This is a genomic window from Actinokineospora sp. NPDC004072, from assembly GCF_053604195.1.
This window is the reverse complement of the sequence record NZ_JBSGHB010000002.1, coordinates 57,524-113,385: the sequence shown is the minus strand read 5'-3', so window position 1 is coordinate 113,385 and position 55,862 is coordinate 57,524. Positions and strand designations below refer to the sequence as shown.

Below are 55,862 nucleotides of genomic sequence, written 5' to 3'. Positions count from 1 at the left end.
TCTCCCTCGGCAAGGGCGATCCCGAGGTCGCCCACGAGCGCACCATCAAGGCCCTGGGCAGGCTCGGCCCGGCGCTGGGCCCGCTGCGCCGACTGCTCGGCCCGCACACCGAGACCACCGCGTTCGGCCTGCGCTTCCCCGGCGTCGTCGGGCTGGCCGCGGGCATGGACAAGGACGGCCGCGCCCTGCGCGCCTGGCCCGGCCTGGGCTTCGGCTTCATCGAGGTGGGCACGGTCACCCGGCACGCCCAGCCCGGCAACCCCAAGCCCCGCATCTACCGGCTGCCCGAGAGCCAGGCGATCATCAACCGGATGGGCTTCAACAACGCGGGCGCCGACGCGCTGGCCGCCCGGCTGGCCGCCACCGGCCCGATCGGCGTGCCCATCGGCGTCAGCATCGGCAAGTCCAAGACCACGCCGGTCGAGGACGCCGTGGAGGACTACCTGCACTCCCTGCGCGTGCTCAAGCCGCACGCCGACTACTTCGCCGTCAACGTCAGCTCCCCCAACACCCCCGGCCTGCGCGGCCTGCAGGACCGCGCCGCGCTCGACGAACTCGTCGGGGCCCTGGCCGCCGAGGCCGACGGCACCCCGATCCTGGTCAAGATCGCCCCGGACCTCACCGACGAAGCGATCGGCGAAGTTCTCCAGGTGTGCGCCGACCACGACATCGACGGCCTGATCGCCACCAACACCACGCTCTCCCGCGACGGCGTGAGCGGGCCGGACGCGGCGCAGGCGGGCGGGCTCAGCGGACGCCCGCTCACCGCGCGGGCGCTGGAGGTCGTGTCGTTCGTCGCCAAGGAGAGCGACCTGCCGGTGATCGGCGTCGGCGGGATCATGGCCGCCGACGACGCCCTGCGCATGCTCGACGCGGGCGCGCGCCTGGTGCAGCTCTACACCGGCTTCATCTACTCCGGGCCGGGGCTGGTCCGGGCGATCAACCGCGCGACCGCAGCGCGCTGAGCTTGCGCAGCACCGGGTAGAGCACGACGACCATCAGCGAGCCCCAGGCGATGCCCTCCAGGCGCATGCCGCCCACGCTCAGCGTCAGGTTGCCCACGCCGGCGACCACCGCGGCGGCGACGACCATGAGCGTCACCGGGTCGGTGAAGTCGACCCGGTTGGCCTGCCAGATCCGCACGCCGAGCAGGCCGATCATGCCGTAGAGCAGGATCGTCGCGCCGCCGAGCACGCCGTCGGGCACGGTGTTGATCAGCGCGCCGAACTTGGGCACCAGGGACAGCACCAGCGCCACGACCGCGGCGACGGCGTAGGCGGCGGTCGAGTACACGCGGGTCGCGGCCATGACGCCGATGTTCTCGGCGTAGGTGGTCGTGCCCGAGCCGCCGCCCGCGCCCGCCAGGGAGGTCGCCAGGCCGTCGGCGATCAGCGCGTCGCCCACGCTGCCGTCGAGGTTGCGGCCGGTCACCGCGCCGACGGCCTTGACGTGCCCGACGTTCTCGGCGACGAGCACGATCACCACCGGGATGACCAGCAGGATCTCCGACGGGCGCAGCATGGGCGCGGCGAACTCCGGCAGGCCGAACCACGGCGCGGCGCCCAGCGCGGCGACCCGGGCGTCGTCCAGGCCACCGGTCAGCGCCGCGGCCACCCAGCCGACGAGCACGCCGATGAGGATCGACATGCGCGAGAGCATGCCGCGGGCCAGCACGGCGCAGCCCATCACGACGGCCAGCGTCAGCACGGCGATCAGCGGCTGCTTGGCGAACGAGCCGGTCGCCACCGGGGCGAGGTTGAGGCCGATGAGGAGCACGACCGCGCCGGTGACCACCGGCGGCATGACCGAATCCAGCAGCCGCACGCCGAGGGCCTTCACCGCCACGCCGACGCCCATGAGCAGCAGGCCCGCGGTCAGGACTATCCCCAGCTGCACGGCCAGGCCGTTCTCCTTGGCCGCGAGCAGCGGAGCGATGAAGGCGAACGACGAGCCGAGGTAGCTGGGCACGCGATTGCGGGTGATGACGAGGAAGAGCAGTGTGCCCACCCCGGAGAACAGCAGGGTGGTGGTCACCGGGAAGCCGGTGAGCGCGGGGACGAGCACGGTCGCGCTGAACATGGCGGCCACGTGCTGCAAGCCGAGGCCGATGGTCAGCGGCCAGCTCAGCCGCTCCCCCGGCGCGACGACCTCGCCGTCCCGCACACGCCGACCGTCTCCGTGCACGGACCACAAAGTCAACGCCCACCCTCCACCCGCCGCGGTTGGTTCGGAGCATGGTGCCACAGCACGTAGTCGCCGAGTCGATACGACACCGTGATGTTTACCTGAATGCCCTAGTGAGTCCCGCCATTGCGGCTACGAGGTGCTACCTGACGGCCCAAGACAGCGCCAGCGAATAGGGGTCGAACGTGGCGGAACGCCCCGCGGCAATCCACTCGGTGGCGACGTCGAGGAGCCGCGCGGCCCACCGCCGATCCACCCCGCCCGCGGCGACCGCGGTCCAGAAGCGCTGCTCATGGGCAGGCATCTGGGCGACCCTGCTGCGCACCATCGGCCCGATGTCGGCTTCGTTCATGGGACGAGTCCTCTCGATGGGGTCTGGAGAGGGGACGTCTCAGCTGGGCGGCCATGATGGCGGGCTGGGTGTGAACCACGCCGCTGTTCGGGGGAGCTGGGTGGGGTGTGGAGGGGGCGCTGCCGGGGTGTGGGGTGGGGCCCGGGGTGGGCGCAGGGGGCGGGGCCGCGGGTGCTGTGACCGGCACGGCTGGATGCTGGATGGGGTGGTGGCAGGCGGGGGCCATGCGGACCGGGCGGGGCGAACGGGCGCCGGGAGCCACGGCGAGGCGCGGGACAGCACGGCGAGGCGGGGCAGATTGCGGAGCCTCGCGGACCGGCAGGTGAACGGCGCCGGGGAACGCGACGAAGCCGCGGAAACGGGCGGGGCGGCGGGGTAGGGCAGGTTGCGGGGCCTCGCGGACCGACAGGTGAACAGTGCCGGGACCGGACGAAGCCGCCGAAGGGGCGGCGGGGTGGGGGGTGGCGGCGGGACCGGGGAGCGCGTGGATCGGGTGGTGGACGGGGCCGGGAGCCATGGCGAGGTTGTGGAGGCGCGGGACGGGGCGGAGGGATGGCGGGTGGTGACGGGACCGAGGGGCGGTGCGGGCCGGGGACGCGCAGGCCGGGGGTCGCGCAGGCCGGGGGTCGCGCTGGACCGGCCGGTCTGGGATTGAGCGGGGGCGGGGAGCGGCGCGGGGCGGAAGGCGGGGCGCGGACCAGGCTGCGGCTCGGGGTCGCGCGAGGCTGGGAGTGGCGCGGGCCGGAACGCCGCGGCCGAGGGGCCCGCTCGCGCGGCCTCGGCGGCAGCCCGGGGAGCACGAGGGCCGAGGGCGCGAAGGCTGGAGGGCACGCAGGCCAGGGAGCACGCGGGCCGGGAGCACGGCAGGCCGGGAGGCACGCGGGCCGGGGAGCGCGCGGGCCGGGAGCACGGCAGGCCGGGAGGCACGCGGGCCGGGGAGCACGCGGGCTGGAGGGCGCGCAGGCCGGGGAGTGCGCGGGCTGGAGGGCGCGCAGGCCGGGGGGCGCGTGGGCCGGGGAGTGCGCGGGCTGGAGGGCGCGCAGGCCGGGGGGCGCGTGGGCCGGGAGGCGCGCGGGCTGGAGGGCGCGGGCTGAGCAGCGCGTGGGGTCGAGCGGGGTGGGGTGGGAGTGGGTTCGGTGGGGTGGGGTTAGTGGGAGTGGGGGGATAGTTCGCGGAGGGCTAGGGCTAGGGCGGCTAGGTGGTCGGTGGCGTTGGTCAGGTCGTGGCGGGGGGTGGGGCCTGTGGAGGCTGCTAGGGCGCGGCCTGCGGCGGCTACCAGGGCGCAGTAGCCCTCTACGCCTTCCTCCAGTTGAGTGCGGAGGGCGTGGATTCCTGCGGTTAGGGCGGCTCGGTCGGCGGCGGGGGCGTGGTCTCGGGCGCGTTCGACGGCTTGGAGTTGGGCGGAGACCGCGCGGAGGGCTTCGGCGGCTTCGGCGCCGGTTCGGCGGGAGTGGTCTACCGAGTCCTGGGGGATCAGGGCGCCTCGGCTGAGTTGGGTGAGGAGTTCGCGGAGGGTGTCCTCGGCGTCGGCCAGGGCGCGCATGGGTTCGCGGGCTTGGGAGTCGTGCGGGGGTAGGGCGACGGGGGCGCGGGCGGGCTCTGGGAGCGGTTGGCGGTGCAGACGCCACGTGCGGACTCCGGAGGCGATCGCGGCTACGCCGGACACCACGGCCGTTCCGATCAGCACGGGCACGGACGCGCCGGGGGCGGCGACGGCGGCCTCGACCACGACCGCCCCGGTGCCGGTGACGACCCCGGTGCCGGTCCACGCCGTGGTCGACCGGACGGCCCGCCGACGCTTGCGCAGAGCCCTGGCGCGCGGGTCCCGCCACTGCGCGAACCGCGCCTGCATCTTGGCGACGGCATCCACATGCCGGTTGGCCATGTCGACGATGCGAACCAGATCACGCCGATAACCCACGCCGACCCCTTCCCGACCAGCCAATCCCGCTCAACCGGCACCCACCAACGCTGCCGACCCGCCCAGGCGCGGGCGGGTGAGACCGCCGACCACCGACCAGCGCGCTCTCCGCCGCACAGACCAGCGAGAACGCCGAACGCCGACCAGCACGCCTTCCGCCGCACTCCCCCACACGAGCCAGCGAGAACGCCGAACCCCGACCAGCGCGCTATCCGCCGCTCTTCCCCGCACGGGCTGGCGAGAACGCCGATCCCCGACCAGCACGCCTCCCGCCGCACTCCCCCACACGAGCCAGCGAGAACGCCGAACCCCGACCAGCGCGCTTTCCGCCGCGCTTCCCCACACGAGCCAGCGAGAACGCCGAACGCCGACCAGCACACTTTCCGCCGCACTCCCCCGCACGGCCCAGCGAGAACGCCGAAGGTCGACCAATGCGCCTCCCGCCGCGCTTCCTCGCGCAATCGGCGGGTCGCCAAGGCTGGGGCGGCTCGGCTGCTCGGAGCGGGCTGGGGTGGGATCGGCGACGCGGACTGGGGTGCGCATTGCCGATCCCCTCCTGGTGGCTAGTTGTTGGACTGGGGGTTGGCCTGGCGCTCCTGGGCGACGCGCTGGGCGATTTCGGCCTCGATGTTGCTGGGCGTGGCCTGGGCGGCCTGGCCGCTGGTGACCTGGGGGGTTTGGCCGCCGGACATGGAGGCGCGGATCTGGTCCAGGCGGGAGCGGCCTGCCATTTCGGTGGTGCTGGCCTGGACCTCCATCATGCGGCCCTGCACCGAGTTCTGGGCCAGCTCGGCCGAGCCGAGGGCGGTGGCGTAGCGGCGCTCGATCTTCTCCCGGACCTCCTCCAGCGAGGGGGTGTTGCCCGGGGCGGCCAGCTCGCTCATCTGGTTCAGCGAGCGGGAGACCTGCTCCTGCATCTTGGCCTGCTCCAGCTGGCTGAGCAGCTTGGTGCGCTCGGCGAGCTTGTTCTGCAGGACCATCGCGTTGCGCTCGACGGCCTGCTTGGCCTGCGCCGCGGCCTGGAGGGCCTGGTCGTGCAGGGTCTTGAGGTCCTCGATGCCCTGCTCGGCGGTGACCAGCTGGGTAGCGAAGGACTGCGCCGCCGTCTCGAACTGGGTGGCCTTGGCCTCGTCGCCCTTGGCGCGGGCCTCGTCGGCCAGCACGAGGGCCTGGCGGGCCGAGGCCTGGAGCTTCTCCACCTCGCCGAGCTGGCGGTTGAGCTTCATCTCCAGCTGGCGCTGGTTGCCGATGACGGCGGCGGCCTGCTGCGAGAGCGCTTGGTGCTGGCGCTGCGCGTCCTCGATGGCCTGCTGGATCTGCACCTTGGGGTCCGCGTGCTCGTCGATCTTCGACGAGAACGAGGCCATCAGGTACTTCCAGAACTTCACGAACGGGTTGGCCATCTCCTCCGCCTGCCTTCTCACGACTGTCGGTTCACTCGGACAAGTCGCCGCCTGACCTTTCCGATGAAACGGCAACGTCCCGGCACCTGGTTGGGTTCCATCGTGTCAGGTGGTCGCGGGGCGTTCCACCGGACCCGGACAATTTCCGGGATCATCTCCGGGGGTCACCGGGACCGGGGTCCGGGTCATCCCTGACCCCTCACCCAGCGTAACCGAGAACGGGGCCGAACGCGCCGCGTCCGCCGGACCGGCAGCGGTCCGGCGGACGCGAAGTGCGCACGCTGGGAGAACGGCTCAGGCGGCCGCGAACGCCCGGGCGCCGCCCAGGGAGTCGAGCGAGTGCAGCGGCTGCAACCGCAGGTCCGCCAAGCTGTCGCCGACGACGGCGGGCACCAGCCTGCCAGCGTCGACCGCGGCCCGCGTCCCGGTCTCGCCGTGCTCGGCCGCGGCCCTGGCCTCGGCCGGGACCTGCTCCGGAACGCCGTGCTCGACCGAGGTGAGCGCGGAGATGTCGGAGGCGACGTGGGACATCAACTCGGCCAACGGCAGGTCGAGCGCGTCGCAGATGGCGGCGAGCAGCTCGCTGGACGCCTCCTTGCGGCCCCGTTCGACCTCGGAGAGGTAACCGAGGCTGACCCGCGCCGATCGGGACACCTCCCGCAGGGTGCGGCGCTGGTTGGTCCGGGTGTGGCGCAGCCGGTCACCGATGGCCTCGCGCAGCAGCACGGTCATCGCACACCTCCTTCCTCCGACGGTTACTCATCACGTTACCCAGAGGCACTGACATGACGCACTGCCTTCCCACCGCGTACGCCAAGAGCGAACACCCGCGGCGACCTGCCTGTTCCCGGTCGGGCGAGCACCAAGCGTGACACCAAACTCACTCGATGATCGCATCCAGGTCGTCCGCCACCAGGCCCAGGGCCGCCCGCACGGCCGCCGCCCTGACCTCCTCGCGCCCGCCGCCCGCCCGCAGCAGCGAGATCAAGCCGCCGCGCGGGGACTCCAGCGCCACGTACACCGTCCCGGCTGGCACGCCGTCCTGCGGCCCCGGCCCGGCGACCCCGGTCAGGCCCAGCCCGATCGTCGCCCCGCAGCGCGCCCGCGCCCCCGCGGCCAGCGCGGCGGCCACCTCGGAGTCGACCGGGCCGCGCTCGGCCAGCAGCCGCGGGTCCACCCCCGCCAGCGACGCCTTGAGGTCGGTGGCGTACACCACGAGACCGCCGCGCACGACCGCGCTCGACCCGGGCACGCCGGTCAGGGCCGCGGTGAGCAGCCCGGCGGTCAGCGACTCGGCCGCCGCGATCGTCTCCCCGCGCGCGGCCAGCCTGCGGATCAGCCCGGCGACCTGCTCGGGCGGCACGCCGGCGATCACGGGACCGCGCGCTTGCCCCGGGCCCGCAGCCGGAAGGCCCGCACGGCGTAGTCGACGCCGGTGACGACGGTGAGCGCGATCGCCGCGCCCATCACCACCCACGCGACGACGTGCAGCAGGCCCGGCAGCGGCAGCAGGAACAGCCCGATGGCCACGACCTGGAGCAGCGTCTTGAGCTTGCCGCCGCGGCTGGCCGGGATCACCCCGTGCCGGATCACCCAGAACCGCAGCAGAGTCACGCCCACCTCGCGCACGGCGATGACCGCGGTCACCCACCACGGCAGCTCGCCGAGCAGGCTGAGCCCGACCAGCGCGGCCCCGGTGAGGGCCTTGTCGGCGATCGGGTCGGCGATCTTGCCGAAGTCGGTGATCAGGCCGTGGCGGCGGGCCAGCCTGCCGTCGACGTGGTCGGTGATCGAGGCGACGGCGAAGATCAGCGCGCTGGTCCAGCGCCAGTCGGCGAACAGCGCGACCAGGAACACCGGGACGAGCGCGAGCCTGCTCATGGTGAGCAGGTTGGCGATGTTGAGCACCGGGACGTGCGTCGGCACCGGGGTCGGGACTGGCCGGGCGGTGGCGCTGTCCTCGCCCTCGGTGGGCACGGCGCTCATGCCCTCGGCACCAGCGCGCGCGGGCGCACGACCAGGTCGACGCCCACGCTGTCGACGACCGTGCCGACCACCAGGTCGCCCACGGCCAGCTCGGCCGCGGCGAGGTCGCCGTCGACCAGCACGCACTCGCCGTCGACCTCGGGGGCCTGGTGGGCGGCGCGGCCCCCGCAGTCGTCCATGTCGGAGTCGACCCGCTCGACCAGCACGACCACCTCGTCGCCGATGCGGTCCTCGGCGCGCTGGGCGGTCAGCTCCTCGGCCAGCTCGCTGATGCGGGCCACGCGCGCGGCGATGACGTCGGCGGGCAGCTTGCCGGGCAGGCCCTCGGCCTCGGTGCTGTCCTCGTCGGAGTAGCCGAACACGCCCACCGCGTCGAGGCGGGCCGCGGTCAGGAAGCGGGCCAGCTCGTCGACGTCCTCCTCGGTCTCGCCGGGGAAGCCGACGATGACGTTGCTGCGGATGCCCGCGTCCGGGGCGTGCTGGCGGATGCGCTCGATGAGGTCGAGGAAGGGCTCGGTGCCGCCGAAGCGGCGCATGCGGCGCAGCACGCGCTCGCTGGCGTGCTGGAAGGACATGTCGTAGTAGGCCGCGACGCCCGGGGTGGTGGCGATGGCGGCGACCAGCGACGGCTTGGTCTCGGCGGGCTGGAGGTAGCTCAGCCGGACGCGGTCGATGCCCGGGATCGCGCCGAGGCTGGCCAGCAGCGGCTCCAGCGCCCCGGACGGGCCGAGGTCCTTGCCGTAGGAGGTGGAGTTCTCGCTGACCAGGACCAGCTCGCGCACGCCCTGCTCGGCCAGCCAGCGGGCCTCGGCGACGATCTCCTCGGGCCTGCGGGAGACGAAGGAGCCGCGGAAGCTGGGGATGGCGCAGAAGGAGCAGCGGCGGTCGCAGCCGGAGGCGATCTTGAGGGAGGCGACGGGGGCGTCGTCGAGGCGCTTGCGCAGCACGCGCGGGCCCCAGGCGTGGCCGGGCACGGCGACGTCGCTGGTCTGGCGCTCGACGGGGGTGATCGGCAGCAGCGTGCGGCGGTCGACCGGGGTGTGGGACTCCACGGCGTGGCCCGCGACCACCTCGCCGAGGCGTTCGGCCAGGTCGGGGTAGGCGTCGAAGCCCAGGACCGCGCTGGCCTCCGGCAGGCTCTCGGCCAGCTGGGCGCCGTAGCGCTCGGCCATGCAGCCGACGGCGACGACCTTCGCGCCGGTGTCGGCGGCGGCGAGCAGGGTGTCGATGGAGTCCTTCTTGGCCTGCTCGACGAAGCCGCAGGTGTTGACGACGATCACCTCGGCGCCGTCGTCGGCGTCGGTCAGCTCCCACCCGCCGTCGGCGAGCCTGCCCGCCAGTTCCTCGGAGTCGACCTCGTTTCGAGCACAACCGAGGGTGAGCAGGGCGACACGGCGCGACGCGGGCGGAGTGGACACGGCTCAAAGGGTAGCCGCGCCACCCCGCCCGGGGCGTATCCGGCGGTCCGAATCGCGCGGCTACGTGCGCTCGAACACCGCGGCCAAGCCCTGGCCGCCGCCGATGCACATCGTCTCCAGGGCGTAGCGGGCCTGGCGGCGGTCCAGCTCGCGGAGCATGGTCGCCAGGATCCGGCCGCCGGTCGCGCCCAGGGGGTGGCCGAGGGAGATGCCCGAGCCGTTGACGTTCACCCGCGCCCAGTCGGCCTCGGTCAGCTCCCACTCGCGGGCGACGGCGAGGACCTGGGCGGCGAACGCCTCGTTCAGCTCGATGAGGTCCATGTCGGCCAGGCGCAGGCCCGCGCGGTCGAGGGCGCGGGCGGTGGCGGGGACGGGGCCGATGCCCATCGTCGCGGGGGGCGCGCCTGCGACGGCCCAGGAGACGAGGCGGGCGAGGGGGCGCAGGCCGAGGTCGGCGGCGCGCTCGGGGGTGGTGACGATGCACGCGGCGGCGCCGTCGTTCTGCCCGCTGGCGTTGCCCGCGGTGACGGTGGCGTCGGGGTCGGTGCGGCCCATGATCGGGCGGAGGGCGGCCAGGGCGTCGAGGTCGGCGTCGGGGCGGGGGTGCTCGTCGCGGTCGACGGTGGTGTCGCGGCGCGTGATGGGGACGATCTCGTCGGCGAAGCGGCCCGCCTCGATGGCCGCCACGGCGCGCTGGTGGGAGCGCAGGGCGAGCTCGTCCTGCTCGGTGCGGCTGATGCGGTACTCGCGGCGGAGGTTCTCGGCGGTCTCGACCATGCCGCCGGGGACGGGGTGGTTGGCCCCGCCAGCGGTGACGCGGGCGCGGGCGAGGCGGTCGTGCAGCTCGACGCCTGGGCCCTTGATGCCCCAGCGCATGGCGGTCGAGTAGAACTCGACCTGGCTCATGTTCTCGGCGCCACCGGCGATCACGAGGTCGTTGGCCCCGGTCTGGACGCGCATGGCGGCGTCGATGACGGCTTGCAGGCCGGAGCCGCAGCGGCGGTCGACCTGGAGGCCGGGGACGTCGGTGGGGAGGCCTGCGTCGAGGGCGGCTACCCGGCCGAGGGCTGGGGCGTCGCCGTTGGGGTGGCATTGGCCGAAGATCACGTCTTCGATAAGGCTGGCGTCGATGCCGGTGCGGTCGATGACGGCCCGGATGACGGCTGCTGCCAGGTCGACTACGCCGACGTTTGTGAAGACCCCACCGAACCGGCCTACGGCCGTCCGGACTGGCTCGCATACAACCGCCTCGCGCATCCCGACTCCTCCTCCTGCGCAGGACCACCCCTGGCGCGCTGGACCACCCTAGGAGGCGCGGGGGGTGGGGTGGTGGGTGTGGGCGGGGTGTGGCGCGGGTGCCGGGGCGCGGGGCTGGCGGGCGGGGAGGCCGGGGCGGGAGGGCGCCGCGGGGCGGGGCGGGGCGGATGAGGCGGGGTGGGACGAGAGGGCGCGGGTCGGGCAGGACGGCGACGGCTGGCCGGGGTTGTACGGGAGTGGGCAGGGCGGGGCGAGAGTGGGGTGGGGTTGGTGCGGGGGCGGGAAGAGGGGTGCGGAGGGTGGGGTGGGGTGCGGCGGCGGAGGGCGCGCTCGGCTGGCGAGCCGGGACGGGTTCGAAGGGGTGGTCCGAGCCGGGGCGGGGGTGCGTGGGCGGGGCGGAGGGGTAGGGGTGAGCTGTGGTGGGGCGGTAGTGGGGGCGGGGTGCAGGTGAGGGGCGGAGGGTGAGGGCAGAGGTGGTGAAGGCGGGCGGCGGAGGGTGCGGTCGGAGGCGCAGGCGGAAGGCGCGGGCGAAGGTGCAGCCGGAGGGTGCGGGCGGAAGGTGCAGCCGGAGGGTGCGGGCGGGGTTCGAGTGGGGGGTGTGAGTGGTCGGTAGGCCGTTTGTCGTAGGGGGAAGGGGTGGGGGTGGGTGGGGGCTGACGGATGGCTGGCGTGGGGGGTGGGATTGGGGCGGGGGCGGTGACCTGGGGGTGGGGGCGGACTACATTGGCGATTCGTGGATGTGGTGGTGCGGCGGGCTCGGACGGGTGATGTTCGGGCTATTAAGGCGATAGTGGATCAGTACGTTGGCAAGGTGCTGCTCGCCAAGGAGTTGGTGACGCTCTACGAGGACGTGCAGGAGTTCTGGGTTGCGGAGGGTGGGGGGCGGGTCCTCGGGTGTGGGGCGTTGCATGTGCTGTGGGAGGACATCGCGGAGATTCGGACGATCGCGGTCGTGCCTGAGGCTGTGGGGGCGGGGGTGGGGCACGCGCTGGTCGGGAAGCTCATCGAGGTCGCCAGGGAGTTGGGGTTGGCGCGGATCTTCGTGCTGACGTTCGAGACCGCGTTCTTCGGCAGGCACGGGTTCGTCGAGATCGATGGGACGCCGGTGTCGGCGGAGGTGTACGAGGAGATGCGGCGGTCGGCGGATGAGGGGGTGGCGGAGTTCCTCGACCTGCCCTACGTCAAGCCCAACACCCTCGGCAACACCCGCATGCTGCTCGAACTCTAGTCCCCAGTGGACAGGGGTTCACCGACATTTCGGACACGCTGGCCCGAACGGTGGTATTCCCGGCGTGGCAGGTGGGGCGTAATTGTCACACCGAGCCCCGCATCCCGGGCTCCCCTCACTCCTGGAGGAGTCGTGGCCACGTCAACCCTGCGTCGTGCCGCCCGTGGAGCTGTCGCCTCCGTCGCCGCCGCCACCGCGATCGTGATGGGCGCGGGCACCGCGTCCGCCGCGTTGAGCCCCGCCCAGCTGCGGTCGACCACCGACAGCTACCTGTTCTCGCAGTCGCTGAGCCAGTTCCAGCAAACCCGGGCCTCCCGGCCCTACGCCAGCCAGCTCGACTGGTCCTCCGACGGCTGCTCGAACTCCCCCGACAACCCCTTCGGCTTCAACTTCGTGCGCGCCTGCTACCGCCACGACTTCGGCTACCGCAACTACAAGAAGCAGGGCCGGTTCACCGACTCCACCCGGCTCTCGATCGACAACAAGTTCAAGAGCGACCTCTACACCATCTGCGGCACGCACTGGGGTTGCAGGCGCACCGCGGACGTCTACTACGCCGCCGTCCGCCAGTTCGGCGGCAACTGACGCGGGCACCGGGGGCCGCACCGCGGCCCCCGGGCTCTCACTGCTTGTACGGCGGCGGGTAGCCACCCTGCTGCTGCGGATACCCACCCTGGTAGCCCGACTGCGGGTAGCCCTGCTGGGGGTAGCCGGGCTGGGGGTAACCGGCCTGCGGGTACCCGGGCTGCGGGTAGCCGGGCTGGCCGTAGCCACCGTGCGCCTGGAAGCCGGGCGCGGCGGCCGGGCCGAGGTAGCGGGCGCTGCCGAAGCCGAGCATGAGGAACCCGATGTAGGGGAACAGCACCAGCACCACGGCGAACCCGCCGCCCTTGCCGAAGCTGCGGGCCACGTCGATGAGCAGGAGGATCGCCACCACCAGGTTGACCACCGGCACCAGCATCAGCAGCAGCCACCAGCCCGGCCGCCCGGCGAGCTTGAGCAGCACGTAGGTGTTGTAGATCGGCACGATGGCCGCCCAGCCCGGCTGGCCCGCCTTGCTGAACACCCGCCACATCGCCGCGATCATGATCACGGTGACCAGCAGGCCGACGCCCGCCATCGCGATGATCAGGCCCCACGGCACGTCGGCCGCGGTGTAGGTGACCTCGTAGTCCGGTGACATGCCGACCTCCCCTGCGCGGCGCGCCGACCGCGCCGACCCCGGGTATCAATCCGCAGTGGACGGCCGGGGCGTTACCGGCCGCCGCAGGTCGTTAGCGGTTCGTGTCCAAGTGGACCTCAGTCCGCCTCCGCCGCGGGCCCGCCCCGGATGGTCCACAGGACGTTCTCCAGCTCGTCGGGCTTGATCAGCACGTCGCGGGCCTTGGAGCCCTCGGACGGGCCGACGACCCCGCGGGTCTCCAGCAGGTCCATCAGCCGACCGGCCTTGGCGAAGCCGACCCGCAGCTTGCGCTGGAGCATCGACGTCGACCCGAACTGGGAGGTGACGATCAGCTCGGTGGCCTGGAGCAGCAGGTCCAAGTCGTCGCCGATGTCGGGGTCGATCTCGCGGGCCTCGCCCTGCTTGGCCGCGGTGACGCCCTCGGTGTAGTCCGGCTGCGCCTGCTCCTTGGTGAACGCCACGATCGCGGCGATCTCCTCGTCGCTGACGAACGCGCCCTGGATGCGGATGGGCTTGGACGCGCCCATCGGCAGGTACAGGCCGTCGCCCATGCCGATCAGCTTCTCCGCGCCCGGCTGGTCGAGGATGACCCGCGAGTCGGTCAGCGACGAGGTGGCGAACGCCAGCCGCGAGGGCACGTTGGTCTTGATCAGGCCGGTGACCACGTCCACCGACGGCCGCTGCGTCGCCAGGACCAGGTGGATGCCCGCGGCGCGGGCCTTCTGGGTGATCCGGACGATGGCGTCCTCGACGTCGCGCGGCGCGGTCATCATCAGGTCGGCCAGCTCGTCGACGATGGCCAGGATGTAGGGGTAGGGCCGGTACTCGCGCTCGCTGCCGGGCGGGGCGACGATCTCCCCCGCCTTGACCTTGCGGTTGAAGTCGTCGATGTGGCGGACCCGGTTGGCCTGCATGTCCTGGTAGCGCTGCTCCATCTCCTCGACCAGCCAGGTCAGCGCCGCGGCGGCCTTCTTCGGCTGGGTGATGATGGGCGTGATCAGGTGCGGGATGCCCTCGTAGGGGGTCAGCTCGACCATCTTCGGGTCGATCAGGATCATCCTGACCTCGTCGGGGGTGGCCCTGGCCAGCAGCGACACCAGCATCGAGTTGACGAAGCTGGACTTGCCGGAGCCGGTCGAGCCCGCGCACAGCAGGTGCGGCATCTTCGCCAGGTTCGCGGTGATCATGTGGCCCTCGATGTCCTTGCCGAGGCCGACCACCATCGGGTGGGTGTCGGCCACGGCGGTGGTCGAGCGCAGCACGTCGCCGAGGCGGACCATCTCGCGGTCGCTGTTGGGCACCTCGATGCCGACCGCGGACTTGCCCGGGATGGGCGCCAGCAGCCGCACGTTGTCGGTGGCCACGGCGTAGGCGATGTTCTTGGTCAGCGCGGTGATCTTCTCGACCTTGACGCCCGGGCCCAGCTCGACCTCGTAGCGGGTGACCGTCGGGCCGCGGGTGAAGCCGGTGACCTGGGCGTCGATGGAGAACTGCTCCAGCACGCCGCTGATCGCCTCGATCATCGCGTCGTTGGCCCGGCTGCGCGCCTTGGGGGCGTCGCCGACCTGGAGGATCGCCGGGTCGGGCAGGGCGTAGTCGCCGTCGACAACGCGGGTCACCGACGACATCTCGACCGGCTTCTCCGCGACCTGCGGGGTCTCCTTGACCGCCACGCGCGGGCGCTTGGGCTGCGGCTCGGGCTCGGCGGGCGGCGGCCCGGCCTGCTCGGCGGACTCAGCGGGCTCGGCAGGCTCGGCGGGCTTGCGGGGACGGCGCTTGCGCACCGGCTCGGGCTCGGGCTCCAGGCCCAGCTCCGGCCCGAGCTCGTCGTCGGGCTCGGCGCCCAGCTCGCGCAGCCGGTTGGGGATCTCGCGGATGGGCGTGCCGGTGAAGACCAGCACGCCGAAGCCCAGCAGCAGCACCAGCACCGGGATGGCCACCCACGCGGTGACGCCCTTGGCGAGCAGGCCGCCGGAGAGGTAGCCGAGCACCCCGCCCGCGTGCATCCAGCCGTCGTGGTCGGTGGGCTGGTCGCTGAAGACGTGCAGCACGCCCAGCAGCGCCACCAGCACCAGCAGGCCGCCGACGACGAACCGCGGCCGCTTCTGCGGCTGCGGGTCCGAGCGCATGAAGGTCACGCCGATGACCAGCAGCAGCACCGGCAGCCCGGTCGACAGCGCGCCGACGACGGTGCGCACGCCGATCTCCAGCCAGGCGCCCACCGGCCCGGCCGCGTCCCACCAGACCGCGGCCCCGAGCACGACGCCCACCGCGATCAGGGCGAACCCGGCCCCGTCGCGGCGGTGCGCCGGGTCCAGCTCCTTGGTGCGGCCGACCGCGCGGGCCAGCGAGCCCACGCCCTTGGCCAGCAGCCCCCAGCCCGCCGCGAGCACGCCCGGCCGCTTGGGCGCGGGCTTGCGCGCCGCCGACGGGCGCGCCGCCTGCTTGCGCGGCGCCGCCGCCTTGCCGCGCGCCGGGGACCTGGCTGCGGCGGGCTTCCTCGGACGCGCGCCACCCCTGCTCGATGTCGTCTTCCCGGCCATGCCGAACACGGTATCCCGCCCGTCCCTCCCGCCCCAGCAGCAACTGCTGCCCCGGCAACCCGCGGCGGGCGCGCCCGGCGGGGCGTGCGATGCTCCGGCCATGGTTGCGCTTCACGGGGGTGCCGACGAGCCGACACGCCGCGCGGTCGACCCGCCCGCGCTGTGGCGGGTGATGACCAGGCTCGACCGGGGCCTGGTCCGGCTGCTGGGCAGGCTGGAGATCACCGGGGAGTTCCCGGCGCACCTGCGCGGCAAACCCGTGCTGGTCGCGGCCAACCACATCGGGATGTTCGACCCGTTCGTGCTGGTCGCCGCGTGCGACAAGATCGGGCTGCCGCCGAAGTTCATGCTGACCGCGGGCCTGCTGGACGCCCCCGTCGTGGGCAACGCGCTGCGCGCCAGCGGGCACCTGCGGGTCGACCGGGGCAAGGCCAACGTCGCCGAGGCGTTCGGCCGGGCGGTCGAGGCGCTGCGCACGGCGCGCTCGCCGCTGCTGGTGTACCCGGAGGGCCGGGTCAGCCGCGACCCGGGGCTGTGGCCGGAGCGGGGCAAGACCGGGGTGGCGCGGATGGCGCTGGCCGGGAACGTGCCGGTGGTGACGATCAGCCAGTGGGGCGCGCACGAGGCGGTCTACTGGGGCACCGAGGTGGTCTCGGGCTGGTCGGACGTCAAGCCGCTGCTGGTCTCGTCGCTGAAGTCGGTCGCGTCGCCGCGGGTGTTCAAGGTGCACTTCGGCGGCGAGGTGGACCTGTCGGACCTCTCGGCTGGCAAACCCGGCGACGCGATGCGCGCCCACACCCGCATCATGCGGGCGATCACCGCCGACCTGGTGGCGCTGCGCGCCGACGAGCCGGACGTGCCGCGCTTCTACGACCCCACCCGTCCGACTGACTCCAGGAGCCCCTGGCGCCCCGCCTCGTCTTGACCGCTTCAGACTCCCGTGGTGGCATGACGGGATGACCGGTTCCTGGTGGCAGTCCGCCGTCGTGTACCAGATCTACCCGCGCAGCTTCTCCGACTCCGACGGCGACGGGGTGGGCGACCTGCGCGGCATCGAGGAGCGGCTGGACTACCTGTCCGCGCTCGGGGTCGACGTGCTGTGGCTGTCGCCGGTGTACCCGTCGCCGCAGGACGACAACGGCTACGACATCAGCGACTACCAGGACATCGACCCGACCTTCGGCACGCTGGACGACTTCGACCGGCTGCTGGCCGGGGTGCACTCGCGCGGCATGAAGCTGGTCATGGACCTGGTGGTCAACCACACCTCCGACGAGCACCCGTGGTTCCGCGAGCGGCGCGACTGGTACTGGTGGCGGCCCGCCCGCGCGGGCATGGAGCCGGGGACGCCGGGCGCGGAGCCGACCAACTGGCGGTCGTTCTTCTCCGGGCCGACCTGGGAGTTCGACCCGGCGTCCGGGGAGTACTACCTGCACCTGTTCTCGCGCAAGCAGCCCGACCTCAACTGGGAGAACCCCGAGGTCCGGCAGGCGATCTACGCGATGATGCGCTGGTGGCTCGACCGCGGGGTCGACGGGTTCCGGATGGACGTCATCAACATGATCTCCAAGGACCCGGCGCTGCCCGACGGGCCGGGCGGGGACGGCTCGGCGTCCTACATCTGCGGGCCGCGCATCCACGAGTTCCTGCAGGAGATGCACCGGGAGGTCTTCGCCGGGCACCACCGCGAGCTGCTGACCGTCGGGGAGATGCCCGGCGTCACCGTCGACCAGGCCGTGCTGTTCACCGACCCGGCGCGCGGGGAGGTCGACATGGTGTTCCAGTTCGAGCACATGAACCTCGACCACGGACCGTCCAAATGGGACACCAAGGAGCTGGACCTGGTCGACCTCAAGGCGACCATGAACCGCTGGCAGCACGGGCTGGCCGAGACCGGGTGGAACAGCCTCTACTGGAACAACCACGACCAGCCGCGGGTGGTCTCGCGCTGGGGCGACGGCAGCCCGGTCGCAGCCAAGGCGCTGGGCACCGTCCTGCACCTGCACCGCGGCACGCCCTACATCTACCAGGGCGAGGAGCTGGGCATGACGAACGCGCCCTTCGAGACCATCGCCGACTTCCGCGACATCGAGTCGATCAACCACTACGCCGAGGCCGGGCCTGCCGCGCTGCCCGCCATGCGCTCGCGCAGCCGGGACAACGCCCGCACGCCGATGCAGTGGGACGCCTCGCCGAACGCGGGCTTCACCACCGGCACGCCGTGGATCGCGGTCAACCCCAACCACAAGCAGATCAACGCCGCCGACGCGGTGGCCGACCCCGACTCGGTGTTCCACCACTACCGCAAGCTGATCGACCTGCGGCACACCGAACCGTGCGTGGTGCACGGCGACTTCACGCTGCTCATGCCCAACGACCCGCACGTATACGCCTTCACGCGCGCGCACGCGGGCACCGAGGTGCTGGTGGTGGCCAACCTGAGCGCGAACCCGGCGCACGCGGCGCTGGACGCGGCCTGGCTGGAGGCCGAGCTGGTGCTCGCGAACCTGCCGGAGGAGCGGTCGTGGCAGCTGCGGCCGTGGGAGGCGCGCATCTACCGTCGCTCTGCGTGATCGCACGCACCCCGTTCGTCATTCACCCCTTCGGGGTAAGCGGGTGCCCCTAACCGGGGGCCGCCGGTCGGCGACGTCCAAGGCATACCTGCGAGCAGGGGGGATGCCATGGACGCGGTCACCATCGAAGCGCTGCCCGACGACGTGCAAGCCTGGCTGGACGTGCGCGACGCCTACCGCAAGCGGCTCGCCACCTCCGGGGAAGGCCTGGAATTCCTCGTCACCGACCTCGGCCGGTGGCCGCTGGGCGCCCCGGTGCGGGTCGCCTTCCTCGGCGGGGACACCGCGCTGCACCGCGACATCGCCGCCGCGACCGAGCAGATCACCGACTCGTGCGGCATCGAGCTGGACTTCGGGTGGGACGAGGCCACCGGCGCGTACCGGCGGTGGACCGAGCAGGACACCGAGCACGCCGCGCACATCCGGGTCGGCTTCGACCTGCCCGGGTACTTCTCGCTGGTCGGCACCGACAGCGCCGACCCCGCGGTCGGGCCCGCGAACAGCCGGGTCGGCGGGCGGGCGCACCAGCGCAGCCTCAACCTCGGCGGGTTCACCGAGCAGCGGCCGGAGAAGTGGGCCGGGACCGTGCGCCACGAGTTCCTGCACGCGGTGGGCTTCCACCACGCCCACCAGAACATGCGCGGGGACTGCGAGGCCGAGTTCCGCTGGGACGACGACCCGGGCTACGTGCCGACGCAGAACGCCGACGGGGTGTTCGTCGCCGACGGCAACGGCAACCGGCCGGGCATCTACACGTTCCTGGCGGGCGCGCCGAACTTCTGGCCGCGGGCGAAGGTCGACCACAACCTGCGCACGGGCGACCCGCACGACGTCGTGGCCGGGCCGTTCGACGCCAAGTCGGTCATGCTGTACGCCTTCCCGCCGCACTTCTACAAGTCCGAGTCGAGCCCGTGCAGGCCGGTCGGCAACGGCATCGATCTGTCCGAAGAGGACAAGCGGGGGCTGCGGCTGCTGTACCCCGAGGTGAGCGTGGTCTAGATGTTCCAGCACCTGACCGACGAGGCGCTGCGCGAAGTCCAGCGCGCGGCCATCGACCTCGGGTTCGCAACGGACAAGGCGCTCGAATGCCTGAGCGCGGGCATCTCGCCGCGGTTCGTGGGCATGTACCTCGACGGCGGCTCGCCCATCGGCACGCTGGTGTCGTTCACCAACCGGATGAACCAGACCCGGGCGCTGGACACCGGCGAGGTGCCGCTGCTCAAGTGGCTGCACAACGCGGTGACGATGGCGGCCGAGCAGCCGCAGCAGCGGGTGTTCCAGCGGGCGCTGGAGATCGCCTCGGTGGACGGCGCGGCCCGGCCCACCGAACTGCCCAGCGCCGCCGCCCCGCCCGCGGCCGACGTGGCGGCGCTGCCCGAGGTCCACGGGGCGCTGGAGGTCGTCGTCGACGCGGACGACACCCTCGACGTCGGGTTCCTGCACCGGGGGGCGCTGGCGTCGCGGTCGGTGGCGAAGCTGGTGGTGCGCCGCCACTTCGACGGGGTGGCCGCCGAACGCGGCGGCTACCCGGACATCGGCGTCGGCACCGGCTGGGTCATCGCGCCGGGGCTGCTGATCACCAACTACCACGTGATCGCGGCGCGGCAGGTGTCCGAGCCCCCGGCCGCGGCGGCGGACTTCGCGTTGCAGGGGGCGACGGTGGAGGTGCAGTTCGACTTCTACCGCACGGACTCGGAGGTGCGGGTGGCGCGCTCGACGGGGTGCGTCGCCTTCGACGAGGGGTTGGACTACGCGGTGCTGCGCTTGGCGTCCGCACCGCGCCCTCCCCTGCGATTGCGGGCGACCCACCTGCACAAGTCCAGCTCGATGGCCCTGCACGAGCGCGTCAACGTCCTGCAACACCCAGACGGCGGCCCCATGCGGCTGGGGTTCCGGGACAACTTCGTGGTCACGGGGAACGAGGAAGTCCTCACCTACCTCACCGACACCGCGGGCGGCTCCTCCGGCTCCCCCATCTGCGACGACCGCTGGTCGGTCGCCGCCCTCCACCGCGGCTTCCGGACGATCCCGACGGGGCCGGTGACGGTGTGGGGGAAGTCGATCCACCAGGAGAACTACGGCACCCCGATCGCCCGCATCCTCGACCACCTCGCCGCGCACCACGGGGACCTGCACGCGGAGATCCAGAAGGCGCAGAAGCCGACGATCCCCGCGCCGAGCACGCCCGCGTTGACGATGTCCCCAGCCTGACCCGGTTCCTGGGGGGAAGCGATCGGTGACGCCCATGCCCTGGCTCTGAGGGGTGGGGTTGAGCGCTGACCGCGTACCCCTCGAACGCGGTCAGCGCTCAACCGTGCTCCGGAGCAGGTCCCCCCGGGCTGCTCCAGAGCCGTCCCCCTAGACGGCGGCCTTGTGGATCAGGATCGAGCCGGAGCCGGTTCGGCCGGTGAGTTTGAGGGGGGCGTTGTCGACTGGGGTTCGGGTTAGGGGGAGGTCGGTGTGGGCCACCGCTGAGGTGGAGACCAGGTCCAGTTCGGCGGGGGCGGCTACGCCGACGCGGAAGTTGCCGGAGCCGCTGGTGAGCTTGATGGCGCCTGCGGCGGCCTCCTTGATGGCGATGTCGCCGGTGCCGGTGCGGACCAGGAGGTCGGCGGTTATGCGGCCCAGGCGGATCTCACCGCTGCTGGTGCCGACCGTGGACGAGGCGCCCAGGCTGGTGGCCTCGACGGTGCCGCTGCCGGAGCGGAGGTGGGCGCCGTGGGGGGCCGGGCCCAGGCGGATGGAGCCGGTGCCGGAGGTGAGGCGGGCCTGGGCCGTGGTCTCGCCGACGGTGATCTCGCCGCCGCCGGTGCCGATCTCGACGCGGCCCGCGCGGCCGGAGACGGTGACGGCCGCGTTGCCCGTGCGGGCGTTGACCGACGAGCCGGTCGGGGCGAGGACGGTGACCTCGACCGGGACCGAGCGCAGGTGGCTGCCCCTGGCCGAGCGCACCGACAGGGAGCGGCCGCCGAAGTCGACGCGGGCCTGGGCGGTGGCCTCGGCCGACGGGTCGACCGCGCGGTCCTCGCCCATCGCGGTGCCGACCCAGGACATGAGCGCGCTCAGGCCCTCGGCCCACGGGTTCTCCGCGGGCGCGGGGCGGAGCTCCACCGCCACGCCCGGCTCGTCGCGCAGGTGGACCTCCACGGAGCCCGAGCCGATGCCGATCGTGATGTCCACCGGGCCCTCGGCGTCGTACGACAGACGCCGGATGGTGTCAGTTGATGTCATGATGCTGTCCTCACCCCTCGTACCAGCCCTGCACGCGCGAGCCGCGCTCGCGCGATCCGCCCTGCCAGCCCCCGCCAGCCGACCAGCCCTTGCCCTGCAGCGCCCCCTGGACGGCGCCCTGCACGGCCTGCTGGACGAACGTGTTCAGCGACATGCCCTGCGCCGACGCGGCCTGCTCGGCCTTGGCCTTGAGCTCCTCGAACAGGCGCAGCGTCATCCGGGACATCTCCCCGCCCTCGTGCGGCGGGGGCGGCGGCGGTGGCGCCTCCTGCGGCCCCGAGCGGGCCTCCCCCGAGACCACGACCCGCACGTCGCGGCCGTCGAGGCGGACGTCGACGACGTGGTCGGGCAGCGAGGCGGTGACCTCGGCGGCGAGGTCGGACAGGGCGTTCATGATGGCCAGGCGGGCGGCGGGCTCCAGCGCGGCGGACAGCGCGGCGGCGGCCCGGCGGGTGTGCTCGTCGCCCACGGCGGCGGCGGCGGTGAGGTCATCGCGCAGCGATGTGATGTACGGCGTCAGATCCATGACACCACTATGCCACCAATCTGACGTCATGGGGCGGCACGTGATTCGCCACCCGCGAACGCCTACGCTGACCGGCGGAATCTGGAGAAGGAGCGGGTCAGTGGCCGAGACGGTGTCGCCCAAGGTGCAGCTCATCGCGAAGACGGAGTTCTTCCCCCCGGCGGACGTGCCGTGGACGACCGACACCGACGGCGGCCAGGCGCTCGCCGAGTTCGCCGGGCGCGCCTGCTACCAGTCGTGGAACAAGCCCAACCCCGCGACCGCCACCAACGCCGGCTACCTCAACCACATCATCGAGGTCGGCCACCTCTCGGTGCTGGAGCACGGCTCGGTCAGCTTCTACATCACCGGGATCTCCCGCTCGCTGACCCACGAGCTGATCCGGCACCGGCACTTCTCCTACTCCCAGCTCTCCCAGCGCTACGTCCCCGAGCGCAACGCCGCGATGGTCGAGCCCGACGTCATCGCCGAGGACCCCGAGCTGCACGCCAAGTTCCTCGAAGCCGCCCAGGCCAGCCTCGACGCCTACAAGGCGCTGCTCAAGGGGCTTGAGGAGAAGTTCGCCGACGTGCCCAGCGCCACCCTGCGCCGCAAGCAGGCCCGCCAGGCCGCCCGCGCGATCCTGCCCAACGCCACCGAGACCCGCATCGTGGTGACCGGCAACTACCGCGCCTGGCGGCACTTCATCGCCATGCGCGCCACCGAGCAGGCCGACGTCGAGATCCGCGCGCTGGCCATCGACTGCCTGCGCGAGCTGCAGAAGGTCGCGCCGAACGTGTTCGCCGACTTCACCATCTCCGCGCTGGCCGACGGCACCGAGATCGCGTCGAGCCCGATGGTCACCGAGGGATGAACCGCCTGGTCATCGACGTGCTGCCGGGCGAGTACACGGTCACCCGGCTGGCCCCGGGGGCGCCGGTCCCGGCCGGGCTGCTCGACGCCGACGGGTTCGTCTCGGTCACCAGGACCGGCGCGGAGACCTCGGTCGTCGCGCCCAGCGCGCACGCCCCCGACGGCGAGCGCGCCGAGCCCGGCTGGCGGCTGCTGACCGTGCGCGGGCCGCTGGAGTTCACGCTGACCGGCATCATGGCCGCGCTGGCAGGCGCCCTGGCCCAGGCGGGCGTGCCGCTGTTCGCCATGTCCACCTTCGACACCGACCACCTGCTGGTGCGCGCCGGCGATCTCGGCCGCGCGGTCACGGCGCTGCGCGAGGCGGGCCACGAGATCGGCTGACCGCGGTCCGGGCGGCGGCCCGGTCACCTACGATGTCGGCCATCCCGACGGAGGTGGATGTGTCCCAACAGCCAGGACCGCTGGTAGCGCCGGGCAACCAGCGCGTCATCGCAGGGCGCTACCGCGTGCTCAACGAGCTGGGCCGCGGCGGCATGGGCGTGGTCTGGCTGGCCGAGGACACCACCATCGGGCGGCACGTGGCGATCAAGGAGCTGCACCTGCCCGAGGGGGTGCCCGCGGCCGAGCGGATGGTCTTCGAGGAGCGGGTGCTGCGCGAGGCGCGCACCGCGGGACGGCTCAACGACCCCGCCGTGGTGACCGTCTACGACGTGGTGCAGGAATCCGGCGCCACCTACATCGTCATGGAGCTGATCCAGGCGCCCACCCTGGCCGACGTGGTGCGCGAGCGCGGCCCGCTGCGGTCCGACGCGGTGGCGCGCCTGGCCGAGCAACTGCTGTCGGCGCTGGAGTCGGCCCACCAGGCGGGCATCGTCCACCGCGACGTCAAGCCCAGCAACATCATGCTGGCCGCCAACGGCCGGGCGAAGCTGACCGACTTCGGCATCGCCCAGTCCGTCGACGACCCGCGGCTGACCACCAGCGGCCTGCTCATCGGCTCCCCCGCCTACCTCGCCCCCGAGCAGCTGCGCGGCGAGCAGGCCAGCGCGGCGTCGGACCTGTGGGCGCTGGGCGCGGTGCTGTTCTTCGCCGTCGAGGGCTACTCGCCGTTCGAGCGGGCCAACACCGCCGCCACCATGCACGCCATCCTCAACGAGGTGCCGTTCCTGACCCGCGGGTCGGGCGCGCTGGCCTCGGTCATCGCCGGGCTGCTCAACACCCACCCGCAGGCCCGGCTCACCGCGGCCCAGGTGCGCGGGCTGCTCACCCACGTCCAGCCCGGCCCGCCGACCGGGCCGCACCCGATGCCGACCGGGCAGCACACCGGCCCCACGGCGATGCACCCGGGCGGCTACCCGACGATGGTCAGCCCGCAGCCGCCGCCGAAGCGGCGCATCGGCTGGCAGCTCATCCTGGCCCTGGCGCTGATCGTCGCGCTGGTGGGCGGGGTCGGCGGGTTCTGGCTCCACGGCGTGATCAACGCCCCCGACGAGGACAAGACCACGGCGGTCTCGACGTTCACCTACGGCCCCGGCGGCCAGGTCCGGCAGTTCGAGGTGACCGACGGCTACTGCGGCGTCGGCAAGATCCAGAACGACGCCTCCTTCCCCAGCAACGAGTCCTGCGACGACCCGCACGCCTTCCAGGTGTTCAGCTACCTGACCCTCAACGGCGAGTGGAGCTACGCCGCCGAGGAGCTGACCGAGCTGGGCGAGAGCTTCTGCCGCTGGCAGTTCCACACCGGCCGGGTCACCAAGACCGAGCAGCTCGCGGTGGTCGCGCTGATCCCCGCGCAGCAGGCGTGGTCGGGCTCGCTCACCGACAGCAGCAGCGCCGAGCGCACGCTGATCTGCGTGGTGACGAGCAAGGACGGCAGCCCGCTGACCGGGTCGCACATCGCCGAGGACAGCTGAGCCGTAGGGTGGGCGCCATGAGTGCCGCCAAGGACGAGCGCGCCCAGCTGTGCGACCTGCTGGTCGAGGTCGGCCCGGACCAGCCCACCCTCTGCGCGGGCTGGACGACGCGCGACCTGGCCGCCCACCTGGTCGTGCGCGAGCGGCGGCCGGACGCGGCGGCGGGCATCCTCGTCAAGCCCCTGGCGGGCTACCTCGACCGGGTGCAGCGCGGGGTGGCGGCCAAGCCGTGGGACGAGCTGGTCCGGCTGATCCGCACCGGCCCGCCGGTCTACTCCCCGTACTTCCTGCTCGACGACCTGGTGAACACCGCGGAGTTCTTCGTCCACCACGAGGACGTGCGCCGAGCCCAGCCGCAGTGGCGGCCGCGCCCGGCCGACCCCGGGCGGGACCAGGCGCTGTGGGCGGCGGTGCGCCGGGTCGGCAGGCTCATGTTCCGCAACAGCCCGGTCGGCGTGGCGCTGCGCGCCTCGGTTGGTGAGGTGTCCGTGGGTGAGGTGGCCGTCAAGCGCGGGCCGAACACCGTGGCCATCGTCGGGCCGCCCGGCGAGCTGCTGCTGTTCGCCTTCGGCCGGGACCAAGCCGAGGTGTCCTTCGACGGCGAGCAGGCCGCGATCGCCGCGGTGCGGGGGCTCTCGCGGGGGCTGTGAACCGCCAGATGCGGTGCAGATCGCGCCAGGACGGGCGGTCATCGAGTCGCCGCAACGGCGAGAAGGTAGCGTCCACCCTATGACCGCATGTCCGACCGCCGCACCCGGCAGACCATTCGGCCGGGTCCTCACCGCAATGGTCACCCCGTTCGACGCCGATGGGGCGCTCGACCTCGACCGGGCCCAGCACCTCGCCCAGCACCTGGTCGACCTCGGCAACGACGGGCTGGTGATCAGCGGGACCACCGGCGAGTCGCCCACGACCTCGGACAAGGAGAAGTCCGACCTGCTGCGCGCGGTCGTGGAGGCGGTCGGGCACCGCGCGACCGTCATCGGCTCGGTGGGCACCTACGACACCGCGCACAGCGTCCACCTCGCCCGCGAGGCGGAGAAGGCGGGCGCGCACGGGCTGCTCGTGGTCACCCCCTACTACTCGCGCCCGCCGCAGGCCGGGCTGCTGGCGCACTTCACCAAGGTCGCCGACACCACCGAGCTGCCGGTGATGCTCTACGACATCCCGCCGCGCTCGGTCGTGCCGATCGCCGTGGACACCCTGCGCAGGCTCGCCGAGCACCCGCGCATCCAGGCGGTCAAGGACGCCAAGGGCGACCTGCTGGCGGGCAGCGAGGTCATCGCCTCGACCAACCTCGCCTACTACTCCGGCGACGACGCGCTCAACCTGCCGTGGCTGTCCATCGGCGGGGTGGGCTTCGTCAGCGTCATCGGGCACGTCGTGGCCGGGCGGCTGCGCTCCATGCTGGACAACTACGAGCGCGGCGACGTCGCCTCCGCGCAGATCATCCACAACGGACTGCTGCCGGTGCTGCGGGCGTTCAGCCGGGTCGGCGGGGTGATCTTCAGCAAGGCCGCCCTGCGGCTGCGCGGCGAGGGCGTGGGCGACCCGCGCCTGCCGCTGCCCGCGGCGACCCCGGAGGAGCTGGCCGCGATCGCGGGCGACCTGGCCGAGGGCGGCGTCCCGCTGGCCGAGGCCCCGGCGACCCACCAGGCCGCGGCGCACGTCGCCCACGCCGACGCCGCGGCGGCCTACATCGCCGCGACCACGCACACCAGCGCGGGGACGGTCCACCAGTGAGCGGTTGGCCCACCAGCCCCCCTCCGGTCCTGCCCGAGGGCGGCCTGCGCGTGGTCGCGCTGGGCGGCATCGGCGAGATCGGCCGCAACATGACCGTCTTCGAGTACGGCGGCAGGCTGCTCATCATCGACTGCGGCGTGCTGTTCCCCGAGGACCAGCAGCCCGGCGTCGACCTGATCCTGCCGGACTTCCGGGCCATCGAGACCCGCCTCGGCGACATCGACGCCATCGTGCTCACCCACGGGCACGAGGACCACATCGGCGCGGTGCCGTTCCTGCTGCGCATGCGGCCCGACCTGCCGGTCGTCGGCTCGCGGTTCACCCTGGCGCTGGTGGCGGCCAAGTGCCGCGAGCACCGCCTCGACCCGGTGCTGCGCGAGGTCAAGGAGGGCGACCGGGTCGGCTACGGGGAGTTCTCCTGCGAGTTCTTCGCGGTCAACCACTCCATCCCGGACGCGCTGGCCGTGGCCGTGCGCACCCCGGCCGGTCTGGTGCTGCACACCGGCGACATCAAGCTCGACCAGCTCCCGCTGGACGGTCGGCTGACCGACCTCGCGGGCTTCTCCCGGCTCGGCGACGAGGGCGTCGACCTGTTCCTGGTGGACTCGACCAACGCCGAGGTCCCCGGGTTCGTCACCCCCGAGCGCGACATCGGCCCGGTCATCGACGGGGTGATCGCCCGCGCCCAGCAGCGGGTCATCGTGGCCTGCTTCGCCAGCCACGTGCACCGCGTCCAGCAGGTCCTCGACGTGGCCGTCACCCACGGCCGCCGCGTCGCGCTGGTGGGCCGCTCGATGGTGCGCAACATGGGCATCGCCGCCGACCTGGGGCTGCTGAGCGTGCCGCCGGGGCTGCTGGTCAACCTCGACGAGGCGATGGCGATGCCCGAGCACGAGGTCGTGTTCGTCTCCACCGGCTCGCAGGGCGAGCCGCTGTCGGCGCTGTCGCGGATGGCGCGCGGCGAGCACCGGCAGATCTCGATCCGGCCCGGGGACACCGTCGTGCTGGCCAGCTCGATGATCCCGGGCAACGAGACCGCGGTGTTCGGCGTGGTCAACGGGCTGGTCCGGCTGGGCGCGCACGTGGTGCACCAGGGCAACGCGAAGGTGCACGTGTCGGGGCACGCGGCGGCCGGTGAGCTGCTGTTCCTCTACAACGCCGTGCGCCCGTCCAACGTGATGCCGGTGCACGGCGAGTGGCGGCACCTGCGGGCCAACGCGGCGCTGGCGGTGCAGACGGGCGTGCCCGCCGACCGGGTGGTCATCGCCGAGGACGGCGTGGTCGTGGACCTGGTCGACGGCCGGGCGGCCATCACCGGGCGGGTCGAGGTCGGGCACGTCTACGTCGACGGGCTCTCGGTGGGCGACGTCGGCGAGTCGACCCTGTCCGACCGGCTCATCCTGGGCGAGGGCGGCTTCATCGCCATCACGGTGGCGGTGGACTCGGCGACCGGGCGGGCGGTGTCGTCCCCGACGATCTCCGGCCGCGGCTTCTCCGACGACCCCAAGGCGCTGGACGAGGTCGTGGCGCTGGTGGAGAAGGAGCTGGCGCACACCGAGGCCGAGGGCGTCACCGACACCCACCGCATCGCCCAGGCCGTGCGGCGGGTGGTCGGCCGCTGGGTCGCCGACACCTACCGGCGGCGCCCGATGATCGTGCCGACGGTCATCCCGGTCTAGGCCAGCAGCGCGCCGATCCGGCGCACGATCTGCTCGGTGGCGGCCTCGTCGTACCCGTCGAGGCCGCTGTCGGTGGTCAGGTGGGTGGAGCCGGGGTAGACGAACAGCTCCGCGCCCGGCACCGCGTCCACCAGGTCGCGGGCCACGGGGAGGTCGCCCCAGGGGTCGGACTCGGCGATGTGCAGCTGGAGGGCGACGCCGGGCTGCCACGGGCCGAAGACGTCGAGCGGGATCGCGCCGTGGACGAGCACCGCGGCGCGGGCGCCCGGGCGGGTCTGGGCGAGCTTCTGGGCGGGCAGGACGCCCAGGGAGAAGCCCACGAAGACCGCCGCGTCCGGGTCGGCCACCGCCGCGCCGCGCTCGGCGACCGCCAGCATGCCGATGGACTCGGCGTGGGCGACGCCCTCGTCCAGGGTGGCGAAGGCGCGCCCGTCGAAGAGGTCGGGCGTGGTGACGGCGTGGCCGAGGGCGGCCAGCCTGCCCGCGAAGGCGCGGACGCCGTCGGTGAGGCCCTGGGCGTGGTGGAACACGACGATGCGCATGGGCGGAATCTACGGGTTTCGCCCGACAACCCGCCGGTTATCCCCCGCCATGACCGCATTGCCGCCGGACCCGGACCCGGACCGCACGCCCGGCCTCGAACCGGGCGGCGGCGTGCAGCCCGGCGACACCCCGCCGGACTCGGGCAGCACGACCCAAGGCCTGTCGAAGCCGGAGACCTACCGGTCGCGGGCAGGCGGCGTCATCACCCTGGTCCTCGTCGTGATCATCACGCTGATGGTGGTGGGGCTCCTGGTCGCCCAGCTCGTCGGGTGGATCAAGGTGTTCTGAGCGCCACCCGCGAGCGCTCGCCGCGCACGACCTCCCACACCGCCGCGGTGATGCCCTGCGCCCTGATCGAGGCGAGCAGGCGGTCGTCGTGGGTGAAGACGACGACCTGGCGGGTGGCGGCGACCTCGGCCAGCACCGCGGCCAGACCGTCCACTTTGGCCGAGTCGAGCGCCTGGACGGGGTCGTCGAGCAGGACGAAGCGGAACGGGCTGTCGTCCACGCGCGTGCGGGGCAGGAACAGGGCCAGCGCCAGGGCGTGCAGCTCGCCCTGGCTGAGCACGCCGAGGGCGTGGGCGGCCACGCCGTCGACGGTGGCGGGCAGGTCGGTGCGGCGGCGGGTGTGGGCGCCCGCGAGGACGACCCCGCCCATCTCGACGTTGCTGTCCTTGCGCAGGATCGACCACAGCCGGGCGGTCTGCTCGGCGAAGGGGCGCATGCGCTCGTCGCGCAGCCGCCCGGCCATCGCCTTGAGCCAGTCCTCGGCCGCGGAGAGCAGCCGGTGGCGGTCGTGCTCGGCCAAGACCTGCTCGGCCTGCTGGGCCCACGCGGCCAGGCGCAGCGCGGTCGGCCGCCACACCTGGTCGATGCGGGCCAGCTCCGCGCCCGCCCAGTCCTGGAGCTTGGCCAGCGCCGCGGACAGGGCGTCGTGGGCGGCCACCGGATCCTCCGCGGTCGACCAGTCGGCCCAGGCGGCGCGGACGAAGGCGGCCTCGGGCACGGCGGCGAGCACGGCGGGCGGGTGGCCGACCAGCCTGCGCAGCCGGGACTCCGCCGCGGCGTGGTCGGCCCTGGCCTCCCGCTGCGCCCGCGCGGCGCGGCGGGCCTGCTCGATCCGGGCCACCCGGTCGGCGTCCAGCGCGCCGACGCCGCAGACCGGGCACGGGCCGTCGCCGTGGTCGGCGTGGTAGGCCAGCACCGCGCCCAGCAGGTCGTCCAGGTCCGCGGGCAGGGCAGAGGCGGCCTCGGCCACCGCCGCCGACGCCGCCCGCACGGCCTCGCCCGCCGCGGCGACCTCCGCGGCGGGCGGCAGGGACAGCGCCACCAGGGACCGCAGCGCGGCCACGGGCACGCCGTCGTCGGGATCGCCCGCGGCCAGCTCCAGCAGCCGCGACAGCGCGGCCTTGGTCGGGGTGAGCAGGCCGATCGCGGCGCGGGCGCGCTCGTCATCGATGTCGCGCAGCACCTCGGCGAGGGCGTTCTTCTCCTCGCGCACGGCCTTGCGCCTGCGGTCGAGGTCGAGCCTGCGCGCCGCGAGCCGGGCCCGGGCCTCGTCCAGCCGCTCCAGCCCCAGCGCGCGGTGCAGCACGTCGTGCAGCTCGACAGGCTTGCTGTCGACCAGCTTGCCCAGCTCGGTGTAGGACAGGAACGGCCGGTGGGTCTCGAAGTCCCAGTCCTGGCCGGTCCACTCCGGACTCTCGAACGGCGCGTCATCGGCCCAGGACATGGTGAAGACCGCGGTCTCGCCGCCGCTGACCGTCTCGACCTCGATCGCCGCGGACGGGGAGTGCAGGTTGCGCCAGCCCGCCTGCCACAGCTTGCGCGCGGAGTCCGGCTTGCCCGCCCAGCGGGAGTTGCGGCGGGTGAGCGCCAGCTCGACGGCCTCGGCCAGGCTCGACTTGGCCGAGCCGTTGCGGCCGGTGACCAGGGTCAGCCCCGGGCGCGGCGGGAGCACCAGCTCCACCGGCTCCCCGATGCCGCGGAAGCCGCGCACGCGGACCGCGCGCAGGTACACCGCCAGCTCGGCGGCCTGCGCGCCGGTCGCGCCGGGGGCGGGCGCGGCGCCGCCGAGCACCCCCTCGACCGCGTCGTCGCCGTCCAGGGCCGCGATGACCAGGTCCCTGGCCTGCTCCGGCAGCTCGGACCCGGCGAGGTGGTCGCGGACGGACTGGTCGAGGGTGCGCTCGGCGGGCATGCCCCGCAATCTAGCGCGCGGTGGGCAGGTCGTCGGGCGAGTCGGCGACCTGCCGGGGCCGGGGCAGCGCGCCGCGGCCCGGCAGCGGCTCGAACCGCTGCGCGGTCTCGTCCAGCATCAGCAGCGTGCCGGACGGGATGTCGAAGAACAGCCCGACCAGCCGCACCCCGCCGCGCTCGACCACCGGCAGCCTGCGCAGCGCGTCGAGCTGGACGGCCACGTTCACCATCGCCAGCTGGTCCACTTCGGACCAACCCTCGGCCGCGGCGTGCAGGCCCAGCGGGTGCCCGTCGCGCCAGGCGGCCAGGCTGGGGGCGGCCCAGCGCAGCCAGTGGCCGACCGGGTCGTCGGAGGGGTCGGACAGCAGCGCGGTCATCGCGCCGCAGCGGGAGTGCCCGCACACCATGACGACCGGGACGCCGAGGGTGTCGACGGCGTACTGCACGCCCGCGTGCACCGACAGGTCGCCGGAGTCGCGCGGGTCGGGCACCAGGTTGCCGATGTTGCGCAAGGTGAACAGGTCGCCGGGGCCCGACGCGGTGATGACGTTGGGCACGATGCGGGAATCGGCGCAGGTCAAGAACATCGCGTGCGGCTGCTGCGCGCCCGCGAGCCTGCGCAGGTGCGGGCGCAGCATCGGCGCGCCCCTGCGGTGGTACTCGCGGACCCCGGCCACCAGCGGGTGCAGCACCTCGTGGCCGCGGCTCTGCACCGGGACCGCGAGGTGGCCGCGCTGCCAGTGCGACCACGGGGAGAACCAGCGCGGCACCGGGCTCGACCGCTTGCGGCGGGTCATCGGGCCGGGCCCGCCGATCTCGTCCACCACGACGGTGCCGCCCGCGCCCTCGTGGGCGCGCCGCCAGGCGGCGATGTGGTCGTACGCGGCGTGGTCGAGGTAGTCGACCACCAGCTCCAGGTGCACCGCGCTGCCCTCGGGGACCTGCCCGAGCACCCGCGAGAGCCGCGGCACCGACAGGAAGCTCAACGTGCCCTCCACGACCACCGCGCAGGCGGGCCTGCCGTCGGGGCCGGGCTCGGCGGGCTCGACCCGCACGCGGGCCCACACGATGCGCCGCACCGTCGCCAGCAGCGCGCACGCCAAGCCGATCAGCACGCCCTGCAGCAGGTCGAGGAACACGACGCAGAAGATCGTCACCAGGTAGACGGCCAGCTCGCCGTGGCGCCTGGCCGACCGGATGTTGCCCCACTCCACCAACCGCAGACCCACGAACACCAGCAACCCCGCCAGGGCGGCCATCGGGATCTGCTCCACCAAACCCACCAGCAGCACCGAGAACACCAGCACCCACACCCCGTGCAGCACCGCGGACACGCGCGTGCGGGCGCCCGCGCGCACGTTGGTCGAGCTGCGCACGATCACGCCCGTCACCGGCAGGCCGCCGACCATGCCGGAGGCGATGTTGGCCAACCCCTGGCCCCGCAGCTCCCGGTTGAGGTCGGTGCGCGTGCCCGCGCGCATCTTGCCGACCGCGACCGCCGACAGCAGGCTCTCCACGCTGGCGATGAGGGTCATCGTCAGCACGCCCACGGCGAAGGCCGCCCACTGGCCCTCCGGCAGCGCGGGCAGGTGCAGCGCCGAGAGCGGCGCGTCCGGCAGCGACACCCGGGCGACGGGCAGCGCGAGCACGGCCGCCACCACCGTGGCTGCGGTGATGGCGACCAGCGGGCCGGGCACCGCGCGCACGCGGGCGGGCAGCCGCGGCCAGACCAGCAGCAGCACCACGACACCCACGCCGACCAGCGCCGCCGCGGGTTCCGGCGACAGCGCCGCCCCGGGCAGGGCGGTCAGGTTCGCCCACGCCGCGCCCGGGGCCTGCCCGCCGAGCAGGACGTGCGCCTGGCTGAGCACGATGGTGACGCCGATGCCCGCCAGCATCGCGTGCACCACCGTGGGCGAGACCGCCAGCGCGGCCCGGCCCACCTTGCAGGCGCCCAGCACCACCTGCAGGACGCCCGCGAGCACGGTGATGGCGCAGGTGACCGTCCAGCCGAAGTGGACGATGAGGTCGGCGACGACGACGGTCAGCCCGGCGGCCGGACCGCTGACCTGCAAGGGGGAGCCGCCGAATGCACCGGCGACGACGCCGCCGACCACGGCGGCGATGAGCCCGGCGAGCACGGGGGCGCCGGACGCGGCGGCGATGCCCAGCGAGAGGGGCACCGCGACCAGGAAGACGATGAGCGAAGCGGGGATGTCGTAGCGGGCGTTGTCGACGAGCCACCGGCGCAGCGGCGGTGAATGCGCGTGCGCGGGGGCGGTTGAGCCACCCATGGGAACCTCCACTTGAGTTCGCAGGACGGTGCGATAAGCACATGGTGACCGATCGGCCACGTGCTGTCGCGTCCGCGCGGTAAACGTTCCTTTACCGAGGGGTGGTTCCCGGGTCGGGCGAGCAGCGGCGCTGTTCACCCGATCGTGTGGCTAGCGGTCGGGCAGCGGATCGGCGGGGGTGACCGGGCCGCGGGATGCCAACTGCACCAAGGCAGCGCCGCTCAGCAGCACCGCCATACCCGCGATCTGCAACGGGGTCAGGGTCTCGCCGAGCATGAGCCAGGCGATGAGGGTGGCGACGACGGGCTCGGTCAGCGCCAGGACGCTGGCGACGGTGGACGGCAGGTGCCGCAACGAACTCAGGCTCAGCGAGTACGCCAAGGCCGTGCTCAGCACCGCGACGGCCACCAGCAGCACCCACACCGGCGACTCCCACGGTCCGAAGGGGACGGACGCGCCGAACACCTCGACCGGCATCCCCCACGGCGGCGCGACCACCAGCAACCCGACCGCGCCGACGACCATCCCCCAGGTCACCATCCCGATCGGGTGATGCTGACCCGCGCCGCGCTCGCCGAGCAGGTAGTAGCCCGCCGACGCGACGGCCGCGCCGATGCCCGCGACCAAGCCGACCAGATCCAGCCGCAGGCCCGTCCAGACCTGGGCGACGAGCGTGAGGCCGCCCAGGGCGAGCACGGTGCCGGTCCACGACAACGCCGACAACCGCGTCTTGCGCACGAAGCGCACCCAGAGGGCGACGAGGACGGGCGAGGTGTACTCCAGCAGCATCGCCACGCCGACCGGCAGCCGGGAGACGGCGATGAAGAACAACGCCTGCACCGCGGCGACCCCGGTGAGCCCGTAGGCCACCAGCAACGGCCACTGCTCGCGGCGCACCCGCAGCACCCCGGGCATCGTCGCGCCGACGACGGCGAGCAGCACCGCAGCCGCCAGCACGGCCCGCAGCGCCGCCACCTGCATCGGCGCCAACCCGGCCTGCATCGCAGGCTTCGCCAACGGCCCGGAACTCCCGAAAGCCACCGACGCAGCCAGGATGAACACGGTCCCCCGCGCGTGGTGCCGGGTAGCCGGGCTGAGAGCGGTCACGGCGCCTCCTGCGATAGTCGTCCGATGGTAGGACCCTCGGGATGGCCTCTTTCCCGGGGTGGGCAGCACGCGGGACACCCTTCGGGGGCCAACGAGGCTGCCGCACCGCGCGGCGACACACCCGCACATCACCGAGCGGCGGCACCCCCTTCGCCGCGTGTCCGAACCCGCTAGCTGGCGCCCGCGTTCAGGACCTGCGTCGAGGGCCTAGACGTGGGCGGCCAAGGGGGCGATCAGGTCGCCGCGGTCGCCGAGGGTGATGGAGGGGAGGCCGAGCCAGGTGGCCATTTCGCGGAGTTCGGCGGCGAGTTCGGCCGCCACCCGCGCGGTGTCCACTCCGGACTCGCTGAAGGCGCCGTGGACGCGGAGGGTGTTGGCGGCGCGGTCGGCTTTGAGGTCGACTCGGGCGGTGAGGGCGCCGTCGAGGAGGAAGGGGAAGACGTAGTAGCCGTACTGGCGCTTGGGCTCCGGGACGTAGATCTCGATGCGGTAGTGGAAGCCGAACAGGCGCTCGGTGCGGTCGCGCTCCCAGACCAGGGGGTCGAAGGGGCAGAGGAGGGCGCGGCCGCGGATCGCGCGCGGGGTGCGGGCTTCGGCGTGGCGGTAGGCCGGGTGGCGCCAGCCGGGGATGGTCGTGGGGATCAGCTCGCCCGCGTCGACCAGCTCCAGCAGCGCCGTGCGGGCCATCTCCGGGGGCAGGCGGTAGTAGTCGCGCAGGTCGAACTCGGTGCCGATGCCGTGGGCGATGGCTGCCGAGCGCATCAGCTCGCGGGCGCACTCGTCGGTCGGGACCTCGCGGGTGAGGACGTCGGCGGGGAGGACGCGCTCGGGGAGGTCGTAGAGGCGCTGGAAGCCGCGGCGGGTGCCGGTGGTGAGGGCGCCGACGGCGAAGAGGTACTCGCAGGTGTGCTTGACGTCCGACCGGTTCCACCAGCCGCCGCGCGGGCGGGGCGTGCCGCCGCCCAGCTCGGTCTCCAGCGCGCCCGCGCTGATCGGGCCCAGCTCCTTGACGGCGGTGAGGACGTCATCGATCAGGCCGCTGATGTTGACGTTGTCGCGGCGCAGGAAGTCGGCGTAGCGGGTCTCGTAGTAGCGCATCCGCCAGCGCAGCAGCGGCCAGTCCTCGACCGGGATGAGGCTGGCGACGTGCGCCCAGTACTCGACCAGCATGCGCGGCTTGCGGGCGCTCGGGCGCCACGCGGCGTCGTCGACCAGGGCCTGGTCGTAGCCGCCGATGCGGGAGAAGACCGGCATGTAGTGGGCGCGGACGGCGACGTTGACCGAGTCCAGCTGGAGCAGCCGGACCCGGGAGAGCACCTTGGCCAGGTGCCTGCGGGTCGGCTCGCCCGCGGGCCTGGCCTCGGCGAAGCCCTGGGCGGCCAGCGCGGTCCGGCGCGCGGCCGCGGTGGTCATGGTCTCGGTCATCGGCGCACCTCGCTCATCCCGCGCATGGTGCCATCCGGCCCCGACACCTTCGCCCGCCGCTCCGCCCGCACGACCAGCACGACGGCCACCAGGACCACCGCGCCGCCCACGAGCTGCCACGGCCCGAACACCTCGTCGGCCACCAGGTAACCCAGGACCACCGCGATGAGCGGGTTGACGTAGGCGTAGGTGGCCACGGTCGACACCGGCAGCCTGCCCAGCGCGAAGATGTAGGAGCTGAACGCGAACGCGCCGAACACCACCAGGTACCCCCACGCCCACCAGGCCGTCGGGGTGATCGCGCCGAGGTCCACGCGCTCGCCGACGACCCAGCCGCCGACGGTCAGCGCGACGCCGCCGACCAGCATCTCCGCGGCCGCCATGGCGAACGGGTTGGCCGGGTTCGGCAGCCGGGTGCTCAGCACGGTCCCCACCGACCAGCCCAGGGCGGCCAGCAGCACCAGCCACGGCCCGAACCACGCCGACCCGTGGGTGCCCGCCACCGGCCCGCCCAGCAGCAGCACGGCCAGCCCGGCCAGGCCGATCCCCACCCCCACCAGCGTCACCCGCGGCGGGCGCTCCCCCAGCACCCGCCGCAGCACGACGACGTAGAGCGGGATGGCCGCGACCAGCAGCGCCGCCAGGCCGGAGGCCACGTGCCGCTCGGCGACCACCACCAGCCCGTTGCCCCAGGCGGGCAGCAGCAGGCCGACGAGCGCGGCCGTGCCGAACTGCGGCCAGGTCATCCGCAGCGCCTTCGGCCCGGCCACCAGCACCACGAGCAGCCCCAGCAGCAGGCCTGCGGCGACGAACCGGAAACCGGCGGACAGCAGCGGGGGCATCGACTCCAGGGTGAGCCTGATCCCCAGGTAGGTTGATCCCCAGACCACGTAGACGACCCACAGCGCCGCCCACGCCAACCAAGTGCGCGAACCCATGCCCGCAGCCTCGCACGAACCACCGACACTTGTTCATCGGTTATTCCGACGCGCTGCGCCAACATCCCGCCACGCCCGATAGGTTCCCCGGCATGGCCGAAGCCGCCGTGCGCCCCGCCCTGCCGACGGATGTCGCCGAGATCGCCCGCATCCAGGTCACGACCTGGCAGACGGGCTACGCCGACCTCCTGCCCCCCGACGTCCTCGCCAGCCTCGACGCCGAGGCCGCCGCCACCCAGTGGCTGCGGACGGTCGAGCAGGGCCCCGCCAGCGTCCTGGTGGCCACCGAAGGCCGCTGGGTGGTGGGCTTCTGCAGCGCGGGCCCGTCCCCGGAGTCGGAGTCGGCCGCCGCCGACGGCAGCCCGGCCCCGGACGCGGCCACCGTCGGCCTGGTCGCCACCCTGCTGGTCGAGCCCCGTTGGGGCCGCAGGGGCCACGGCACCCGGCTGCTGGCCGCCGCCGTCGACGCGCTGCGCGGGGCGGGCATGACCAGGGCCATCGCGTGGACGCCCGAGCAGAACACCGCGGGCAAGCGGTTCTACCAGCGCGCGGGCTGGACCCCCGACGGCGTCCTGCGCACGCTCGACGCCGGGGGCCGCCCGCTGCGCGAAATCCGCTTCACCGGTCCGGTGGCCCTGCCCCTGGAGTGAGTAACGCGCGGGGCCGCGGCGGTGACTATCTGGAGTACAGGTCCGGTTCCGCTGCCCGTGTGGGGATGGATCAGGTAACGTCTTGGTCACGGGGTACTGCTCAGGGGGTTCCGACTCGTGTGGACGTGGCTGTGCGTTGCGCTCGCGGTCGCGCTCGGGTCGGCGCTGATCCCGTTCGTCAACGTCGAGCTGTTCATCGTCGGGCTGGCGCTCCAGCGCCCGGACATCCCGTGGGCGCTGATCGCGGCGGTCGTCGCGGTGGGGCACGTGGGCGGCAAGCTGTTCTACTACTACGCCGCCCGCGGCTCGATCCACCTGCCGAGGTTCCTGCGCAGGCGGGAGAAGGCGATGACCGAGCGGCGGCTGCGCTGGCAGCAGCGGACCAAGCGCATCCGGGCGTGGGTCGCCTGGCTGCGGGAGAAGTGCGAGGCGCACCCGCACTGGATGTTCGGCACGTACAGCGTCAGCGCGGTGGCGGGGCTGCCGCCGTTCATGGCGATGACGGTGCTGGCCGGGCTGGTGCGGATGAAGGTGGCGGCGTTCCTGAGCGCGGGGATCGCGGGGCGGTTCGTCCGGTTCAGCCTGCTGGCGGCCTCGCCGGCGCTGTTCCACGGGTGGTTCCACTAGCCCCGCGGTCCCCTAGCTGGCTTCCTTCGCCCCCGGACGGGCGCCCTTGACGACCAGGCCGTCGAGCAGCTCCTCGGTGGCGGCGGCGATGGCGGCCACCGCGCGCTCGAAGACCTCCGCGTTGTGCGGGGCCGGGCGGTGGAAGCCGGAGATCTTGCGGACGTACTGGCGCGCCGCGGCCTGGACGTCCTCGACACCGGGGTCGTCGGTGTATGGGGGCCTGAGCGTCTTGATACTCCTGCACATGCCCCCATACTGCCCCCTCACGCCCTGATCAGGTACGCAATCTCCGTCTCCCATCGTGCTGGGTCGGGCTCGGTGACCGGGTCGGACCGGTAGGACTCGTACCGGCACGCCCAGCGGCCGTCGGTGACGTCCCAGGTCACGCCCGTGCGGGCCGACCACTCCTCCAGCACGCCGAAGGACTGGCCGATGCTGTCCGGGTGGCCGCGGTGGACCAGCACGGCGTAGCGGCCCGCGGGCAGGGTGCGCAGGCGGACGCGGTCGTCGCCCGCCAGGTCGGCGCCCGCGGGCACCGGCCAGCCCACCTCCACCTCGATCGGCGTGCCCACGTCCCCGGCGTAGTAGCGGTACAGCGGCGGGCCCACGGGCTCGACGCCGCGCGCGGCCAGCCACCCGTGGACCTCCGGGACCAGCGCGTTCACCCGGCCCCACTCGGCCAGCGTCGCGGTCTCCGCGATGCCCGCGTAGGCGATCTCCGGCCGGTCCTCAATCCTGGGTTCCATAGAACCTCCCTTCACCTACCACTACGGGCGGGCGCGGGAGAACTCATCGGCAGGCCGAAGACCTCGAACAGCTCGGGCATCAGCCACGTCGTCGCCGAGGTCAGCACGCCGTCGACCGCACCCAGCTTGACCAGCGCGAACGGCTGGCCCGCCGCGTCGTACTGGCCGAACCCGCCCGGCACCGGCACCAGGGTGTGGCCGATGCAGTAGGTGCCGTGCTCCATCGACGCCCGCACCGCGTCCCGGCCGCGCAGCCACCAGGTGAACGGGGGCATCGACGTGGTGACGTCTTCGTGCAGCAATGCGACGAGACCGTCCACATCGTGGTCCAAGAAGGCCCGGCAGTAGGCGGCGAGCAGGTCCTCGTCGGGGTCCGATTCCGGGGCGACTGCGGGCAGCGCCGCCCGGGCGCGCTGCAGGGCCGAGTTCACCGACGCGATGGTCGAGGACAGCAGCTCGGCCACCTCGTCGGCCCGCCAGGCCAGCACGTCCCGCAGGATCAGCACGGCCCGCTGGCGCGGCGGGAGCACCTGGAGCGCGGCCACGAAGGCCAGCCGGACCGACTCGCGCTCCTCCACCGCCAAGGCGGGGTCGACCGGGGCGGGCAGCACCCACGCGGCGCCCGGCAGGGGCTCGCCGATGTCCGGCCCGACCGCCGGGTCGCCCACCAGCGGCCCCACGCGGCGCGACGCCGAGCGCAGGGCGTCGAGGCAGACGTTGGTGGCGATGGCGAACAGCCACGCGCGCAGCGGCCGGTCTGGGTCGTACCGCTCCCGCGCCCGCCAGGCCCGCAGGAAGGTCTCCTGGACGGCGTCCTCGGCGTCGAACGGGGAGCCGAGCATCCGGTAGCAGTAGGCGCGCAGCGCGCTCCGGTGCTGGTCGAGGTCCACGCGGGCGACGGTACCGGCGCCGGGGGACCCGGCGCCGGCCAGCGCGTCAGCCCGCGACCGTCAGGCTGTAGCCCGCGATCCCGAGCTGGCAGTTGTAGGACGTGAACACCCCGGCGGCCACCCCGTTGGCCCCGGTCTGGGCGCAGGTCTCGATGGTGTTGAACGCCGAGCCGAAGGTGTTCAGGTAGACCCCGCTGACCCAGCCGGGCGCAGCGGTGACGTAGACGCTGTAGCCCGCGATCCCCAGTTGGCAGGTGTAGGACGAGAAGACCCCGCCCGCCACGCCGCGGTTGCCGGTGTCCTGGCAGTGGCTCAGCGGCCCGACGTACAGGTACGTCGTGTCGGCGGCCTGGGCGGTACCAGCAGACAAAGCGAACGCGGCGGCGCCAGCCGCGACGACCGCGGCTGCCTTGCGGATCAACATGTTGCCTCCCAGTGTGATGGGCGCCATGTTCGGACGCCCGGATCGGAGGCTAACCGCCCGACCAACATCCATTGTGGATAATTGGATGAACGCGGTAGCGGCTGGTGAGCGCGCATCGATCAAGCTGGGGGCAAGGCGAGGTCATTTGCCGCCTTCGCCGCAAATGTGATCACCAGAAGGTGATCATGTGATGTAGATCATCTTTCTGTGCAACCCTCATCCGGCCAGGTCGAGCGCCCGCCGCATGGCCCTGCGGCCGCGGGTGCGGTCGCCCGCCACGTCGTAGGCGACGGCGAGGCGGTACCACGCGCGCCAGTCCTCGGGGCTGGCCTCGACCTCGGCCCGGCGCTCCTCGAACCAGGCGTCCGCCGCCGCCCGGTCGACCCGCCCGGACGGCATCCGGGGCAACCCGGAGGTGTCCGGGAGGCCGTCCTCGGCCGCCAGCCGACGGCCCAGCTCCTGGGTCCGGATGCCGAAGCGCAGGGTCGACCACAGGACCCACGCGCCGACCAGGGGCAGCAGCAGGACGCCGACGCCGAAGGCCACCGCCACCGGCCGCCCGTCGCGGAACAGCTCGACGGCCCGGCCGCCGAGCAGCACGAAGTAGACCACCACCACCGCGGCCAGCACCCACGAGACCGTGCGCGCGGACATCTACAGCTCCAGCACGTTCTCCAGGCCCACGACCAGGCCCGGCCGGTCGAGCACGGCGCGCACGCCGTGCAGCACGCCCGGCATGAACGAGGTGCGGTCCAGCGAGTCGTGCCGCAGGGTCAGCGTCTCCCCCGTGCCGCCGAAGAGCACCTCCTGGTGGGCCACGAGGCCGCCCAGGCGCACCGAGTGCACCCGCACGCCGTCCACCGACGCCCCCCGCGCACCGTCCACTTCGGACGTCGTGGCGTCCGGGACGGGGCCGAGCCCGGCCGCGGCGCGGGCCTGGGAGACCAGGCGGGCGGTGTGGGCCGCGGTGCCCGACGGCGCGTCGGCCTTGCGGTTGTGGTGCAGCTCGATGATCTCGACGGTGTCGTAGTAGCGCGCGGCCAGCTCCGCGAACTTCATCGTCAGCACCGCGCCGAGGGCGAAGTTGGGGGCGATCAGCACGCCCAGCTCCGGCTTGGCCGCCAGCCACCCGCGCAGCTCGGCGAGCTTGGCGTCGTCGAAGCCGGAGGTGCCGACGACGGCGCGGATGCCGTGGTCGACGCAGAAGCGCAGGTTGCCCATCACCACGTCGGGGTGGGTGAAGTCGACCACGACCTCGACGCCGACGTCGGCGAGGTCGGCGAGCGCGTCGCCGGTGTCGACCTTGGCGACGAGCTCCATGTCCGGGGCGGCCTCGACCGCCTGGCACACCTGCGCGCCCATCCGGCCCCGGGCGCCGAGCACGCCCACCCGAATCGTCACCTGGTCACCTCGTGCAGCTCCTGCGGGACGTCGTCGATGTGAGCGTAGGGGCCGACCACGGCGGCGGCGAGCGGGCGGGTCAGGATCTCCCGGGCCAGCCGGGCCACGTCCTCCGCGGTCACCGCGGCGATGCGGGCCAGCGTCTCCTCCACCGAGAGGTAGTCGCCGTAGGCCAGCTCGCCCTTGCCGATGCGCGACATGCGCGAGCCGGTGTCCTCCATCCCGAGCACCAGCCCGCCGCGCAGCTGGCCCTTGCCGCGGGCGACCTCGGCGTCGGTGAGCCCCTCCCGGGCGACCTGGCCGAGCACCTGGCGCACCACCCCGGCCACCTCGCCGAGGCGGTCGGGCTGGCATCCGGTGTAGACGGACAGGTGGCCGGTGTCGGCGTAGGAGGCGACCGAGGAGTACACCTGGTAGGCCAGGCCGCGCCGCTCGCGGACCTCCTGGAACAGCCGCGAGCTCATCCCGCCGCCGAGGGCCGCGTTGAGCACGCCCAGGGTGAAGCGGCGCTCGTCGTGCCGGTCGAGCGCGCGCACGCCCAGCATGAGGTGCGCCTGCTCGGTGTCGTCGGTGTGCAGGACCAGCCGGGGCCGGTTGCCCACCCGGGCGCGGCCTGCGCGCGGGGCGACGGGGGTCTTGTCGCCCGCCAGCCGGTCGCGCAAACCCTTGCGCACCAAGCCGAGCACCTGGCGGTGCTCGACGTTGCCCGCCACGGCCAGCACCATGCGCGGCATGGTGTAGCGGCGGCGGTAGAAGCCGTTGAGCGCGCCGCGGGTCATCGCGGTGATCGACTGCTCGGTGCCCAGGACCGGCCTGCCCAGCGGGTGGTCGGCCAGCAGCGCGCCGCAGAAGGCGTCGTGCAGCAGGTCCTCGGGGTCGTCGTCGCGCATGGCGATCTCCTCGAGCACCACCCCGCGCTCGGTCTCCACGTCCGCCTCGGCGCACAGGGCGTCGAAGACGACGTCGGCCACCAGGTCCATCGCCAGCGGCAGGTCGTCGTCGATGACGTGCGCGTAGTAGCAGGTGTGCTCCTTGGCGGTGAAGGCGTTGAGCTCCCCGCCCACGGCGTCGATCTCCTCGGCGATCTGCGCCGCCGAGCGCTTCGCGGTGCCCTTGAACAGCAGGTGTTCGAGGTAGTGCGCCGCGCCTGCGACCGACAGCGGCTCGTCGCGGGAGCCGACGGCGACCCAGATGCCGACGGCCGCCGAGCGCACCCCGGGCATCCGCTCGGTGATCACCCGCAGGCCGCCGGGCAGCAGGGTGCGCTTGACCTCGGCGCCGTCGGCGGTGCGGTCCAGCAGCACCGTGCTGCCCGGGCGCTGCATGTGCCCGGGCGTTCCGGTGCTGCGCGGCGGGCGGCCGCGGGCACCGCTGGTGCCCGCGGCCGCCGACGTGCGCGATGTCACGGCTGCGCGGTCGCCTCGGCCGCGTCGTCCTGCTTGGTCTCGGCGGCCTCCTCGTCCTTGACCAGGACCAGGCTGATCTTGCCGCGCTGGTCGATGTCGGCGATCTCCACGCGGAGCTTGTCGCCGACCTTGACCACGTCCTCGACCTTGTTGATCCGCTTGCCCCCGCCGAGCTTGGAGATGTGGATCAGGCCGTCCTTGCCGGGCAGCAGCGAGACGAACGCGCCGAAGGCGGCCGTCTTCACCACGGTGCCGAGGAACCGCTCGCCGACCTTGGGCAGCTGCGGGTTCGCGATGGCGTTGATCATGCCGATCGCCGCCTCGGCCGACGGGCCGTCCGCCGCGCCGACGTAGATCGTGCCGTCGTCCTCGATGGAGATGTCGGCGCCGGTCTGCTCGGTGATGGAGTTGATCATCTTGCCCTTGGGGCCGATCACCTCGCCGATCTTGTCGACCGGGATCTTCACCGAGGTCACCCGCGGGGCGTAGGCGCTCATCTCGTCCGGGCGGTCGATGGCCTCGGCCATGACCTCCAGCAGCGTCAGCCGGGCGTCGCGCGCCTGGCCGAGCGCCCCGGCCAGCACCGCCGACGGGATGCCGTCGAGCTTGGTGTCCAGCTGCAGGGCGGTGACGAACTCCTTGGTGCCCGCGACCTTGAAGTCCATGTCGCCGAAGGCGTCCTCGGCGCCGAGGATGTCGGTCAGCGCGACGTACTCGGTCTTGCCGTCCACCTCGTCGGAGACCAGGCCCATGGCGATGCCCGAGACCATCGCCTTGAGCGGGACACCGGCGTTGAGCAGCGACATCGTGGACGCGCAGACCGAGCCCATCGAGGTCGAGCCGTTGGAGCCCAGCGCCTCGGACACCTGGCGGATGGCGTAGGGGAACTCGTCGCGCTTGGGCAGCACGGGGATGAGCGCCCGCTCGGCCAGCGCGCCGTGGCCGATCTCGCGCCGCTTGGGCGAGCCGACCCGGCCCGTCTCCCCGGTGGAGAACGGCGGGAAGTTGTAGTGGTGCAGGTAGCGCTTGGTCGTCTCCGGGGAGAGGGAGTCGATCGTCTGCTCCATGCGCAGCATGTTCAGCGTGGTGACGCCCAGGATCTGGGTCTCGCCGCGCTCGAACAGCGCCGAGCCGTGCGCCCGCGGCACCACGGCCACCTCGGCCCCGAGCTGGCGGATGTCGGTCAGGCCGCGGCCGTCGATGCGCACCTTCTCGCGGAGGATGCGCTGGCGGACCAGCTTCTTGTTCAGCGACCGGAACGCGGCGCCGATCTCCTTCTCGCGGCCCTCGAAGGCGTCGTCGGCGGCCAGCTTCTCCAGGCACAGCGCCTTGACCTCGTCGAGGCGGCTCTCCCGCTCCTGCTTGCCCGCGATGGTCAGCGCCTGGGCCAGCTCGTCGCCCACGGCCGCGGCGACGGCCTCGAAGGCGTCGGGCTGGTAGGCCGGGAACACCGGGAACTCGGCGGTCTCCTTGGCGGCCAGCGAGGCCAGCTCGGCCTGGGCGTCGCAGAGCACCTTGATGAAGGGCTTGGCGGCCTCCAGACCGGCGGCCACGACCTCCTCGGTGGGCGCCTGCGCGCCCGCCTCGACCAGGTCGATCACGTTGTCGGTGGCCTCGGCCTCGACCATCATGATCGCCACGTCGTCGCCGACCACGCGCCCGGCGACGACCATGTCGAACACGGCCTTCTCCAGCTGCTCGTAGGTCGGGAACGCGACCCACTGGCCCTCGATCAGGGCCACGCGCACGCCGCCGACCGGGCCGGAGAACGGCAGGCCAGCCAGCTGGGTGGACGCGGACGCGGCGTTGATGGCCACCACGTCGTAGAGGTCCTGCGGGTGCAGGCTCATCACGGTGACGACGACCTGGATCTCGTTGCGCAGGCCGTCGACGAACGACGGGCGCAGCGGCCGGTCGATCAGGCGGCAGGCCAGGATCGCGTCGGTGGAGGGGCGGCCCTCGCGGCGGAAGAACGCGCCGGGGATGCGGCCCGCGGCGTACATGCGCTCCTCGACGTCCACCGTGAGCGGGAAGAAGTCGAACTGCTCCTTCGGGTGCTTCGACGCGGTGGTCGCCGAGAGGAGCATCGTCTCCTCGTCCAGGTAGGCGACGACGCTGCCCGCGGCCTGGCGGGCCAGGCGGCCGGTCTCGAAGCGGACGGTGCGGGTGCCGAAGGCGCCGTTGTCGATGGTCGCCGTGGTCTCGTGCACGGTCGGTTCAGTCATGGTTCTCCTCATCCTGTGGGCGCGCGGGGGCACAAGCAGGTGCGCGGTTCGGACGAGGCCGGTCATCGATCGAAGCCACCGGGTTACCCCACCCGGAAGCCACTACCGAGGACCGGCGAACCTGTCCTGAAGTGCGCGAGCCCTATTTCCTCGGTTGTGTTGTGGACGGGGGGAGCGACCGCGGTCGGTCACTCCCCCCGGATGGCTAGCGGCGCAGGCCGAGCCGCTGGATCAGCGACCGGTAGCGCTCGATGTCCACCTTGGTCAGGTAGTTCAGCAGCCGCCGACGGCGGCCGACCAGCAGCAGCAGACCGCGCCGCGAGTGGTGGTCGTGCTTGTGCGTGCGCAGGTGCTCGGTGAGGTCGCGGATGCGCTTGGTCAGCAGCGCGACCTGCGCCTCCGGCGATCCGGTGTCCGAGTCGTGCACGCCGTACTCGGCCAGGATCGACTTCTTCTCCGCGGTGGACAGCGCCACTGGGTGTTCTCCTTGATCGTGTTGTGCCGTGCTGGGTGGTGCGTCGGTACCGGCCGCCACGGACCGCAGCCGGACCCAAAACGCAAGGTTAGCAGGTGGGGGCTGGCCGAAGCCGCACGCCACCCACCCGGGTGTAGCGCCCCTGCTCGCTCGAGTACAACGCCAACTCGGGGGCGATCCATTCCGGGCCGCGGTAATCGGCCAGGTCGGGCGCCCATCCACCAGGGCGCTGCTGCCTGCCGATCGTGACATGCGGGACGTAGGGGCGCGACTCCTTTTCCACGACCGCGGCGGCGTTGAGCGCGTCGAGGTCGGCGGCCACGCCGATCCAGGTCACCCCGGGGAACACGCCGACGCCGCGCAGCCGGATCCGCGGCGCGGGGTGGTCTTGGACACGCCCGGTGAGCCACGGCATCCCGGGGAAGCCGGTCGCGCCGTAGAAGGCGACGGTGATGTGCCAGTGGTGGCGGGGCTCGGGGCGGACCCCGGCGGGGAAGGGCGGCAGGGCGGCGGCGAGGTGGTCGGCGACGTGGTCGGGCAGGGGGAAGGCGGCGAAGAACCTCGTCACACCCGGTGCCTCCCGGCCCGGCGCAGCAGGTCGGCCAGCTCGGGGAAGCGCTGGTCGAGCAGCTCGGCGGCCTGGGTGAGGTCGTCGGGGGCGATGAGCCTGCGCAGGGCCATGATCGCGCTGCGGCCCACGTCGACCGGCAGGCTGTCGCGGGTCACGGCTGGCTTGGAGACCCGCACGTCCTCCAGCGCCTTCTGCAGGTGCTCCTTGGCCCCGGAGGCCACCTCGGGGGTGAGGATCTTGCGCTCCAGCATGATCAGCCGGGCCAGCACGGCCGGGTTGCCGATCTTGGCCCGGCGCCCGCTCATCACCTGGCTCAGCATCGGCGCGCTGATCCCCAGCACGTCGGCGAGGTTGGCCTGCGAGGTGTCGAAGGCCACCACCAGCCTGCGCACCCGATCGCCCAACGGCTCCCCGTACCACTCGCGCTGCAGCGCGATGTTGCGCTGGACGATCTTGTGGTCCTCCACCTTGTCGGCCTCTCTCCCTACGACCCGGCCGTATCTTGCCAGGTGTTCATCACCTTCCGTAGGGATTCGGCCTATTCGCCGTCCAGCAGCGCGCGGGTGCGGGCGACGTCGTCGTGCATCTGCTCCACGAGGGCCTCGGTGGTGTCGAACCGCTCCATCGGGCGGATGCGCTCGTGGAAGTCCAGGGCGACGCGCTGGCCGTAGAAGTCCTCGTCCACGTCGAGGACGAACGCCTCCACCCGGCGCTCGCGGCCGGAGAAGGTCGGGTTCGTGCCGACGGAGACGGCCGCGGTCATGGGCGCGCGGTTGGGCAGGTGGAACTTGCAGGCGTACACGCCGTCGGCGGGGATGGCGGTGTAGCGGGGGGTGGAGAGGTTCGCGGTCGGGAAGCCGAGCTGGTGGCCCCGCCGGTCGCCGCGCACGACGATGCCCTCGACCCGGTGCGGGCGGCCGAGCGCGGCCTCGGCGGCCCGGACGTCGCCCGCGTCGATGCAGGCGCGGATGTAGGTCGACGAGAAGGTGACCTCCCCGCCGACCAGGCTCGCGCCCTCGGTGGCGAAGCCGAAGCGGTTGCCGTACTTGGTGAGCAGCTCGACGGTGCCCAGGGCGCGGTGGCCGAAGGTGAAGTTCTCCCCCACCACCACGGCGGCCACGTGCAGCCGCTCGACCAGGAACTCGTGGACGAACTCGTCGGCTGGCACCTTGGACAGCTCGGGGGTGAAGGGGAGCACGCAGAACACGTCCGCGCCCAGCTGCTCGACCAGCTCGGCCTTGCGGGCGAGCGTGGTCAGCTGCGCCGGGTGGCTGCCCGGGCGCACCACCTCCGCCGGGTGCGGGTCGAAGGTCACGACCACGCTGGGCACGTCCTTCTCGGCGGCGAGCTTCACCGCCCGGCTGATGAGCGCCTGGTGCCCGCGGTGCACCCCGTCGAACACGCCGATGGTGGCGACGCAGCGCCCCCATCCCCCCGGCAGGTCGTCAAGCCCTCTCCATCGCTGCACGGGGATGAGCCTAGACCGCCAGGGCGACGAGCGCCTTGGCCGTCTTGCCCTCGTCCACGCCGAGCGCCAGCGCCCGGCCCGCGGGGTCGAACATCCCGTAGGTCCCGGCGATGCCCGCGGCGGGCAGCCGCTTGCCGTGGGACAGGGCGATCGACTCCACGCGGTCGAGGTCGCGGCGCGGGAAGGCGGCGGCGACGGCGGCGTCGAGGTCCAGCGACAGGCCGGGGGCGTCCTGCAGGGCCTCCAGCGTGCGGGCCACGCGCAGGTCGAACGGGCCGACCCGGGTGCGGCGCAGCTCGGCGAGGTGGCCGCCGGTGCCCAAGGCCGCGCCCAGGTCGCGGGCCAGGGCGCGCACGTAGGTGCCCGAGGAGCACTCGACCATGACGTCGATGTCGATGGCCTTGTCGTCGCGGCGGGTGGCCAGCACGTCGAAGCGGTGCACGGTGACCGGGCGGGCGGGGATGACCACGTCCTCGCCCGCGCGGACGCGGGCGTAGGCGCGCTTGCCGTCGATCTTGACGGCGCTGACGGAGCTGGGGACCTGCTCGATGGGGCCGGTCAGGGCGGCCACGCCCGCGGCGACGGCCGCGTCGGTCACCCCGGCCAGCACGGCGGGGTCGGGCTCGGACAGGTGCTCGCCCTCGGCGTCGTCGGTGGTCGTCGCGGTGCCCAGGCGGATCGTGGCCAGGTAGACCTTGCGGTCCAGGGCCAGGTGCCCGAGGAGCTTGGTGGCGCGCTCCACGCCGAGGACGAGGACGCCGGTGGCCATCGGGTCCAGGGTCCCGGCGTGGCCGACCTTGCGGGTGCCGATGATGCGGCGGACCCGGGCGACGACGTCGTGGGAGGTCATGCCGGGTGCTTTGTCGACGACGACAAGCCCCGGCGGCACAGCAGGGCGAGAAGACACGACCGAGAATCCTACGCGGCGAATCCTAGGCGGCGCGGGCGATGTCCCAGGCACGGCGGCGGATCTGCACCGGCACCGCCTCCCCGGCCTCCACCTTGGCCAGCACCACAGCCCGGGCGCGCAACCACCACACCACCGTGCGCCACGACCCGGCCACGAGCATGACCAGGAGGGCGGCGAAGGCCAGCCGGAACTGCGCGGCCCCGGCCGCGGCCGCGTCGCCGCCGATGAGCAGGCCGACGGCCAGCGCCGCGGCGGTGGTCGCGCCGAAGCCGCCGACGTTGGCGATGCCGCTGGCGGTGCCCACGCGCCGCAGCGGGTTGTAGTCGCGGACGATGGCGAAGGCGATGCCCGACATCGGCCCGCCCGCGGCCAGCACGGCGAAGGCGGCGACGACCAGCGGCGTCGGCAGCCCGCCCGCGAAGGCGACGATCAGCGCCCAGATGAGCGTGGCCGCGCCGAGGTAGGCCAGGACGATGGGCAGCCGCGCCGCGGGGCGGCGGCCGATCAGCTCGCCGATCACCGGGCCGCAGAGCATCGCCACGACGACCATCAGGCTGAGCACCGCGCCCGCCTGCGGTGCGGTCAGGCCGTGCACCTGGACCAGGTACGGCAGGCCCCACAGCAGGCCGAGGACGTTGGGGGCGAAGCAGGTGGACATGTGCACCCAGAAGCCCAGCCGGGTGCCGGGCACCCGCCACGCCTGCCGGACCTGGTCGAGGGTCTGGCGCACGCCGACCGCGTCGCTGCGCTGCGGCTCCTCCCCCGCAGGCGCGTCGCGCACCCGCCAGACGACCACGACCGCGTACCCGGCGGTGACCAGGCCGATAGCGGCGAAGGCGGTCGTCCAGCCGGTGTGGGCGAGCAGCAGCGTCAGGGGGACGGTGGCGGCGAAGTTGCCGACCGAGCCCAGGGCCGCGGTCGCCGCGGTGAGCGTCGGGTACCTGCGAGGCGTGTAGTGGGCGGCGACCAGGCGCAGGACGCTGACGAAGGCGAGGGCGTCGCCGAGGCCGAGCACGCCGCGCGCGACGAGGGCGGGGGCGTAGGAGCCCGCGAGGGCGAAGAGGAGCTGGCCGGAGCCCATGAGCAGGGCGGCGGCGGTCAGCGTCACGCGCGGGCCGAAGCGGTCGACGAGCAGCCCGGTCGGGATCTGCATGGCCGCGTAGACGCCGATCTGGAGCACGGTGAACCCCGACAGCGCCGCGGCCCCGATGCCGAACCGCTCGGCGGCCTCCAGCCCGGCCACGCCGAGGGTCGTGCGGTTGAAGACGGCCAGCAGGTACACCACCACCGCCGCACCCCAGACGGCCAGCGCACGCGGCGATCTCACCCAGCACTCCAATCGACTCGCCACATTAGAACCGACGCGCCCGCAGATAGTTAGCCATGCTCACGTGTGGTTGCTCACCCCGGCGCGCCGACGACCGCCCAGCGCGCGGTGCGGGCGCGGGCGAGCAGGGCGGCCAGGCGGATGGCCATGAACGCCGACAGGCCCGTCCAGATGCCGACCAGACCCCAGCCGAAGGCGTGGGAGATCCAGATCAGCGGCAGGAAGCCGACGAGGGCGGCCAGCAGGGTCGTGGTGCGCAGGTAGCGGGTGTCGCCCGCGCCGAGGAAGACGCCGTCGAGGGCGAAGACGACGCCCGCCACCGGCTGCATGGCGACGAAGAACCACCAGGCGTGCGGGATCTCGGCGAGCACGCCGGGGTCGGCGGTGAACAGGTGCGGCAGGACCCCGGCGACGGCGGCGAAGCCGATCCCCGAGCACACGCCCGCCAGCAGGCCGTAGCCGGTCACGCCGCGGGCCAGCGCGCGGGCGCGGCGGGCGTCGCCCGCGCCCAGGGCCGCGCCGACCAGCGACTGCGCCGCGATGGCCAGGGAGTCCAGCACCAGCGACAGGAACGTCCAGAGCTGGAGCACGACCTGGTGCGCGCCCGCCGCGGCCACCGAGTGCCGGGCGGCGACGGCGATGGCGGAGACGAAGCACGCCTGGAAGGCCAGGCTGCGCAGGACGAGGTCGCGGCCGAGGACGATCTGGCGGCGCATGATGTCCCAGCGGGGGCGCAGCGCGGCGGTGCGCAGCGCGGCGAGGAACAGGCTCGCGGACACGGCCTGACCGGCGACGTTGGCGAAGGCCGAGCCGTTGAGGCCCAGGCCCGCGGTGTGCACCAGGAGCGGGCAGAGGACGGCGGAGACGCCGTTGCCCGCCAGCACGTAGCGCAGCGGCGACCGGGTGTCCTGCACGCCGCGCATCCAGCCGTTGCCCGCGAGGGTGATCATGATGAGCGGGGCGCCGCAGATGGCGATGCGGACCCAGGACTCGGCGTCGTCGGCGAGCTCGCCCGGACCTGCGAGGAGCCGGACGAGCGGACCGGCCAGCAGCTGTCCGATGAGGACGATGATGAGGCCGAGGCCCGCCGCCAGCCAGGTCGCCTGCACGCCCTCGGCGACGGCATCCTCCCGCCTGCCCGCGCCGTAGAGGCGGGCGGCGCGGGCGGTGGTGCCGTAGGAGAGGAAGGTGAACTGGGTCGACAGCTGGGCCAGGATCACCGCGCCGACGCCCAGCGCGCCCAACTCGGTGCCGCCCAGCCTGCCGACGACGGCGGTGTCGACGAGCAGGTACAGCGGCTCGGCCGCGAGCACCGGCAGCGCGGGCACAGCCAGCGCGAGCACCTGACGCCGCACGACGCCTCCCCCGTAAGATGCGAATGATGGGTTCGCCCCTTACCGTAGCTGTAAGGACCGGGAATGGACAACGCCGATTACCTCGACGTCGCGCTGCGCCTCGCCAACGCCGACCTGACCGACCTCCCGGCCCTCCGCGCCGCCCTCCACGACGAACCCTGGTGGGCCGACCGGACGACGGACGCCGACCTGACGGCGTTGCGCAGGGTGGCCGAAGCGGTGCGCTCGGCGCTGGATGCCGCGGCGGACCGGGATGGGGACGCGGTGCTGGAGCGCATCAACGCCCTGCTCGCCGCCCACCCGCCCCGGCCGCGGCTGTCGGGCCACACGGGGAACTGGCACGTCCACGTGGCGGACGCGGACGCGCCCCCGGCGACGGAGGTCGCCGCGGCGGCGGCGTGGGGTTTGGCCCAGGGCATCGTCCGCCACGGCCTGGACCGCTGGGGCCGCTGCCCCTGCGGCAACCACTTCCTCGACGCCTCCACCAACCGCGCCAAGCGCTTCTGCAGCTCCCGCTGCGCCAACCGCACCAACGTCGCCGCATTCCGGGCGCGGCGGAGCCAGGGGTGAGGGGCAGAGCAGCCGACGCCCGCAAGAGGTGAGAGCGGAACGGCACGCACCACGTTCATTAGGCGCGAGACGCGATGAGGCTGCCGATAGAGAAGCCGGTTCCGCACGGGCAGGGCCAAGGGCCATTCAGCGAAAGGACGAGCGGCCCGGGTGGTGGCTGTGCGGTTCATCCCGGGCCGCTCGCACCTTGACTAGTCGGGGAGGCGGTTGCCGGTGGCGGCGTCGAAGAGGTGGATGGCGCCTGGTTGGGGGGTTAGGGAGAGTCGGGCGCCGCGGTGGTAGGGGGACATGCCGGGGGTGCGGACGGTGAAGGTGTGGGGGGCTTCGCGTTCTTCCGCGCTTTCCGCGACCTCGACGTGGGGGAGGTCGGAGGAGCAGTAGAGGTATTGGTCGCTGCCCAGCTCCTCCACTACCTCGACCACCGCGGGGATGCCGGTGGGGGCGATCGTCCAGCCCTCGGGGCGGATGCCGATCACCACGCGGTCGGAGGTGAGGGCGGTGCGCTGGGTCGGGGTCAGGGGGATGGACAGGCCGCCGACCTTCGCGGAGTCGCCGGAGACCGCGGCGGGGATGAGGTTCATGCCCGGGGAGCCGATGAAACCGGCCACGAAGACGTTGGCGGGGCGGGCGAACAGGCCGATGGGGGTGTCGCACTGCTGGAGGATGCCGTCGCGCAGGACGGCGACGCGGTCGCCCATCGTCATGGCCTCGGTCTGGTCGTGGGTGACGTAGATCGTCGTCACGCCCAGGCGGCGCTGCAGGGAGGCGATCTGGGTGCGGGTCTGCACGCGCAGCTTGGCGTCCAAGTTGGACAGCGGCTCGTCCATGCAGAACACCTGCGGGCGGCGCACGATCGCCCGGCCCATCGCCACGCGCTGGCGCTGGCCGCCGGAGAGCTTGGCGGGCTTGCGCTCCAGGTACGGCTCCAGGTCCAGCAGGGCCGCCGCCTCGCGCACCCGCTTGACCCGCTCCTCCTTCGGCATCTTGGCGATCTTCAGGTGGAAGCCGATGTTGTCGGCCACGGTCATGTGCGGGTACAGCGCGTAGTTCTGGAACACCATCGCGATGTCCCGCTCCTTCGGCGGCAGGTTCGTCACGTCGCGCTCGCCGATGCGGATCGCGCCGTCGTCGACGCCCTCCAGGCCGGCCAGCATGCGCAGCGTGGTCGACTTGCCGCAGCCGGACGGGCCGACCAGCACCAGGAACTCGCCGTCGGCGACCTGCAGGTCGAGGGTGTCCACCGCGGGGGTGGGGTTGCCCGCGTAGTAGCGGGTGGTCCCGTCGAAGGTGACGGTTGCCATCAGGACTCCCTTCCGCGCCGGATCACTTGCCCGCGCCGAGGGTCAGGCCGGTGATGATCCGGCGGGCCAGCAGGACGTACATGACCAGCATCGGGAGCACGACGATCGCCACGCCCGCGATCAGGCCGCCGTACTCGGACTGGTAGCTCGCCGCGCCGTAGAGCGTGAACAGCGCGCGGGCCAGGGTGAAGTTGGCGTTGTCGGTGAGGAACACGATCGCCAGCAGCGTCTCGTTCCACAGCCCGATCGCGTTGAGGATCAACGCGGTGATCAGGCCGCCGCGGGCCAGCGGGAGCATCACCCGGAAGAACGTGCGGACCGGGGAGGCGCCGTCGATCGCGGCGGCCTCCTCCAGCTCGTCGGGCAGCGACTTGAAGAAGCCGGTCAGCAGGAACACGGTGAACGGCAGCGACAGGGCCACGTACACCAGGAACATGCCGAACAGGTTGTTGGTCAGCCCCAGGTCGGCCATGCCGATGAACAGCGGGATCACCAGCGTCTGGAACGGGATGCCCATGCCGATGGCGATGAAGTTCGTCATCGCGCCGCTGCCGCGCACGCCCAGCCTGGTCAGCGCGTACGCCGCGGGCGCGGACACCAGCACGATGACCACCGACGACACCGCCACCAGCACCACCGTCACCAGGAAGGCGCTGCCGAAACCGGCGCTCTCCCAGGCGTAGCGCAGGTTGCGGAACGGGTCGCCGCGCTCGAACCAGGTGTAGGGCAGGTGGAAGGGCTTGTTGAAGATCTCGATGGGCGTCTTGAACGCCGCGGTCACCAGCCAGTAGAGGATCACCACGTTGAGCGCGGTGAACAGCCACACGAACGCCATGCCCACGATCCGCAGCGGGCTGAACCCGCGCGCGGTCGGGGCCGGGCGCGGCTTGCGCGGCGGGGTGCGGTCGGGCCGCCGGGCCCGGGGCGCCGGGACCTCAGGAGCAGACACGGTCACGTCCTTACCCCCTGTCAGAACTGGATGGTGTCGCGGCGCATGAGCCTGCGCAGCGCGACGACGAGGACGGACACCAGCGCGATCATCACCACGGCCGCGGCGCAGGCCATGCCGTACTCCGGCGAGCCCGCGGTGCCGAAGGAGCGGTCGAAGACGTAGAGGCCCAGCGTCCAGGACTCGATCGGCGGGGAGTAGGTGCCCGGCCCGGCCAGCACGAACACCAGCTCGAAGATCTTGATGGCGCTGATCGTCCACAGCACGCCAGCCACCCCGATGACGTCCCAGGTGAGCGGGAGGGTGACGTTGCGGAACTTCTGCCACGGCGAGGCGCCCGCGATGTCGGCGTCCTCGTAGAGGTACGGCGGGATGCGGTCGACGGCGGCCATGAGGATCGTGATGTAGAAGCCCGCGCTCGCCCAGATCAGGCAGCCCACGACGACCCACGTCACGTTCTGCGGCGCGAGGAACTTCACCCCGTCCAGGCCGACGCTCTCCAGCAGGAAGTTGACCAGGCCCTGCCGGTTGGGCCGGTAGATCAGGATGATGCTGAAGAACATGCCCAGCGCGACCGGCGCGACGACGTTGGGGAAGAACAGGATCGCCCGCACCAGCTTCCCGCCGCGCATCTCGCGCAGCACCATCGTGAACAGGAAGGCCAGCAGGAACGTGCCCACGCCCGCCACGAAGATGTAGAGCAGGGTGTTGAGGAAGGAGTGCAGGAAGGCGTCGGAGGCGAGCAGCTCGGCGAAGTTGCCGACGCCGTTGAACCGCGGGGTGTCGCCCGCGCCCTGCCACCTGGTGAAGCCCAGCACGACCGTGGCCACCGTCGGCACGACCATGAACAGCACGTAGAGCCCCACGGCGGGCAGCAGGAACGGCCAGAACAACCGCTTCTTGCGCACCAGGTGCGCCCCGGAGGCGGACGGCGCGCCCGCCCCCGGGAGGGTCCGCGCGGGCATCAGCCCGCCGTCCGCCAGAACTCGGCCTGCTTGGCGGCCAGCCCCTCGACGAACTGGGTGGCGCTGATCGAGCCCTTCAGCAGGTCGTTGTTGAGCGGGTAGAACACGTTGTCCACCCACTTGCCCGCGGCGAGCCCGTCGAGGCCGTCCATGAAGATCGCGCGCTCCGCGGTCGGGTCCTCCAGCGCGGCCTTGACGTCCTTGAGCGAGTCCGGGACGGGCAGGTCCGGGCGCGGGGTGAGGTTGTCGGCCACGGCCGGGATGCCGGAGAGGATGTCCTTGTTGAGCACGTAGGCGATGAACGCCTTGGCGGCGTCGGGGTGGGCGGCCTTCTTCGGCACCGAGAACCCGATCGGGAGCTGCTCGACGATGCGGTGGGTCGCGCCGTCGGGGGTCGGGAACTGGAAGGAGGCGTAGTTGATGCCCTTGTCGCCGCCCTGCTTGTTCAGGTACTCGCGGGTCTCGCTCGGGCCCCACGAGCCGACGAACAGGAACGCGGCCTCGCCGTCGGCCCAGCGCTGCTGCACCTGCGGGAACTTCGAGGCGTCCCAGCCGTCGATGAAGTAGCCGCCGGTGGCCATCCGCTCGACCAGCGCGGCGGCCTGGCCGAAGCCCGGCTCGGTGGTCCACGCCTTGCCGGTCTTGTCCTGCGCGGCCTTGGCCAGGCCGCCGGGGCCGACGTAGCGGGCGGCGATCTGGGTGAAGAAGTAGGCGTTGTAGAAGTTGATGTCGCCGTCCTGGGCGATGGCGGCCATGCCGTCGGCCTTCGCCTTGTCGAACAGGGCGAACAGGTCGTCCATCGTCTGCGGCGGGGCCAGGTCGGGCAGCAGGTCCTTGTTGTACCACCAGGCGTTGCCCAGGATCTCGTACGGCACGGAGAAGATCGCGCCGTCGTCCTGCTTGTTCTGCGGCATGTCGTAGTAGCCCGAGGAGATCACGTCGCGGACGGCCTTGTCGCCCTCGCCGACCTTGTAGTCGAGCACGTCCTGCACCGACTGGGTGCCGCCCGCGGCGACGACGGCGGCGCGGACCTGGCTGATGTCCTGGTCGAACAGGTCGGGCACGGTGTCGGTGTTCAGCGCCGGGGCGACGTTCTGGGTGAGC

Annotated in this window: 56 protein-coding genes (2 of these 56 running past the window's edge); 18 read left to right on the top strand and 38 right to left on the bottom strand. The window is 73.0% G+C overall.

The genetic code is table 11. The annotated features are described in order from the left end of the window. Nucleotides 1-965, top strand: the 3' portion of a protein-coding gene (locus ACWEPX_RS02860; protein ID WP_451895368.1) for a quinone-dependent dihydroorotate dehydrogenase. The gene continues 34 nt to the left of window position 1, outside the view; 965 of the gene's 999 nt are visible here — the last part of the coding sequence; its start codon lies beyond the left edge, outside the window; the stop codon is at nt 963-965. Here ACWEPX_RS02860 and ACWEPX_RS02855 read toward each other — a convergent pair. Together ACWEPX_RS02855 and ACWEPX_RS02850 are read right to left on the bottom strand one after the other, a co-directional pair. After that, complete coding sequence (locus ACWEPX_RS02855; protein ID WP_451895367.1) at nt 940-2,199, bottom strand: uracil-xanthine permease family protein; 1,260 nt, start codon at nt 2,197-2,199, stop codon at nt 940-942. The genes ACWEPX_RS02860 and ACWEPX_RS02855 overlap by 26 nt on opposite strands. A 127-nt stretch (nt 2,200-2,326) precedes the next feature. Continuing rightward, nucleotides 2,327-2,536 carry a hypothetical protein gene (locus ACWEPX_RS02850; protein WP_451895366.1) on the bottom strand — a complete coding sequence of 70 codons (210 nt, stop codon included), beginning with the start codon at nt 2,534-2,536 and terminating at the stop codon, nt 2,327-2,329. Between the two features lie 971 nt (nt 2,537-3,507). Between ACWEPX_RS02850 and ACWEPX_RS02845 the strand changes: the two genes are divergently transcribed. After that, nucleotides 3,508-3,630, top strand: coding sequence for a hypothetical protein (locus ACWEPX_RS02845; RefSeq protein ID WP_451895365.1), 123 nt, complete (start codon nt 3,508-3,510; stop codon nt 3,628-3,630). A gap of 53 nt (nt 3,631-3,683) precedes the next feature. Here the strand turns inward: ACWEPX_RS02845 and pspM are convergent, their stop codons facing one another. From pspM to ACWEPX_RS02810, 7 genes are all read right to left on the bottom strand, one after another. Further along, nucleotides 3,684-4,457 carry a phage shock envelope stress response protein PspM gene (gene pspM, locus ACWEPX_RS02840; RefSeq protein ID WP_451895364.1) on the bottom strand — a complete coding sequence of 258 codons (774 nt, stop codon included), beginning with the start codon at nt 4,455-4,457 and terminating at the stop codon, nt 3,684-3,686. A 563-nt stretch (nt 4,458-5,020) separates the two neighbouring features. Then, entirely contained in the window at nt 5,021-5,860 is an 840-nt protein-coding gene (locus ACWEPX_RS02835) for a PspA/IM30 family protein (protein WP_451895725.1), read from the bottom strand. Between the two features lie 294 nt (nt 5,861-6,154). Next, a complete protein-coding gene (locus tag ACWEPX_RS02830) occupies nt 6,155-6,592 on the bottom strand; it encodes a helix-turn-helix domain-containing protein (RefSeq protein WP_451895363.1) in 438 nt (145 codons plus the stop codon). Nucleotides 6,593-6,740: 148 nt separating this feature from the next. After that, on the bottom strand, nt 6,741-7,223 hold the full coding sequence (locus ACWEPX_RS02825; protein WP_451895362.1) for a CinA family protein: 483 nt from the start codon (nt 7,221-7,223) through the stop codon (nt 6,741-6,743). A gap of 8 nt (nt 7,224-7,231) precedes the next feature. Further along, a complete protein-coding gene (gene pgsA / locus ACWEPX_RS02820; RefSeq protein WP_451895361.1) occupies nt 7,232-7,846 on the bottom strand; it encodes a CDP-diacylglycerol--glycerol-3-phosphate 3-phosphatidyltransferase in 615 nt (204 codons plus the stop codon). Then, nucleotides 7,843-9,264, bottom strand: coding sequence for a 30S ribosomal protein S12 methylthiotransferase RimO (rimO, locus tag ACWEPX_RS02815; protein ID WP_451895360.1), 1,422 nt, complete (start codon nt 9,262-9,264; stop codon nt 7,843-7,845). Before rimO ends, pgsA begins: the two co-directional genes overlap by 4 nt. A 60-nt stretch (nt 9,265-9,324) precedes the next feature. After that, complete coding sequence (locus ACWEPX_RS02810; RefSeq protein ID WP_451895359.1) at nt 9,325-10,521, bottom strand: acetyl-CoA C-acetyltransferase; 1,197 nt, start codon at nt 10,519-10,521, stop codon at nt 9,325-9,327. 733 nt (nt 10,522-11,254) lie between these two features. Between ACWEPX_RS02810 and ACWEPX_RS02805 the strand changes: the two genes are divergently transcribed. Both ACWEPX_RS02805 and ACWEPX_RS02800 read left to right on the top strand, forming a co-directional pair. Further along, complete coding sequence (locus ACWEPX_RS02805) at nt 11,255-11,749, top strand: amino-acid N-acetyltransferase (protein WP_451895358.1); 495 nt, start codon at nt 11,255-11,257, stop codon at nt 11,747-11,749. A 132-nt stretch (nt 11,750-11,881) separates the two neighbouring features. Then, nucleotides 11,882-12,334, top strand: a complete 453-nt coding sequence (locus ACWEPX_RS02800; protein WP_451895357.1) for a phospholipase — start codon at nt 11,882-11,884, stop codon at nt 12,332-12,334. Nucleotides 12,335-12,371: 37 nt separating this feature from the next. Here the strand turns inward: ACWEPX_RS02800 and ACWEPX_RS02795 are convergent, their stop codons facing one another. Together ACWEPX_RS02795 and ACWEPX_RS02790 are read right to left on the bottom strand one after the other, a co-directional pair. Further along, nucleotides 12,372-12,932: a DUF5684 domain-containing protein gene (locus tag ACWEPX_RS02795; RefSeq protein WP_451895356.1), complete on the bottom strand. Its 561-nt coding sequence runs from the start codon at nt 12,930-12,932 to the stop codon at nt 12,372-12,374. A 116-nt stretch (nt 12,933-13,048) separates the two neighbouring features. Next, a complete protein-coding gene (locus ACWEPX_RS02790) occupies nt 13,049-15,475 on the bottom strand; it encodes a DNA translocase FtsK (protein ID WP_451895355.1) in 2,427 nt (808 codons plus the stop codon). A gap of 100 nt (nt 15,476-15,575) precedes the next feature. On the opposite strand from ACWEPX_RS02790, the gene ACWEPX_RS02785 reads away from it, so the two are divergent. The 4 genes from ACWEPX_RS02785 to ACWEPX_RS02770 all read left to right on the top strand — a co-directional run bounded on the left by ACWEPX_RS02785 (nt 15,576) and on the right by ACWEPX_RS02770 (nt 20,259). Beyond that, a complete protein-coding gene (locus ACWEPX_RS02785) occupies nt 15,576-16,400 on the top strand; it encodes a lysophospholipid acyltransferase family protein (protein ID WP_451895354.1) in 825 nt (274 codons plus the stop codon). A 31-nt stretch (nt 16,401-16,431) separates the two neighbouring features. Next, nucleotides 16,432-18,048, top strand: coding sequence for a glycoside hydrolase family 13 protein (locus ACWEPX_RS02780; RefSeq protein WP_451895353.1), 1,617 nt, complete (start codon nt 16,432-16,434; stop codon nt 18,046-18,048). Nucleotides 18,049-18,156: 108 nt separating this feature from the next. After that, nucleotides 18,157-19,047, top strand: a complete 891-nt coding sequence (locus tag ACWEPX_RS02775; protein WP_451895352.1) for a hypothetical protein — start codon at nt 18,157-18,159, stop codon at nt 19,045-19,047. Continuing rightward, complete coding sequence (locus ACWEPX_RS02770; protein ID WP_451895351.1) at nt 19,048-20,259, top strand: trypsin-like peptidase domain-containing protein; 1,212 nt, start codon at nt 19,048-19,050, stop codon at nt 20,257-20,259. A gap of 147 nt (nt 20,260-20,406) precedes the next feature. On the opposite strand, the gene ACWEPX_RS02765 is transcribed toward ACWEPX_RS02770, so the two are convergent. Together ACWEPX_RS02765 and ACWEPX_RS02760 are read right to left on the bottom strand one after the other, a co-directional pair. Continuing rightward, on the bottom strand, nt 20,407-21,279 hold the full coding sequence (locus tag ACWEPX_RS02765; RefSeq protein WP_451895350.1) for a DUF4097 family beta strand repeat-containing protein: 873 nt from the start codon (nt 21,277-21,279) through the stop codon (nt 20,407-20,409). 10 nt (nt 21,280-21,289) lie between these two features. After that, nucleotides 21,290-21,805: a toxin-antitoxin system HicB family antitoxin gene (locus ACWEPX_RS02760; RefSeq protein ID WP_451895349.1), complete on the bottom strand. Its 516-nt coding sequence runs from the start codon at nt 21,803-21,805 to the stop codon at nt 21,290-21,292. Nucleotides 21,806-21,905: 100 nt separating this feature from the next. On the opposite strand from ACWEPX_RS02760, the gene thyX reads away from it, so the two are divergent. The 6 genes from thyX (at nt 21,906) to ACWEPX_RS02730 (ending at nt 27,992) form a co-directional block, all read left to right on the top strand. Then, nucleotides 21,906-22,658: an FAD-dependent thymidylate synthase gene (gene thyX, locus ACWEPX_RS02755; RefSeq protein ID WP_451895348.1), complete on the top strand. Its 753-nt coding sequence runs from the start codon at nt 21,906-21,908 to the stop codon at nt 22,656-22,658. Continuing rightward, nucleotides 22,655-23,038 carry an ACT domain-containing protein gene (locus tag ACWEPX_RS02750; protein ID WP_451895347.1) on the top strand — a complete coding sequence of 128 codons (384 nt, stop codon included), beginning with the start codon at nt 22,655-22,657 and terminating at the stop codon, nt 23,036-23,038. The genes thyX and ACWEPX_RS02750 overlap by 4 nt, the downstream gene beginning before the upstream one ends. A 59-nt stretch (nt 23,039-23,097) precedes the next feature. Next, nucleotides 23,098-24,570 (top strand): serine/threonine-protein kinase, encoded by a 1,473-nt coding sequence (locus ACWEPX_RS02745; protein WP_451895346.1) that lies wholly within the window; start codon nt 23,098-23,100, stop codon nt 24,568-24,570. Between the two features lie 17 nt (nt 24,571-24,587). Next, the gene (locus tag ACWEPX_RS02740) at nt 24,588-25,220 is read left to right on the top strand and encodes a TIGR03085 family metal-binding protein (RefSeq protein ID WP_451895345.1); all 633 of its coding nucleotides are present in this window, start codon (nt 24,588-24,590) and stop codon (nt 25,218-25,220) included. Nucleotides 25,221-25,299: 79 nt separating this feature from the next. Beyond that, on the top strand, nt 25,300-26,313 hold the full coding sequence (gene dapA, locus ACWEPX_RS02735; RefSeq protein ID WP_451895344.1) for a 4-hydroxy-tetrahydrodipicolinate synthase: 1,014 nt from the start codon (nt 25,300-25,302) through the stop codon (nt 26,311-26,313). Then, a complete protein-coding gene (locus ACWEPX_RS02730) occupies nt 26,310-27,992 on the top strand; it encodes a ribonuclease J (RefSeq protein WP_451895343.1) in 1,683 nt (560 codons plus the stop codon). The genes dapA and ACWEPX_RS02730 overlap by 4 nt, the downstream gene beginning before the upstream one ends. Here the strand turns inward: ACWEPX_RS02730 and ACWEPX_RS02725 are convergent. Then, complete coding sequence (locus ACWEPX_RS02725) at nt 27,989-28,534, bottom strand: dienelactone hydrolase family protein (protein WP_451895342.1); 546 nt, start codon at nt 28,532-28,534, stop codon at nt 27,989-27,991. The genes ACWEPX_RS02730 and ACWEPX_RS02725 overlap by 4 nt on opposite strands. Nucleotides 28,535-28,583: 49 nt before the next feature. On the opposite strand from ACWEPX_RS02725, the gene ACWEPX_RS02720 reads away from it, so the two are divergent. Next, nucleotides 28,584-28,823 carry a DUF6480 family protein gene (locus tag ACWEPX_RS02720; RefSeq protein WP_451895341.1) on the top strand — a complete coding sequence of 80 codons (240 nt, stop codon included), beginning with the start codon at nt 28,584-28,586 and terminating at the stop codon, nt 28,821-28,823. On the opposite strand, the gene ACWEPX_RS02715 is transcribed toward ACWEPX_RS02720, so the two are convergent. From ACWEPX_RS02715 to ACWEPX_RS02695, 5 genes are all read right to left on the bottom strand, one after another. Further along, nucleotides 28,810-30,735 (bottom strand): AAA family ATPase, encoded by a 1,926-nt coding sequence (locus ACWEPX_RS02715; protein ID WP_451895340.1) that lies wholly within the window; start codon nt 30,733-30,735, stop codon nt 28,810-28,812. The two genes, ACWEPX_RS02720 and ACWEPX_RS02715, sit on opposite strands and share 14 nt — an antisense overlap. Nucleotides 30,736-30,745: 10 nt before the next feature. Continuing rightward, complete coding sequence (locus ACWEPX_RS02710; protein WP_451895339.1) at nt 30,746-33,028, bottom strand: SulP family inorganic anion transporter; 2,283 nt, start codon at nt 33,026-33,028, stop codon at nt 30,746-30,748. A 150-nt stretch (nt 33,029-33,178) separates the two neighbouring features. Further along, nucleotides 33,179-34,150 (bottom strand): EamA family transporter, encoded by a 972-nt coding sequence (locus ACWEPX_RS02705; RefSeq protein WP_451895724.1) that lies wholly within the window; start codon nt 34,148-34,150, stop codon nt 33,179-33,181. Nucleotides 34,151-34,342: 192 nt separating this feature from the next. Continuing rightward, nucleotides 34,343-35,560: a winged helix-turn-helix domain-containing protein gene (locus ACWEPX_RS02700; RefSeq protein ID WP_451895338.1), complete on the bottom strand. Its 1,218-nt coding sequence runs from the start codon at nt 35,558-35,560 to the stop codon at nt 34,343-34,345. Beyond that, the gene (locus tag ACWEPX_RS02695) at nt 35,557-36,498 is read right to left on the bottom strand and encodes an EamA family transporter (protein WP_451895337.1); all 942 of its coding nucleotides are present in this window, start codon (nt 36,496-36,498) and stop codon (nt 35,557-35,559) included. The genes ACWEPX_RS02700 and ACWEPX_RS02695 overlap by 4 nt, the downstream gene beginning before the upstream one ends. 92 nt (nt 36,499-36,590) lie before the next feature. Between ACWEPX_RS02695 and ACWEPX_RS02690 the strand changes: the two genes are divergently transcribed. Beyond that, on the top strand, nt 36,591-37,148 hold the full coding sequence (locus ACWEPX_RS02690; protein WP_451895336.1) for an N-acetyltransferase family protein: 558 nt from the start codon (nt 36,591-36,593) through the stop codon (nt 37,146-37,148). 117 nt (nt 37,149-37,265) lie between these two features. Beyond that, complete coding sequence (locus ACWEPX_RS02685; protein ID WP_451895335.1) at nt 37,266-37,775, top strand: hypothetical protein; 510 nt, start codon at nt 37,266-37,268, stop codon at nt 37,773-37,775. Between the two features lie 12 nt (nt 37,776-37,787). Here the strand turns inward: ACWEPX_RS02685 and ACWEPX_RS02680 are convergent, their stop codons facing one another. The 15 genes from ACWEPX_RS02680 to ACWEPX_RS02610 form a co-directional block, all read right to left on the bottom strand. Then, complete coding sequence (locus tag ACWEPX_RS02680; protein WP_451895334.1) at nt 37,788-38,021, bottom strand: DUF2277 domain-containing protein; 234 nt, start codon at nt 38,019-38,021, stop codon at nt 37,788-37,790. Nucleotides 38,022-38,038: 17 nt separating this feature from the next. Beyond that, nucleotides 38,039-38,521, bottom strand: coding sequence for a GyrI-like domain-containing protein (locus ACWEPX_RS02675; RefSeq protein ID WP_451895333.1), 483 nt, complete (start codon nt 38,519-38,521; stop codon nt 38,039-38,041). An 11-nt stretch (nt 38,522-38,532) separates the two neighbouring features. Then, a complete protein-coding gene (locus ACWEPX_RS02670; RefSeq protein WP_451895332.1) occupies nt 38,533-39,411 on the bottom strand; it encodes an RNA polymerase subunit sigma-70 in 879 nt (292 codons plus the stop codon). 46 nt (nt 39,412-39,457) lie between these two features. Continuing rightward, nucleotides 39,458-39,835, bottom strand: a complete 378-nt coding sequence (locus ACWEPX_RS02665) for a hypothetical protein (RefSeq protein ID WP_451895331.1) — start codon at nt 39,833-39,835, stop codon at nt 39,458-39,460. Nucleotides 39,836-40,051: 216 nt separating this feature from the next. Beyond that, entirely contained in the window at nt 40,052-40,489 is a 438-nt protein-coding gene (locus tag ACWEPX_RS02660) for a hypothetical protein (protein WP_451895330.1), read from the bottom strand. Beyond that, nucleotides 40,490-41,236 (bottom strand): 4-hydroxy-tetrahydrodipicolinate reductase, encoded by a 747-nt coding sequence (gene dapB, locus ACWEPX_RS02655; RefSeq protein WP_451895329.1) that lies wholly within the window; start codon nt 41,234-41,236, stop codon nt 40,490-40,492. Beyond that, complete coding sequence (locus ACWEPX_RS02650; RefSeq protein WP_451895723.1) at nt 41,233-42,561, bottom strand: M16 family metallopeptidase; 1,329 nt, start codon at nt 42,559-42,561, stop codon at nt 41,233-41,235. Before ACWEPX_RS02650 ends, dapB begins: the two co-directional genes overlap by 4 nt. 77 nt (nt 42,562-42,638) lie before the next feature. Continuing rightward, entirely contained in the window at nt 42,639-44,867 is a 2,229-nt protein-coding gene (locus tag ACWEPX_RS02645) for a polyribonucleotide nucleotidyltransferase (protein WP_451895328.1), read from the bottom strand. 205 nt (nt 44,868-45,072) lie between these two features. Then, on the bottom strand, nt 45,073-45,342 hold the full coding sequence (gene rpsO / locus ACWEPX_RS02640) for a 30S ribosomal protein S15 (protein WP_451895327.1): 270 nt from the start codon (nt 45,340-45,342) through the stop codon (nt 45,073-45,075). Between the two features lie 88 nt (nt 45,343-45,430). After that, complete coding sequence (locus ACWEPX_RS02635; protein ID WP_451895326.1) at nt 45,431-45,910, bottom strand: 2'-5' RNA ligase family protein; 480 nt, start codon at nt 45,908-45,910, stop codon at nt 45,431-45,433. Next, entirely contained in the window at nt 45,907-46,380 is a 474-nt protein-coding gene (locus tag ACWEPX_RS02630; RefSeq protein ID WP_451895325.1) for an XRE family transcriptional regulator, read from the bottom strand. Before ACWEPX_RS02630 ends, ACWEPX_RS02635 begins: the two co-directional genes overlap by 4 nt. 71 nt (nt 46,381-46,451) lie before the next feature. Then, a complete protein-coding gene (locus ACWEPX_RS02625; RefSeq protein WP_451895324.1) occupies nt 46,452-47,381 on the bottom strand; it encodes a bifunctional riboflavin kinase/FAD synthetase in 930 nt (309 codons plus the stop codon). A 10-nt stretch (nt 47,382-47,391) separates the two neighbouring features. Beyond that, nucleotides 47,392-48,312 carry a tRNA pseudouridine(55) synthase TruB gene (truB, locus tag ACWEPX_RS02620; RefSeq protein WP_451895722.1) on the bottom strand — a complete coding sequence of 307 codons (921 nt, stop codon included), beginning with the start codon at nt 48,310-48,312 and terminating at the stop codon, nt 47,392-47,394. 1 nt (nt 48,313) lies between these two features. Beyond that, on the bottom strand, nt 48,314-49,618 hold the full coding sequence (locus ACWEPX_RS02615) for an MFS transporter (protein ID WP_451895323.1): 1,305 nt from the start codon (nt 49,616-49,618) through the stop codon (nt 48,314-48,316). A gap of 74 nt (nt 49,619-49,692) precedes the next feature. Further along, nucleotides 49,693-50,973, bottom strand: coding sequence for an MATE family efflux transporter (locus ACWEPX_RS02610; RefSeq protein ID WP_451895322.1), 1,281 nt, complete (start codon nt 50,971-50,973; stop codon nt 49,693-49,695). A 63-nt stretch (nt 50,974-51,036) separates the two neighbouring features. Between ACWEPX_RS02610 and ACWEPX_RS02605 the strand changes: the two genes are divergently transcribed. After that, the gene (locus ACWEPX_RS02605) at nt 51,037-51,543 is read left to right on the top strand and encodes a CGNR zinc finger domain-containing protein (protein ID WP_451895321.1); all 507 of its coding nucleotides are present in this window, start codon (nt 51,037-51,039) and stop codon (nt 51,541-51,543) included. 191 nt (nt 51,544-51,734) lie between these two features. On the opposite strand, the gene ACWEPX_RS02600 is transcribed toward ACWEPX_RS02605, so the two are convergent. The 4 genes in view from ACWEPX_RS02600 to ACWEPX_RS02585 are tightly spaced (at most 22 nt apart) and all read right to left on the bottom strand, a layout consistent with a single transcriptional unit that may run on beyond the window. Further along, the gene (locus ACWEPX_RS02600; protein ID WP_451895320.1) at nt 51,735-52,844 is read right to left on the bottom strand and encodes an ABC transporter ATP-binding protein; all 1,110 of its coding nucleotides are present in this window, start codon (nt 52,842-52,844) and stop codon (nt 51,735-51,737) included. A 22-nt stretch (nt 52,845-52,866) separates the two neighbouring features. Then, the gene (locus ACWEPX_RS02595; RefSeq protein ID WP_451895319.1) at nt 52,867-53,793 is read right to left on the bottom strand and encodes a carbohydrate ABC transporter permease; all 927 of its coding nucleotides are present in this window, start codon (nt 53,791-53,793) and stop codon (nt 52,867-52,869) included. 20 nt (nt 53,794-53,813) lie between these two features. Next, complete coding sequence (locus tag ACWEPX_RS02590) at nt 53,814-54,758, bottom strand: carbohydrate ABC transporter permease (RefSeq protein WP_451895318.1); 945 nt, start codon at nt 54,756-54,758, stop codon at nt 53,814-53,816. Beyond that, nucleotides 54,758-55,862: the 3' portion of an ABC transporter substrate-binding protein gene (locus ACWEPX_RS02585; RefSeq protein ID WP_451895317.1), read on the bottom strand. The gene runs 299 nt beyond the window's last position; 1,105 of the gene's 1,404 nt are visible here — the last part of the coding sequence; its start codon lies off the right edge, out of view; it ends in the stop codon at nt 54,758-54,760. Before ACWEPX_RS02585 ends, ACWEPX_RS02590 begins: the two co-directional genes overlap by 1 nt.

Excerpts from the sequence above, each read along its gene's own strand:
- ACWEPX_RS02795 (WP_451895356.1), bottom strand. The coding sequence starts at position 12,932 with ATGTCACCGGACTACGAGGTCACCTACACCGCGGCCGACGTGCCGTGG.
- ACWEPX_RS02660 (WP_451895330.1), bottom strand. The coding sequence starts at position 40,489 with ATGTCCGCGCGCACGGTCTCGTGGGTGCTGGCCGCGGTGGTGGTGGTC.
- ACWEPX_RS02720 (WP_451895341.1), top strand. The coding sequence starts at position 28,584 with ATGACCGCATTGCCGCCGGACCCGGACCCGGACCGCACGCCCGGCCTC.
- ACWEPX_RS02680 (WP_451895334.1), bottom strand. The coding sequence starts at position 38,021 with ATGTGCAGGAGTATCAAGACGCTCAGGCCCCCATACACCGACGACCCC.
- ACWEPX_RS02710 (WP_451895339.1), bottom strand. The coding sequence starts at position 33,028 with ATGGGTGGCTCAACCGCCCCCGCGCACGCGCATTCACCGCCGCTGCGC.
- ACWEPX_RS02810 (WP_451895359.1), bottom strand. The coding sequence starts at position 10,521 with ATGCGCGAGGCGGTTGTATGCGAGCCAGTCCGGACGGCCGTAGGCCGG.
- ACWEPX_RS02700 (WP_451895338.1), bottom strand. The coding sequence starts at position 35,560 with ATGACCGAGACCATGACCACCGCGGCCGCGCGCCGGACCGCGCTGGCC.
- ACWEPX_RS02725 (WP_451895342.1), bottom strand. The coding sequence starts at position 28,534 with ATGCGCATCGTCGTGTTCCACCACGCCCAGGGCCTCACCGACGGCGTC.
- ACWEPX_RS02830 (WP_451895363.1), bottom strand. The coding sequence starts at position 6,592 with ATGACCGTGCTGCTGCGCGAGGCCATCGGTGACCGGCTGCGCCACACC.
- dapA (WP_451895344.1), top strand. The coding sequence starts at position 25,300 with ATGACCGCATGTCCGACCGCCGCACCCGGCAGACCATTCGGCCGGGTC.
- ACWEPX_RS02665 (WP_451895331.1), bottom strand. The coding sequence starts at position 39,835 with ATGTTGATCCGCAAGGCAGCCGCGGTCGTCGCGGCTGGCGCCGCCGCG.
- ACWEPX_RS02605 (WP_451895321.1), top strand. The coding sequence starts at position 51,037 with ATGGACAACGCCGATTACCTCGACGTCGCGCTGCGCCTCGCCAACGCC.
- ACWEPX_RS02835 (WP_451895725.1), bottom strand. The coding sequence starts at position 5,860 with ATGGCCAACCCGTTCGTGAAGTTCTGGAAGTACCTGATGGCCTCGTTC.
- ACWEPX_RS02645 (WP_451895328.1), bottom strand. The coding sequence starts at position 44,867 with ATGACTGAACCGACCGTGCACGAGACCACGGCGACCATCGACAACGGC.
- ACWEPX_RS02750 (WP_451895347.1), top strand. The coding sequence starts at position 22,655 with ATGAACCGCCTGGTCATCGACGTGCTGCCGGGCGAGTACACGGTCACC.
- ACWEPX_RS02690 (WP_451895336.1), top strand. The coding sequence starts at position 36,591 with ATGGCCGAAGCCGCCGTGCGCCCCGCCCTGCCGACGGATGTCGCCGAG.
- ACWEPX_RS02790 (WP_451895355.1), bottom strand. The coding sequence starts at position 15,475 with ATGGCCGGGAAGACGACATCGAGCAGGGGTGGCGCGCGTCCGAGGAAG.
- ACWEPX_RS02740 (WP_451895345.1), top strand. The coding sequence starts at position 24,588 with ATGAGTGCCGCCAAGGACGAGCGCGCCCAGCTGTGCGACCTGCTGGTC.
- ACWEPX_RS02785 (WP_451895354.1), top strand. The coding sequence starts at position 15,576 with ATGGTTGCGCTTCACGGGGGTGCCGACGAGCCGACACGCCGCGCGGTC.
- ACWEPX_RS02590 (WP_451895318.1), bottom strand. The coding sequence starts at position 54,758 with ATGCCCGCGCGGACCCTCCCGGGGGCGGGCGCGCCGTCCGCCTCCGGG.
- ACWEPX_RS02850 (WP_451895366.1), bottom strand. The coding sequence starts at position 2,536 with ATGAACGAAGCCGACATCGGGCCGATGGTGCGCAGCAGGGTCGCCCAG.
- ACWEPX_RS02780 (WP_451895353.1), top strand. The coding sequence starts at position 16,432 with ATGACCGGTTCCTGGTGGCAGTCCGCCGTCGTGTACCAGATCTACCCG.
- ACWEPX_RS02600 (WP_451895320.1), bottom strand. The coding sequence starts at position 52,844 with ATGGCAACCGTCACCTTCGACGGGACCACCCGCTACTACGCGGGCAAC.
- ACWEPX_RS02650 (WP_451895723.1), bottom strand. The coding sequence starts at position 42,561 with ATGCAGCGCCCGGGCAGCACGGTGCTGCTGGACCGCACCGCCGACGGC.
- ACWEPX_RS02695 (WP_451895337.1), bottom strand. The coding sequence starts at position 36,498 with ATGGGTTCGCGCACTTGGTTGGCGTGGGCGGCGCTGTGGGTCGTCTAC.
- pgsA (WP_451895361.1), bottom strand. The coding sequence starts at position 7,846 with ATGAGCGCCGTGCCCACCGAGGGCGAGGACAGCGCCACCGCCCGGCCA.
- ACWEPX_RS02760 (WP_451895349.1), bottom strand. The coding sequence starts at position 21,805 with ATGGATCTGACGCCGTACATCACATCGCTGCGCGATGACCTCACCGCC.
- ACWEPX_RS02675 (WP_451895333.1), bottom strand. The coding sequence starts at position 38,521 with ATGGAACCCAGGATTGAGGACCGGCCGGAGATCGCCTACGCGGGCATC.
- ACWEPX_RS02775 (WP_451895352.1), top strand. The coding sequence starts at position 18,157 with ATGGACGCGGTCACCATCGAAGCGCTGCCCGACGACGTGCAAGCCTGG.
- ACWEPX_RS02765 (WP_451895350.1), bottom strand. The coding sequence starts at position 21,279 with ATGACATCAACTGACACCATCCGGCGTCTGTCGTACGACGCCGAGGGC.
- ACWEPX_RS02770 (WP_451895351.1), top strand. The coding sequence starts at position 19,048 with ATGTTCCAGCACCTGACCGACGAGGCGCTGCGCGAAGTCCAGCGCGCG.
- ACWEPX_RS02715 (WP_451895340.1), bottom strand. The coding sequence starts at position 30,735 with ATGCCCGCCGAGCGCACCCTCGACCAGTCCGTCCGCGACCACCTCGCC.